At 72.2% G+C, this 50,071-nt stretch carries 44 protein-coding genes; 25 read left to right on the top strand and 19 right to left on the bottom strand.

Annotated elements, in window-relative coordinates; translation table 11 throughout:
- Positions 1-155 precede the first annotated feature (155 nt).
- Entirely contained in the window at positions 156-446 is a 291-nt protein-coding gene (locus tag ABZY33_RS28300) for a DUF5955 family protein (RefSeq protein WP_356494523.1), read from the bottom strand.
- Positions 447-689: 243 nt separating this feature from the next.
- Here ABZY33_RS28300 and ABZY33_RS28295 point away from each other — a divergent pair, with 243 nt between their 5' ends.
- Positions 690-1,292: a nucleotidyltransferase family protein gene (locus tag ABZY33_RS28295; protein ID WP_356494522.1), complete on the top strand. Its 603-nt coding sequence runs from the start codon at positions 690-692 to the stop codon at positions 1,290-1,292.
- A 197-nt stretch (positions 1,293-1,489) separates the two neighbouring features.
- The gene (gene aceB, locus ABZY33_RS28290; RefSeq protein ID WP_356494521.1) at positions 1,490-3,112 is read left to right on the top strand and encodes a malate synthase A; all 1,623 of its coding nucleotides are present in this window, start codon (positions 1,490-1,492) and stop codon (positions 3,110-3,112) included.
- Positions 3,113-3,370: 258 nt separating this feature from the next.
- Here aceB and ABZY33_RS28285 read toward each other — a convergent pair whose 3' ends face one another.
- Positions 3,371-4,276, bottom strand: a complete 906-nt coding sequence (locus tag ABZY33_RS28285; protein ID WP_356494520.1) for a HipA family kinase — start codon at positions 4,274-4,276, stop codon at positions 3,371-3,373.
- A gap of 93 nt (positions 4,277-4,369) precedes the next feature.
- On the opposite strand from ABZY33_RS28285, the gene ABZY33_RS28280 reads away from it, so the two are divergent.
- Positions 4,370-5,665: a VWA domain-containing protein gene (locus tag ABZY33_RS28280; protein WP_356494519.1), complete on the top strand. Its 1,296-nt coding sequence runs from the start codon at positions 4,370-4,372 to the stop codon at positions 5,663-5,665.
- Entirely contained in the window at positions 5,665-6,423 is a 759-nt protein-coding gene (locus tag ABZY33_RS28275; protein ID WP_356494518.1) for a hypothetical protein, read from the top strand. Before ABZY33_RS28280 ends, ABZY33_RS28275 begins: the two co-directional genes overlap by 1 nt.
- Before the next feature lie 150 nt (positions 6,424-6,573).
- Here ABZY33_RS28275 and ABZY33_RS28270 read toward each other — a convergent pair whose 3' ends face one another.
- Entirely contained in the window at positions 6,574-7,233 is a 660-nt protein-coding gene (locus ABZY33_RS28270) for a winged helix-turn-helix transcriptional regulator (RefSeq protein ID WP_356494517.1), read from the bottom strand.
- 118 nt (positions 7,234-7,351) lie between these two features.
- Here ABZY33_RS28270 and ABZY33_RS28265 point away from each other — a divergent pair, with 118 nt between their 5' ends.
- Genes ABZY33_RS28265 through ABZY33_RS28255 form a run of 3 tightly spaced genes read left to right on the top strand, consistent with a single transcriptional unit; the run spans position 7,352 to position 9,680 of the window.
- Positions 7,352-8,560 (top strand): pyridoxal phosphate-dependent aminotransferase, encoded by a 1,209-nt coding sequence (locus tag ABZY33_RS28265; protein ID WP_356494516.1) that lies wholly within the window; start codon positions 7,352-7,354, stop codon positions 8,558-8,560.
- Positions 8,561-8,594: 34 nt separating this feature from the next.
- Positions 8,595-9,221 (top strand): peptidase, encoded by a 627-nt coding sequence (locus tag ABZY33_RS28260; protein WP_356494515.1) that lies wholly within the window; start codon positions 8,595-8,597, stop codon positions 9,219-9,221.
- Positions 9,222-9,680, top strand: a complete 459-nt coding sequence (locus ABZY33_RS28255; protein ID WP_356494514.1) for a hypothetical protein — start codon at positions 9,222-9,224, stop codon at positions 9,678-9,680.
- 8 nt (positions 9,681-9,688) lie between these two features.
- Here ABZY33_RS28255 and ABZY33_RS28250 read toward each other — a convergent pair whose 3' ends face one another.
- The gene (locus tag ABZY33_RS28250; protein WP_356494513.1) at positions 9,689-10,999 is read right to left on the bottom strand and encodes an SWIM zinc finger family protein; all 1,311 of its coding nucleotides are present in this window, start codon (positions 10,997-10,999) and stop codon (positions 9,689-9,691) included.
- Positions 10,996-13,842: a DEAD/DEAH box helicase gene (locus tag ABZY33_RS28245; protein WP_356494512.1), complete on the bottom strand. Its 2,847-nt coding sequence runs from the start codon at positions 13,840-13,842 to the stop codon at positions 10,996-10,998. Before ABZY33_RS28245 ends, ABZY33_RS28250 begins: the two co-directional genes overlap by 4 nt.
- Positions 13,843-14,050: 208 nt before the next feature.
- Here ABZY33_RS28245 and ABZY33_RS28240 point away from each other — a divergent pair, with 208 nt between their 5' ends.
- The 5 genes from ABZY33_RS28240 (at position 14,051) to ABZY33_RS28220 (ending at position 19,488) form a co-directional block, all read left to right on the top strand.
- Positions 14,051-14,653, top strand: a complete 603-nt coding sequence (locus ABZY33_RS28240; protein ID WP_356494511.1) for a histidine phosphatase family protein — start codon at positions 14,051-14,053, stop codon at positions 14,651-14,653.
- Positions 14,654-14,813: 160 nt separating this feature from the next.
- Positions 14,814-15,449 carry a hypothetical protein gene (locus ABZY33_RS28235; protein ID WP_356494510.1) on the top strand — a complete coding sequence of 212 codons (636 nt, stop codon included), beginning with the start codon at positions 14,814-14,816 and terminating at the stop codon, positions 15,447-15,449.
- A gap of 45 nt (positions 15,450-15,494) precedes the next feature.
- Positions 15,495-15,917: an acyl-CoA thioesterase gene (locus tag ABZY33_RS28230; RefSeq protein ID WP_356494509.1), complete on the top strand. Its 423-nt coding sequence runs from the start codon at positions 15,495-15,497 to the stop codon at positions 15,915-15,917.
- Between the two features lie 100 nt (positions 15,918-16,017).
- Positions 16,018-18,207, top strand: a complete 2,190-nt coding sequence (locus tag ABZY33_RS28225) for an alpha-N-acetylglucosaminidase (protein WP_356494508.1) — start codon at positions 16,018-16,020, stop codon at positions 18,205-18,207.
- A 450-nt stretch (positions 18,208-18,657) separates the two neighbouring features.
- Positions 18,658-19,488: a chitosanase gene (locus ABZY33_RS28220; protein WP_356494507.1), complete on the top strand. Its 831-nt coding sequence runs from the start codon at positions 18,658-18,660 to the stop codon at positions 19,486-19,488.
- A 65-nt stretch (positions 19,489-19,553) separates the two neighbouring features.
- Here the strand turns inward: ABZY33_RS28220 and ABZY33_RS28215 are convergent, their stop codons facing one another.
- The 8 genes from ABZY33_RS28215 to ABZY33_RS28180 all read right to left on the bottom strand — a co-directional run bounded on the left by ABZY33_RS28215 (position 19,554) and on the right by ABZY33_RS28180 (position 26,870).
- The gene (locus ABZY33_RS28215) at positions 19,554-20,906 is read right to left on the bottom strand and encodes a nucleobase:cation symporter-2 family protein (protein WP_356494524.1); all 1,353 of its coding nucleotides are present in this window, start codon (positions 20,904-20,906) and stop codon (positions 19,554-19,556) included.
- A gap of 338 nt (positions 20,907-21,244) precedes the next feature.
- Positions 21,245-22,642: an 8-oxoguanine deaminase gene (locus tag ABZY33_RS28210; RefSeq protein ID WP_356494506.1), complete on the bottom strand. Its 1,398-nt coding sequence runs from the start codon at positions 22,640-22,642 to the stop codon at positions 21,245-21,247.
- Between the two features lie 50 nt (positions 22,643-22,692).
- Entirely contained in the window at positions 22,693-24,111 is a 1,419-nt protein-coding gene (locus tag ABZY33_RS28205; protein WP_356494505.1) for a nucleobase:cation symporter-2 family protein, read from the bottom strand.
- A gap of 84 nt (positions 24,112-24,195) precedes the next feature.
- The gene (gene pucL / locus ABZY33_RS28200) at positions 24,196-25,128 is read right to left on the bottom strand and encodes a factor-independent urate hydroxylase (protein ID WP_356494504.1); all 933 of its coding nucleotides are present in this window, start codon (positions 25,126-25,128) and stop codon (positions 24,196-24,198) included.
- A gap of 5 nt (positions 25,129-25,133) precedes the next feature.
- Positions 25,134-25,550 carry a hydroxyisourate hydrolase gene (gene uraH, locus ABZY33_RS28195; RefSeq protein WP_356494503.1) on the bottom strand — a complete coding sequence of 139 codons (417 nt, stop codon included), beginning with the start codon at positions 25,548-25,550 and terminating at the stop codon, positions 25,134-25,136.
- Positions 25,547-26,074, bottom strand: a complete 528-nt coding sequence (gene uraD / locus ABZY33_RS28190; protein ID WP_356494502.1) for a 2-oxo-4-hydroxy-4-carboxy-5-ureidoimidazoline decarboxylase — start codon at positions 26,072-26,074, stop codon at positions 25,547-25,549. Before uraD ends, uraH begins: the two co-directional genes overlap by 4 nt.
- 179 nt (positions 26,075-26,253) lie before the next feature.
- Positions 26,254-26,622, bottom strand: a complete 369-nt coding sequence (locus tag ABZY33_RS28185) for a helix-turn-helix domain-containing protein (RefSeq protein WP_356494501.1) — start codon at positions 26,620-26,622, stop codon at positions 26,254-26,256.
- Positions 26,619-26,870, bottom strand: a complete 252-nt coding sequence (locus tag ABZY33_RS28180) for a hypothetical protein (RefSeq protein ID WP_356494500.1) — start codon at positions 26,868-26,870, stop codon at positions 26,619-26,621. Before ABZY33_RS28180 ends, ABZY33_RS28185 begins: the two co-directional genes overlap by 4 nt.
- Positions 26,871-27,004: 134 nt before the next feature.
- Here ABZY33_RS28180 and ABZY33_RS28175 point away from each other — a divergent pair, with 134 nt between their 5' ends.
- The 3 genes from ABZY33_RS28175 (at position 27,005) to ABZY33_RS28165 (ending at position 30,467) form a co-directional block, all read left to right on the top strand.
- A complete protein-coding gene (locus ABZY33_RS28175) occupies positions 27,005-27,847 on the top strand; it encodes a TIM barrel protein (protein ID WP_356494499.1) in 843 nt (280 codons plus the stop codon).
- 55 nt (positions 27,848-27,902) lie between these two features.
- On the top strand, positions 27,903-28,802 hold the full coding sequence (locus ABZY33_RS28170; protein ID WP_356494498.1) for a 2-hydroxy-3-oxopropionate reductase: 900 nt from the start codon (positions 27,903-27,905) through the stop codon (positions 28,800-28,802).
- Between the two features lie 207 nt (positions 28,803-29,009).
- Complete coding sequence (locus ABZY33_RS28165; RefSeq protein ID WP_356494497.1) at positions 29,010-30,467, top strand: catalase; 1,458 nt, start codon at positions 29,010-29,012, stop codon at positions 30,465-30,467.
- A 701-nt stretch (positions 30,468-31,168) separates the two neighbouring features.
- Here the strand turns inward: ABZY33_RS28165 and gcl are convergent.
- A complete protein-coding gene (gcl, locus tag ABZY33_RS28160; protein WP_356494496.1) occupies positions 31,169-32,956 on the bottom strand; it encodes a glyoxylate carboligase in 1,788 nt (595 codons plus the stop codon).
- A 188-nt stretch (positions 32,957-33,144) separates the two neighbouring features.
- Here gcl and ABZY33_RS28155 point away from each other — a divergent pair, with 188 nt between their 5' ends.
- Both ABZY33_RS28155 and ABZY33_RS28150 read left to right on the top strand, forming a co-directional pair.
- Positions 33,145-33,885, top strand: a complete 741-nt coding sequence (locus tag ABZY33_RS28155; RefSeq protein WP_356494495.1) for a hypothetical protein — start codon at positions 33,145-33,147, stop codon at positions 33,883-33,885.
- 42 nt (positions 33,886-33,927) lie between these two features.
- Entirely contained in the window at positions 33,928-34,434 is a 507-nt protein-coding gene (locus ABZY33_RS28150) for a GNAT family N-acetyltransferase (RefSeq protein WP_356494494.1), read from the top strand.
- A gap of 24 nt (positions 34,435-34,458) precedes the next feature.
- Here the strand turns inward: ABZY33_RS28150 and ABZY33_RS28145 are convergent, their stop codons facing one another.
- Both ABZY33_RS28145 and ABZY33_RS28140 read right to left on the bottom strand, forming a co-directional pair.
- Positions 34,459-36,072, bottom strand: coding sequence for an AMP-binding protein (locus ABZY33_RS28145; RefSeq protein ID WP_356494493.1), 1,614 nt, complete (start codon positions 36,070-36,072; stop codon positions 34,459-34,461).
- Positions 36,069-37,754: an AMP-binding protein gene (locus ABZY33_RS28140; protein WP_356494492.1), complete on the bottom strand. Its 1,686-nt coding sequence runs from the start codon at positions 37,752-37,754 to the stop codon at positions 36,069-36,071. Before ABZY33_RS28140 ends, ABZY33_RS28145 begins: the two co-directional genes overlap by 4 nt.
- Positions 37,755-37,902: 148 nt before the next feature.
- Here ABZY33_RS28140 and ABZY33_RS28135 point away from each other — a divergent pair, with 148 nt between their 5' ends.
- Together ABZY33_RS28135 and ABZY33_RS28130 are read left to right on the top strand one after the other, a co-directional pair.
- Positions 37,903-38,739 carry a LuxR C-terminal-related transcriptional regulator gene (locus ABZY33_RS28135; protein WP_356494491.1) on the top strand — a complete coding sequence of 279 codons (837 nt, stop codon included), beginning with the start codon at positions 37,903-37,905 and terminating at the stop codon, positions 38,737-38,739.
- 126 nt (positions 38,740-38,865) lie between these two features.
- Positions 38,866-39,510, top strand: coding sequence for a LysE family translocator (locus ABZY33_RS28130; RefSeq protein ID WP_356494490.1), 645 nt, complete (start codon positions 38,866-38,868; stop codon positions 39,508-39,510).
- 52 nt (positions 39,511-39,562) lie between these two features.
- On the opposite strand, the gene ABZY33_RS28125 is transcribed toward ABZY33_RS28130, so the two are convergent.
- Complete coding sequence (locus ABZY33_RS28125) at positions 39,563-40,669, bottom strand: winged helix DNA-binding domain-containing protein (RefSeq protein WP_356494489.1); 1,107 nt, start codon at positions 40,667-40,669, stop codon at positions 39,563-39,565.
- Positions 40,670-40,780: 111 nt separating this feature from the next.
- Here ABZY33_RS28125 and ABZY33_RS28120 point away from each other — a divergent pair, with 111 nt between their 5' ends.
- Positions 40,781-41,944, top strand: coding sequence for a magnesium and cobalt transport protein CorA (locus tag ABZY33_RS28120; protein ID WP_356494488.1), 1,164 nt, complete (start codon positions 40,781-40,783; stop codon positions 41,942-41,944).
- 41 nt (positions 41,945-41,985) lie between these two features.
- Here ABZY33_RS28120 and ABZY33_RS28115 read toward each other — a convergent pair whose 3' ends face one another.
- On the bottom strand, positions 41,986-42,738 hold the full coding sequence (locus ABZY33_RS28115) for a sulfite exporter TauE/SafE family protein (RefSeq protein WP_356494487.1): 753 nt from the start codon (positions 42,736-42,738) through the stop codon (positions 41,986-41,988).
- Between the two features lie 187 nt (positions 42,739-42,925).
- On the opposite strand from ABZY33_RS28115, the gene ABZY33_RS28110 reads away from it, so the two are divergent.
- Complete coding sequence (locus ABZY33_RS28110) at positions 42,926-44,887, top strand: protein kinase (RefSeq protein ID WP_356494486.1); 1,962 nt, start codon at positions 42,926-42,928, stop codon at positions 44,885-44,887.
- A gap of 22 nt (positions 44,888-44,909) precedes the next feature.
- Here the strand turns inward: ABZY33_RS28110 and ABZY33_RS28105 are convergent, their stop codons facing one another.
- Entirely contained in the window at positions 44,910-45,854 is a 945-nt protein-coding gene (locus tag ABZY33_RS28105; protein WP_356494485.1) for a zinc-binding dehydrogenase, read from the bottom strand.
- 230 nt (positions 45,855-46,084) lie between these two features.
- Here ABZY33_RS28105 and ABZY33_RS28100 point away from each other — a divergent pair, with 230 nt between their 5' ends.
- The 4 genes from ABZY33_RS28100 to ABZY33_RS28085 all read left to right on the top strand — a co-directional run bounded on the left by ABZY33_RS28100 (position 46,085) and on the right by ABZY33_RS28085 (position 49,931).
- A complete protein-coding gene (locus ABZY33_RS28100; protein WP_356494484.1) occupies positions 46,085-47,764 on the top strand; it encodes a molybdopterin-dependent oxidoreductase in 1,680 nt (559 codons plus the stop codon).
- Between the two features lie 73 nt (positions 47,765-47,837).
- Positions 47,838-48,587 carry an anti-sigma factor gene (locus ABZY33_RS28095; RefSeq protein WP_356494483.1) on the top strand — a complete coding sequence of 250 codons (750 nt, stop codon included), beginning with the start codon at positions 47,838-47,840 and terminating at the stop codon, positions 48,585-48,587.
- 112 nt (positions 48,588-48,699) lie between these two features.
- The gene (locus ABZY33_RS28090; RefSeq protein ID WP_356494482.1) at positions 48,700-49,350 is read left to right on the top strand and encodes a fasciclin domain-containing protein; all 651 of its coding nucleotides are present in this window, start codon (positions 48,700-48,702) and stop codon (positions 49,348-49,350) included.
- A 317-nt stretch (positions 49,351-49,667) separates the two neighbouring features.
- A complete protein-coding gene (locus ABZY33_RS28085; protein ID WP_356494481.1) occupies positions 49,668-49,931 on the top strand; it encodes a chaplin in 264 nt (87 codons plus the stop codon).
- The last annotated feature ends 140 nt before the right edge of the window (positions 49,932-50,071 follow it).

Here is a 50,071-nt window from a genome sequence, read left to right as displayed (position 1 = left end):
GCGCCCCAGAGATGCGCACTGCGTGCGGCATCTCCCCGGGGAAGGCTGCGCGCAGCGCATGCCTTCAGGGGCGCGGGGAACTGCGCGACCAGCCACGACGGCGGTGCACCCGACCCACGAACCGAACCCGCCCCCAGGCCGGGCCCCCACCCACATCAACCCCGCCGCTCCGACCCCCCGAACATCTCCACCGCCCCCCGCACCTGCCCCAGCGCCCCAGAAAGCGCACTCATCGACCCGATCGCCCCCGCCACGAGCAACAGCGACCGCCGCAACCGCGGCACCTCCGGACACCCCCCGCGCGCCATCGCGTCGAGCGCGGCCAGCTCCTCCTCCGCGATCCCCCGGTCGGGAAACTCCGCCGGGTGCGCGGCGAGCTCCCGCCGCAGCCGGGAGACGGCCGCCCGCAGCTCCGAGACCCGCGGATCCTTCTCGTCGCCGTTCATCGGAGCCCGCCCCCGCGTCTGCCGCCGCCTGTGCTCCACACTCCGCGTCACAGGTCCCCCTCCGCACAGCGTTGTGCGCCTGTCATACGACTCCGGTGCAGTCCGCGCCGCGTACGCCCGCGCACTCAACTCGGCCTGGTGCGCGCCCAGTTAACGCCACGAGCCCCCTTTCGCGCCAGTCCGTTGCGTAAGGCAACTCCACCGGCGCAAGCACCCTCCGGCCCGGTGCGGTATGCAGGGGACATGACGACCGGAGAAACGGACGAGGTGGCCGGGCTGCTGCTGGCCGCGGGCGGCGGACGACGGCTCGGGGGGCGCCCCAAGGCCCTGCTCCCCCACCGCGGGCGCCCCCTGGTGGAACACGCGGTACGGATGCTGCGCGAGGGGGGATGCGGTCCGCTGCACGTGGTACTCGGAGCCGCGGCGGACGACGTACGGGCACGGGCCGGGCTGAAGGAGTGCGTGATCGTGGAGAACCCCGCGTGGCGCTCGGGAATGGGCGCGTCCCTGCGCGCGGGCCTGGACTCCCTCGCCGGTACCGGCGCGCGCGCCGCCCTCGTCCTGCTCGTGGACCAGCCGGGGATCGGCGCCGCCGCGGTGGCCCGGGTCCGCGCGGCCTACCGCTCCCCCGCCTCCCTGGCGGCGGCCGCGTACGACGGCGAGCGCGGGCACCCGGTGCTCTTCGGCCGCGACCACTGGGCGGGGATCGCGGCGAGCGCCGACGGCGACCGGGGCGCGCGGGCCTACCTGAAGGAGCACGCGGCCGCCGTGGAGCTGGTCGAGTGCGGAGATATCGCCGAGGCGTACGACATCGACACCGAGGAGGACCTCCGCCACCTTGAGTAAAAGGTGTGGCACTGAGCGCCACGATCTGTCGACTCAGAGAATCTCGACATCAACAAACCATTGAACTTCCACGATAAGGAAACTAATATCCACTGACGAGAAGGGCCGGCCCCCGGATCCGGGGGCAGCAGCCGTACCCAGGCGCCCTGGCACTCCGTGCCGCCACGCCGCCGCTCGCTGAAGGAAGTGACAGCCTCATGTCCGCACCAGCGCCGTCCCCGCTGGCCATCGTCGACGCCGCGCCCCTGCCCCGGCAGGACGAGGTGCTCACCGATGCGGCCCTCGCCTTCGTGGCCGAGCTGCACCGGCTGTTCACGCCCCGGCGTGACGAGCTCCTCGCCCGCCGCGCCGAGCGCCGCGCCGAGATCGCCCGCACCTCGTCGCTCGACTTCCGCCCCGAGACCGCCGCGATCCGCGCGGACGACTCCTGGAAGGTCGCTCCCGCTCCGGCCGCGCTGAACGACCGCCGGGTCGAGATCACCGGCCCCACCGACCGCAAGATGACGATCAACGCGCTCAACTCTGGTGCGAAGGTCTGGCTCGCCGACTTCGAGGACGCGTCGGCCCCGACCTGGGCGAACGTCATCGGGGGCCAGCTGAACCTGACCGCCGCCTACACCCGCTCCATCGACTTCACCGACGAGCGCACCGGGAAGTCGTACGCCCTGAAGGACGCCGGCCAGCTCGCCACGGTCGTCATGCGCCCGCGCGGCTGGCACCTGGACGAGCGCCACCTCGTGGACGCCGACGGCAAGCCGGTCCCCGGCGCCCTCGTCGACTTCGGCCTCTACTTCTTCCACAACGCCAAGCGCCTCATCGAGCTGGGCAAGGGCCCCTACTTCTACCTCCCGAAGACGGAGTCGTACCTGGAGGCCCGCCTCTGGAACGAGATCTTCGTCTTCGCCCAGGAGTACGTCGGCATCCCGCAGGGCACCGTCCGCGCCACCGTCCTCATCGAGACGATCACGGCCGCGTACGAGATGGAGGAGATCCTCTACGAGCTGCGCGACCACGCGAGCGGGCTCAACGCGGGGCGCTGGGACTACCTCTTCTCCATCGTCAAGAACTTCCGGGACGGCGGCGAGAAGTTCGTCCTGCCGGACCGCAACCTCGTGACGATGACCGCCCCCTTCATGCGCGCGTACACCGAACTCCTCGTCCGCACCTGCCACAAGCGCGGCGCGCACGCGATCGGCGGCATGGCCGCGTTCATCCCGTCCCGCAAGGACGCCGAGGTCAACAAGGTCGCGTTCGAGAAGGTCAAGAACGACAAGGACCGCGAGGCCGGCGACGGCTTCGACGGCTCCTGGGTCGCCCACCCCGACCTGGTGCCGATCGCCATGGAGTCCTTCGACAAGGTCCTGGGCGACAAGCCGAACCAGAAGGAGCGGCTGCGCGAGGACGTCTCCGTCGCCGCCGGTGACCTGATCGCCATCGACTCGCTCGACGCGAAGCCCACGTACGACGGGCTGGTCAACGCCGTCCAGGTCGGCATCCGGTACATCGAGGCATGGCTGCGCGGCCTCGGCGCCGTCGCCATCTTCAACCTCATGGAGGACGCGGCCACCGCCGAGATCTCCCGTTCGCAGATCTGGCAGTGGATCAACGCGGGTGTCGTCTTCGAGAACGGGCAGACCGCGACGGCCGATCTGGCCCGCGAGGTCGCCGCCGAGGAGCTGGCGAAGATCCGTGCCGAGATCGGCGAGGAGGCCTTCGCGGCCGGCGAGTGGCAGCAGGCCCATGACCTGCTCCTCCAGGTCTCCCTGGACGCCGACTACGCGGACTTCCTCACGCTGCCGGCCTACGAGCGGCTCCGCTGAGCCACCCGGACCCGAGCCCCCCGGCACCGCACTGTGCCGGGGGGCTCGTCCTGTCCCGGGAGCGTCTGCCAGGTCGGCGAAGCCGTCGGAGCGCGGCTCTCGTCGTGGCTGGTCGCGCAGTTTCCCGCGCCTCCGAGACGCGCACTGCGTGCGGCATCTCTCCGGGGAAGGCTGCGCGCAGCGCATGCCTTCAGGGGCGCGGGGAACTGCGCGACCAGCCACGACGGCGGCGCACCCGACCCACGAACCGAACCCGTCTCACCCCAGGTGCACGGACCAGTCCTGCTCAGCCGGCGGCTTCCCGTGCAGATCCGGCACCCGCTTCAACCAACCCGGCCGCCCCTTCTCCATGGCGACCGCGCGCCGCGCATCCGCCGCCGCCAGCTCGTCGCGGGAGGGAAAGTCCGTGGGCAGCCATGCCGCCGAGGCACGGGCGCGGGCCAGCAGATGGGACACGTACGCGTCCCGCGCCTCGTCCGGCGTCGCGAAGTCCGTGAGCCAGGCGTCCGGGACGAGACCGAGCACCTCGCGCAGCAACTCCTCCGTCACCCTGGGGGCCAGCTCCGCGTCGGCCGCGCGGGTGTCGGGGCCGTAACCGCCGAGCGCGTGGTGGCTGAAGTCGTACGCCTTGTCCGGCGCGGCCCCCTCCCAGCGGTGGTGGAAGACGAGGGCCGCGCCGTGGTCGATCAGCCAGAGCCGCGGCGGCACCGTCCCGGACGTGGGCCAGACCATGAGGTTCGAACTGTGCACCGTGCGGTCGACGTTGACGGTCAGCGCGTCGAGCCAGACGACCCGGCCGGCCTCCAGCGGGTCGACCGGGAAGACCTCGGCGACCTCGGGCGTGAAGTCCGCGGCGCCCGGCAGGAAGTCCATGCCGAGGTTGAGCCCCGCGCTCGCCCGCAGCAGGTCCTGGACCTCCTGGTGCGGCTCGTCGGTGGCGACCGCCGGGTCGAAGTGGGCGAGGACCAGCTCCGGGAAGCGCAGCCCGAGCCGGCGGGCCAGCTCGCCGACGACGACCTCGGCGACGAGCGCCTTGACCCCCTGCGCGGAGCCGGTGAACTTCAGCACGTACGTCCCGAGGTCGTCGGCCTCCACCACACCGGGGACGGAGCCTCCGGTGTGCAGCGGGTTCACGTACCGGGTGGCGGTGACTTCTCTGAGCACGCCGTCAGGCTATACGGGCGGCCCGGACCCCTCGGGGAGGGGAGCGGGGTCCTCGTTTTGGCATGTCCCCTCTGTGATCCATAAGATCCGCCGATGATCACTAGACAACGGCTGGCGGCGGGCGCGGGCGCCCTGCTCGCCGCCCTGGCCCTCGGCGGGCTCATACCGGCCGGCAGCGCGGCCGCCGCCGACGAGCCCGCCGGGGACGCCCCCGCCCCCAAGGTCGAACTCGTCCTGGACGTCAGCGGTTCCATGCGCGCCCGCGACATCGACGGCGACTCCCGGATGGCGGCGGCCAAGCAGGCGTTCAACGAGGTACTCGACGCGACGCCCGAGGAGGTCCAGCTCGGGATCCGCACGCTCGGAGCCAACTACCCGGGCGACGACCGCAAGACGGGGTGCAAGGACACCGCACAGCTCTACCCCGTGGGCCCGCTGGACCGCACCGACGCCAAGACCGCCGTCGCGACGCTCAGCCCCACCGGCTGGACGCCGATCGGCCCGGCCCTGCTGAAGGCGGCCGGCGACCTGGACACCGGTGAGAAGGGCGGCACCCGCCGCATCGTCCTCATCAGCGACGGCGAGGACACCTGCCAGCCCCTCGACCCGTGCGAGGTGGCGCGCGAGATCGCCGCCAAGGGCATCGGTCTCACCATCGACACGCTCGGCCTGGTGGCGGACGCCAAGACCCGGGCGCAGCTCTCCTGCATCGCCGACGCCACCGGCGGCACGTACACCTCGGTCCGGCACAAGGAGGAACTGAGCGACCGCGTGGGCCAGTTGGTGGACCGCGCGGCCGACCCGGTCGTCACGCCCGTCGCCGTCGACGGCGCCGCGCAGTGCGCGGACGCACCGCAGCTGAAGCCCGGCCTCTACACCGACCGCGAGAAGTTCGGCGAGCACCGCTACTACCGCGTGGACGTGGCGCCGGGCAAGGAGCTGCGTGCCTCGGTGAGCGTCGCGGCCGACCGAGCCGTCAACCGGGACTACGGTGTGTTGCTGCGCGCGGTCACCACGCACGGCCGCGAGATCGTGCGCGGCCAGGAGGCCGGGGACGGGCGCACCGACGTCATCTCGACAGGGCTGCGCTACCCGAAGTCCGAGGACGACGGGTCCGATGACGACAGTGACGAGGCGCAGCCGGAGACGGTCTGCCTCCAGGTCTCCAACTCCTACTCCGCGCCCGCGTCGGTGAAGACGACCCCGGGCCTGCCGGTCGAGCTGACCGTCGACGTGGTGGACGGCCCCGACGCGGCGTCCGACGTCGCGGCGTTCGGACTCGGCCACGGCTGGTGGCTGCTGGCCGCGCTCGTCGTGGTGGGCTTCCTGGCGGGTGTGCTGTGGGGCTGGATCTCGCGCTGGCGTGTCGCCGTATGGAGGACCAACTGATGCGACGTACAAGGCTGTTCCTCGCGGGTGTGGTGCTGGCCCTGACGACATGGACGGTGGCCGCGGGGCCCGCCGTCGCGGACGATGACGAGGGCGCGAAGAAGGCGCCGACCGAGGCGGGCACGTCGTTCCGGACCGCCACGGCGGTCGAACAGGGGCAGAAGGCGACGGCGAGCGCCTCGACCGGCGACTACCTGTACTGGGCGTTCCCTGCCGACCAGGGGCAGCGGCCCACGGTGCGGGCCACCGTCGAACTGCCCGCGGCGCAGACCCGGCACGGCGCCCAGACCTGGCGGCTCGACGTGTACGACGGGCTGCGCCGCCGCCAGTCCTGCATGTACGGGACCCAGGCCCGCGCGGTGGCGGCCGATGCCGCGCGCGTGGGCCTCGCGTGCACGCTGCGGACGGTGCGGGCCTGGTCGGAGCCGTGGGCGAACGACCCGCTGCCCGGCACGTACTACGTCCGGCTTACCGTGACCGATCTGGCCGGTGCCGATCTCGGCCTGCCGGTCTCGGCGTCGGTCGAGGCCGCGTCGAAGGGTATGGGGGGCGCGGCGGCGGTCGACGGTTCGCTCTCCGCGCCGCTGGTCCCCGGCACGGCCGGCACCACGGACGACCACGACTGGGCCTCCGGCTGGTGGACCAGTCGCTGGGTCTGGACGGCGCTCGGCGCGGTGCTCGCGGCGCTGGCGGGCATCGGGGGGTACGCCTTGACGCGCGGCCCGGGCCGCCCGCCCCGGGTGCCCCCGGCGGCCTAGCGGGCTCCTACCCAGCCCCCTGAGGGGCGCGGGGAACTGCGCGACCAGCCACGACGGCGGCGCACCGACGAACGCGACCCCAGCCCCTCCGGCGCGCGGGCCACGGGGCTCCGCCCCGGACCCCGCTCATCGATCGCCGGAGGGGCTGGATCAGGCGGAGGTGGCCGAGAGGCTGGAGGTGGCCGAGTCCGACCGCAGGGCCTTGGCCAGCGGTCCGGCTCCGGTCACTTCGACCCGCCCGGCCCGCACCGCCGCCACCAGCCCCACCTCGCCCCGCGCGAAAGCAGCCCCCGCATCCGCGTCCAGCGTCACCCGCGCATCGGGCTCACCCTCGTACCGGCCGTCCCCGTACCCGGCCTCGTCCCCGAGCCGCACATGGAACTCCCCCTCGGCGAGCCGCACTTCGAGCACCCCGGACTCGCCGAGCCCCGCCAGCTCGCGCAGCACCGGCAGGGCCAGCCAGTGCGCCCGCACCGCGTCCGTGGGCCGCCGCTCGCCGAGTTCCGGCGCGCCCCACTCCCCCAGCGCCTGGAGGACGGGGAGCAACTGGCGTCCGCGCGGGGTGAGTTCGTACACGTAGGCGGAGGCGGGCGCCGGCAGTCTGCGCCGTGCGGCGAGTCCGTCGCGTTCCATGTCCTTGAGCCGCGTCGCCAGCATGTCGGTGCTGACGCCGGGCAGGTCGGCATGGAGGGCGGTGTAGCGGCGCGGGCCCCCGAGGAGTTCGCGGACGATCAGGAGCGTCCAGCGGTCTCCGACGACGTCGAGAGCGCGGGCGGTGGCGCAGTACTGGTCGTAGCTTCGGCGTGGCATGAGGCGCAGTCTATGCAATCCGTTGGACTTTCCAAGCTCCCACTTGGTAAAACCAAGCAACAAGAGTCACGGAGTACGCACCGCACCACGTCACCTGGTCCGCCTGGAGGGCACGCGCATGGAGTTCCGGCAGTCGAGCAAGCTGAGCGAGGTCTGCTACGAGATCCGCGGCCCGGTGATCGAGCACGCGAACGCGCTGGAGGAAGCGGGCCACAGCGTGCTGCGGCTGAACACGGGCAACCCGGCGCTCTTCGGCTTCGAGGCGCCGGAGGAGATCGTTCAGGACATGATCCGGATGCTGCCGCAGGCCCACGGCTACACCGACTCGCGCGGCGTCCTCTCCGCCCGGCGCGCCGTCGCCCAGCGCTACCAGGGGCTCGGCCTGGACGTCGGCGTGGACGACGTCTTCCTCGGCAACGGCGTCTCCGAACTGGTGACGATGGCCGTCCAGGCGCTCCTGGAGGACGGCGACGAAGTCCTCATCCCGGCGCCCGACTTCCCGCTGTGGACGGCCGTCACCACGCTCTCCGGGGGCCGGGCGGTGCACTATCTCTGCGACGAACAGTCGGACTGGTACCCGGATCTGGACGACATGGCGGCGAAGATCACCGACCGCACCAAGGCCATGGTGATCATCAATCCGAACAACCCCACGGGCGCCGTCTACCCCAAGGACGTCGTCGAGGGCATGCTCGACCTGGCCCGCCGGCACGGCCTGATGGTCTTCGCCGACGAGATCTATGACCAGATCCTCTACGACGACGCCGTCCACCACAGCGCCGCGGCCCTCGCCCCCGACCTAGTCGTCCTCACCTTCTGCGGCCTGTCCAAGACGTACCGCGTCGCGGGCTTCCGCTCCGGCTGGCTGGTCGTCACCGGACCGCAGCAGCACGCGAAGAGCTACCTGGAGGGCCTGACGATGCTCGCCTCCATGCGGCTGTGCCCGAACGCGCCCGCCCAGTACGCCATCCAGGCCGCGCTCGGCGGCCGCCAGTCGATCCGTGAACTCACCCGTCCCGGCGGGCGGTTGCACGAGCAGCGCGACAAGGCGTGGGAGAAGCTGAACGAGATCCCCGGCGTCAGCTGCGTCAAACCGAAGGGCGCCCTGTACGCGTTCCCGCGCCTCGACCCGAAGGTCCACCCGATCGTCGACGACGAGAAGTTCGTCCTGGACCTGCTGCTGCGCGAGAAGATCCAGGTGGTCCAGGGCACCGGCTTCAACTGGCCCCGTCCCGACCACTTCCGCATCCTCACGCTCCCGTACGCTGACGACCTCGACGCCGCCATCAGCCGCATCGGCCGCTTCCTCAGCGGCTACCGGCAGTGAGGCGGCGGGCCGCGCCGGACCGACGGGAGAGTCAGTGAGCGCCTGCTCCACGTGTGCGTATCCGAGCCACACCCAGTTCGCCTCGCCCGAGCTCATCGGCGCGATCGTCTCGGGCCGCTTCGACCGGGCCCAGGACCCGGCCTGGCGCACGTCGGGCGCGGCGACGGCGCAGGAGTACGCGCGCTGGTGCGGGCACCTGTGCGGCGCCACCTGCCTGCGCATGGCACTCGGCGACGAGGCGCCCTCGCTCTTCGAACTGCGCGACGGCGCGCTGAAGTTCGGTGCGTACACCGTGGACGTGGACGGTGAGATCCACGGGATGATCTACGCGCCCGCCGCCGCGTACCTGCGCGAGGTGCACGGCGTCGACGCTCAGGTGCACCGCGAGCTGACGACCGGCGGGATCGGGGAGCTGCTCGACGCGGGCCGGCTCGTCCTCGCCTCCGTCCACTACTCGATCCGCCGCCCCGACGAGCCCGCGCCGGGGCGCGGCGGCCACCTCGTCCTGGTCACCGCCCGCACCCCGGACGGGGCGGGTTTCCACTTCCACAATCCGTCCGGCACGGACGCGGCGACCCGGACGGCGGCGCTGCCGGTGGAGCGGTTCGGCGCGTACTTCGCGGGCCGGGGCCTGTCGCTGACGCCGGCCGCGGGGGCTTAGGTGGACGCGGCGCTGATCGCGGTGCTCGGCACGCTGCTCGGCTCGGTCGTCACGCACTACTTCCAGGGGCGGGCGACGGTTCGCGGCGCCGAGCTGGCCCGGGCGGAGCAGCTGCGGCAGGAACGCATCGCGAGCTACAGCGGTTTCGCGAGCGCCCTCTTCGACTACCGGCGCAGCCAGAACGACCGCTGGTTCCGCGCCCACGAACAGCCCGGCACCCGCGAGGCGGAGTCGGCGCGGTTCGCCTCGTACGAGGCCCGCATCGCGGCGCGCCAGGCACTGGCGATGGTGCAACTGGTCTGCGACGTACCGCGGTTGCGGCACCTGGCCGAGACCGCCTTCGAGTCGGCGAACTGCCTGCACGAGGCGGTGGACGAGCAGGACCGCGACCGGCGCTCGCAGCGCTGCAAGCACGCCCTGGCGGCGTTCGTCGAGGCGGCCGCGCCGAGCGTGCAGTAGCCGGGCGCTCAGCCCTCGCCGAGCAGGAAGGACAGGGCCGTGACGGGGTCCGGGCCCGGCTCGCCCCGGGGCCACCAGTCCTCGCGGCCCGGGTCGGACTCGTACCCGTACCACCGGCCGTCGCGGCCCAGGCGGAGCTGGACGGCGGCCGTCGACAGGCGGTTGCGGCGGGGGCGGAACTCCGGGCGGCCCGCGGCGAGCAGGGCGGGGCGGGCGCGGTCGAAGGGGCCGGCCGGCGGGTCCCACTCCTCTTCCAGGACGCTGAGGCCGGCGAGGCCGCCCTGGCGCCAGGCCGCGACCGCGCGGGCGAGGTCGGCCGGGGTGCGTCCGGTGCCGCGGGAGAGCGCGGCGTACAGCGCGCGGGTGGCCGCGGTGAGGCCCGCGCCGGGGTGGGCGGCGGCCAGCCGGACGGCGTCCTGCCACGGGGTCAGGCCGCCGGTCGGGTCCGCTCCCGTGGTCAGCAGGGCGTGCGCGCGTATCCCCGCCTCCGTGGCCAGCAGGTCGAGGGCGAGCGGGTCGGGGCCGCCGGGGGCCTGGGGGTAGGACGGCGGGCGCTCGGGGTACGCCGGGGGCGGGAACTCCGGCGGCAGCGGCGCGAGCCGGCCGGACCGGGCGAACGCCTCCCGCGCGGTGACCGAGTCCGGCGCGGGCGCCGCGGCCGTGGTCCGCTCCCGCGCGGTGTGCGTCGCGTTGCGCCGCGTCAGGTCGGCCAGCAGCTCCTGCTCGCCGCGGCCGCGCAGCAGGAACAGGACGAAGGGGTCCTCGTCGACGAGGCGCGCCGTCTGGTAGCAGAGCGCCGCCGCGTGTTTGCAGGGCTCGGCGCGGTCCGGGCAGGTGCAGTCCGGGATCAGGTCGTCGACGGCGGGCAGCAGGTCGACGGCGGCGGCGAGCGCGTGCGGCACGTCCTTGTCGAGCAGCGACGCCAGGTGCTCGGGGCGGGCCGCGGCCGTCTCCACGAAGTGCTCCCACTCGTCTTCTGAGAGGGTGCGCAGGCGCAGGTCGGCGCGGTAGGGGCGGGGCCGCGAGCCGTGGACGTAGGCGGTGACGCGGCCCGGCGTGACGGTGATCGCGTCGACGTGGCCGCGGTCGGCGTAGGCCCGGCCGCGCGCGAGGCGGGCGGGGTCGAGGGCGGTGTCCTCCAGGGCGTCCACCCACGCGTTCCCCCACCAGGTGAGGGCCGTGCCGTCGCCCGGGGCGGCACGCGGCGGCAGCGGCGGGAAGGTGCGGCGGGTGTCGGTGTGCCGGGCCTGCGCGCGCTCGGCGGCGCCGGCCCGCCCTGGGATGTGCACGGCGTGCGGTCCGCTGCGGGCCGGGCTCATGCCGGCCCCCTGCGCAGCGAGACCAGGTCGGTCAGCTCCCGGTCGGTCAGCTCGGTGAGCGCCGCCTCGCCGGAGCCGAGCACGGCGTCGGCCAGCGCCCGCTTGGCGACGAGCAGTTCGGCGATCTTGTCCTCGACCGTGCCCTCGGTGATGAGGCGGTGCACCTGGACGGGCTGGGTCTGTCCGATGCGGTAGGCGCGGTCGGTGGCCTGCTCCTCGACCGCCGGGTTCCACCAGCGGTCGAAGTGCACGACGTGGCCCGCGCGCGTGAGGTTGAGACCGGTGCCCGCGGCTTTCAGGGAGAGCAGGAAGACGGGGACCTCGCCGGCCTGGAACCGGTCCACCATGCGCTCGCGCTCGGCGACCGGGGTGCCGCCGTGCAGCAGCTGGGTGGGGATGGAGCGGGTCGCCAGGTGGGTGGCGAGGAGCCGGGCCATCGACACGTACTGGGTGAAGACGAGGACCGAGTTCCGCTCGGCGACGATCGTGTCGAGCAGCTCGTCCAGGAGGGCGAGCTTGCCCGAGCGGCCCGCGAGCCGCACGCGTCCGCCCTCGCTCTCCGCCTCCTTCAGGTACTGCGCGGGGTGGTTGCAGATCTGCTTGAGCGAGGTGAGCAGCTTCATGATCAGGCCCCGGCGGCCGATGCCCTCGGCGGCCTCGATGACCGCCATGGACTCGCGCACCACGGCCTCGTAGAGCGACGCCTGTTCCCGGGTGAGGGGCGCCGGGTGGTCGGACTCGGTCTTGGGCGGCAGCTCGGGCACGATGCCTGGGTCGGACTTCTTGCGGCGCAGGATGAACGGGCGCACGAGGCGGGCGAGGCGCTCGGTCGCCTCGGGGTTCTCCAGCGGCCCTTCGCCCTCGACGGCGCGCGCGTGCCGGGCGCGGAACGCCTTGAGGGGGCCCAGCAGGCCGGGCGTCGTCCAGTCGAGCAGGGCCCACAGCTCGGACAGGTTGTTCTCGACGGGGGTGCCGGTGAGCGCCACGCGCGCGGGGGCGTCGATGGTGCGCAGGGCCTTCGCCGTCGCCGAGTTCGGGTTCTTCACGTGCTGCGCCTCGTCGGCGACGACCATGCCCCAGCCGTGCTCCGCGAGTTCGGCGGCGCGGCTGCGCAGGGTGCCGTACGTGGTGAGGACGAAGCCGCCGTCGCTGCCGCGCAGGGTGCGGTCGGCGCCGTGGAAGCGGCGCACGGGGACGCCGGGGGCGAACCGGTTGATCTCCCGCTGCCAGTTGCCCAGCAGGGAGGCGGGGCAGACCACGAGGGTCGGCGCCGGCCGGTTCCTGCGCAGGTGCAGGGCGATGAGGGTGACTGTCTTGCCGAGCCCCATGTCGTCGGCGAGGCAGCCGCCGAGTCCGAGCGAGGTCATCAGGTCGAGCCAGGCGAGGCCGCGCAGCTGGTAGTCGCGCAGGGTCGCGTGCAGGCCCGCGGGCTGCCCGACGGTGTCGACGCCGCGGGTGAGCCGGTCGCGCAGCTCGGCGAGCCGGCCGGTGGGCACGGCGGCGACGCGCTCCCCGTCGACCTCGGCCTCGCCGGTGAGCGCCACGGCCAGCGCGTCGGCCGGCTGAAGGAGGCCCAGTTCGCGCTTGCGGGCCTTGCGGACGAGGTCGGGGTCGACGACGACCCACTGGTCGCGCAGCCGGACCACGGCGCGGTGGGACTCGGCGAGCAGGTCCATCTCGTGCTCGGTGAGCGGATCTCCGTCCAGGGCCAGCTGCCAGTTGAAGACGAGCAGTTCGTCGCTGTCGAAGAAGGTCGTGCCGTCGGTGGCCGAGCCGGGGGCGGTCTGCGCGCGTACGACGGCCGCCGCGGTGAGCGAGCGGGCCAGCTCACGCGGCCAGTGCACGCTGACCCCGGCCTGGGCGAGCCGGGCCGCGCCGGGTCCGAGCAGGTCGGTCAGCTCGCTCTCGCAGAGCGCGAGCACGTCGGGCACGTCCTGCTCCAGGAGCCGGCCGAGCGGCGGCCAGGCGGCGACGGCGCGGCGCACGGCGAGGACCGCGTCGATCCGGGCGCGGGGCCCGAAGTGGTCGGAGGCGTCACCGGCCCACAGGTGCGCGGCGTCCACCACGCGCGTGGGGTCGGCGAGGCTGTGCACCTGGACGACGGCGGCGCCGGCGCGGCGCGCCCCCGGGGCCCCCGGTGACCCGCTCTCCTCCTCGGCGTCGAAGAGCAGCTGCTGCGCGAGGTCGAGCCGGAGCGACACCCGCACCCCCGTGTCGAGTCCGGCCGCCGCCTCCACGGCCCAGGGCCGGGCGTGCGGGAGGTGCTGGGGGGCGACGGCGGCGAACGGGGCGCCCGCCGCGTGGGCCGCGGCCGGGGTGCGGGGCAGCGTGTCGGCCACCGCGTCCACGAAGGCGCGGACCAGGGCCTGCGGCTCGGGCAGCCGCAGCGGCTTGCCGCCGGGCACCGGGGTGGCGTACCCCTCGACGGGCAGGGCGGCGGCGATGGCCCCCAGCTGGGCGACGTCGTCCGCGTCCAGCGGGCCGGCGCGCCACGCGTCGTGGTCGTCGGCGGTGAGGCCGGGCAGCAGCCGGCCGCGGGCGACGAGGTGCAGCGCGTGCGCGGCGGCGGCGCCCCAGGCGGCCGCGGCGGGGTGGGCGCCGCGGGTGCGGCGGGCCCGGACGAGCAGGGGCAGCGCCTCGGCGACCGGCAGCACGAGCGCGGGCACCTCGCGGGCGCGTGCGCCCGCGCCGTGCGGCCGCACGACCGTGAGCGTGGCGTCGGCGCCGGGCGGACCCGCGCCGTCCGGCGACCAGAACGCGACCCTTCCCTCCCGGGGCAGGGCGGCGGGCAGGAAGACGGCGGCGGCGCCGAGGACGGCACCGGTCAGCTCCGGCACGGCCACGCCACCTCCCCTCCGCGTTCGCGATCGGCCCGGACGCGGACCGATCTAGACCTTACGGCCCGGGTCCGACAATCCCCGGTCCACGGGCTGTCCCGGAGGCCCGGCGCACCGCTGCGGTGCAGGTCGGCGGGGTCGGGGCGGAGCGCCCCGTGTACCGTTCGTTCAACAATGTCCCTGTCCCCTCCCGACCCCAGAACAGGCGTGAACCGTGGGTGATCTGCTCCTCGTCCGGCACGGTGAGACCGAATGGGCGCTGACCGGTCAGCACACCGGCCTCACCGACATCCCGCTGACCGAGAACGGCCGCGAGGAGGCGCGCAGGGTCGCGCCGCTCGTCGGCAGTTACCACGTGGGGGCCGTCTTCGTGAGTCCCCTGGGCCGGGCCCGCGAGACCGCCGAGCTGGCGGGCCTGCACCGCTTCACCGTCGACCCGGATCTGCGGGAGTGGGACTACGGCGCCTACGAGGGCGTGACGACGCGGGAGATCCAGCGCACCCGGCCCGACTGGTACCTCTTCGACGACGGGGTGCCGCCCGGGCCGCCCGAGCACCCGGGTGAGACCCCGGAGGAGGTGGGCGAGCGGGCCGACCGGATGCTCTCCAAGGTGGACGCGGCGCTCGCCAACAACGAGGGCAGCGTGGTCCTCGTCTCGCACAGCCACTTCCTGCGGGTCCTGACCGCCCGCCGCCTGGGCCTGCCCCCGTCGGGCGGCTCGCACTTCCTGCTGGCGACCGGCACGGTGAGCAGGCTCAGCACGGAGCACGGCCGCCCGGTGGTCTCCGGCTGGAACCTGCGCCCGTCGAGCGGCTGAGCGAGCCGCGCCGGGATCGGGGACACGGCCGGGGCTCGTCCGGGCCTGATCCGTCCGTGCGGGCCCCTGCGCCTCGTCGCGGCCCGCGAGCCATGCGTCCGGGCGCCTGGTCGGCGCGTTGTCAGTGGCGTCGTGCACCATCGTCGGCAGGAGGTGCGCCATGACCCGACCGCCGACCGCCGCGCAGCGGCGCATCATCGACGCCGCCGATCCGCAGACGGGCCGGATCAGCGGCGGCGCCGCCCAGCTGGCGCGGCTCGTCGCGCTGAAGCTGGCGTTCCGGCATCCGCGGCCGCCGCACGAGCACTTCCTCACCCCGGCCGGGCACCGCGTCCGCGAGGCGGGACCGGAGGCACCCGGGCCCGCCGCCGCGCCGGCCCCGCCCTCCGGCTCCGACGGCGTGTTCACCGCGCGGCTCGGCGGCGAACCGGCGCCCCCGTCCCCGCCGGCCCGGGCCCGTGAGGTCCGCACCGCCTGGCAGGGCCTCCTGGAGATCCGCCGCATGACCGCCCCGGACGGCGCCACGGACCGGCCCTGCGCCTGGGAGCGGAGCCGGCTGCCGCACGCGGCGGCGCTCGCCCTGGAGGCCGCGGGCTGTCCGCCCGCGACCGCGACGGCCCCCGGGTACCGGGTGACCGAGACCCCGCAGCCCGAGGCCGTCGCCGTACACGATCCGGACCCGGAGAACCGCGCGGCCTGTGCGGCGGCGCTGCGGCAGGCCGGCTGGCAGGTGAGCGAGCACGCACGGCCCCGCGGCGGCGACCGGTACCTCCTGGCCTCGCCGAGACGGGCGTGAGCGCCGCCTGTCCGCAGAGCACGTAGATCGATCGAAGGGAACGCCGTGGCAGAGCCGTACACCGTCCGGATCGAGGTCCGTGGCTATGAAACCGATTCACAGGGACACCTGAACCAGGCCGTCTACCTGCAGTACGCCGAGCACGCACGCTGGTCGGCCCTGCGCCGCGCCGGCATCGAGCAGAGCACGCTCCTCGGCCGCGGGGTGGGCCCGGTCGCCCTGGAGACGACCGTCCGCTACCTGCGGGAACTGCGCGCCGGTGACGAGGTGGACGTGGACTGCGTCTTCGAGTGGGGGGACGGCAAGACGTTCCGTATCCGGCAGTCGGTGACGAGGAGCGACGGCACCGTCTCGGCGGAAGTGACGTCGGTGGGCGGCCTGTTGGATCTCACCGCGCGCAAGCTGGTCAAGGACCCGGCAGAGGTGTTCAGGGAGCTGGCGACGGATCCGGGCGTCCTCGGTCTGTGACGGCGCCGGGCGGGCCGCCGTACCCGCCGTTCACGTGGGTCACCCCGGTCCGTCCGCGCGGCGTCACGCGCGGGGCCGCCCCAGGGGGTATGCACTCACCATGCCCTTGGCCCGCCGTACGTTCCTGACCGCGCTCACCGGATCGGCTCTGGTGTCGTGCGCGGACGCCTCCGCCGAGCGGGCGGATGCCGCGCCCCCCGCCCCGCACGCCGCCGCGGCCGCCGCGCGCCGCCTGCTCGGCCGCCACGCGGAGCAGCTGGTCTTCCGCCCGCTCACGGGTGCGGGCGAGAGCTTCCGCGTGGACGGGCAGGCCGGCCGCGTGCGGATCGCGGGCACCTCTCCCGCGGTCCAGCTCATGGGCCTGCGCCACTACCTGAAGCACGTGGCGCACGCCAACATCTCCTGGGCGGGCGAGCAGCTGGACCTGCCCGGCCGGCTGCCCGCCCCGCCGCGCCCGCTCACCGGCAGCGCGAACGTCCCGCACCGCTTCGTCCTGAACGACACCAACGACGGGTACACGGGGGCGTACCACGACTGGGCGTACTGGGAGCGGGAGCTGGACGTGCTCGCCCTGCACGGCTTCAACGAGGTGCTCGTGTACACCGGCGCGGACGCGCTCTACCACCGGGTGCTGCGCCGCTTCGGTTACGGGGACGAGGAGCTACGGCAGTGGATCCCGGCCCCGGCCCATCAGCCGTGGTGGCTGCTGCAGAACCTGGCGGGTGCGGCGGGCGGCCCGGTGCCGGCCGGGCTGCTCGCGCGGCGGGCGCGGCTGGGGCGCCGGATCGCCGACCGGGTCCGGGAGCTGGGCATGAAGCCGGTCCTGCCCGGCTACTTCGGCACGGTGCCGCCCGGGTTCGCGGACCGCAACGCCGGCGCGCACGTGGTGGCACAGGGTGACTGGTACGGGCACCGGCGGCCGGACTGGCTCGACCCGCGCGGCCCGCACTTCGCCCGGGTGGCGGCCGAGTTCTACCGCACGCAGGAGGCGATGTTCGGTCCGGCGGAGCTGTTCAAGATGGATCTGCTGCACGAGGGCGGCAAGCCGGGTGACGTGCCGGTACCCGATGCGGCGCGCGGCGTCGAGAAGGCGTTGCGGGCGGCGCACCCGAAGGCGACCTGGGTGATCCTGGGCTGGCGCAACAACCCGCCGAAGGCGATCGTGGACGCCGTCGACAAGACCGGCATGCTCGTCGTCGACGGCATCTCCGACCACTACCCGACGGTGACGGACCGTGACGCCGACTGGGACGGCACGCCGTACGCCTTCGGCTCCATCTGGAACTTCGGCGGCCATACGACGCTGGGCGCCAACACCCGTGACTGGGCACAGCTCTACGAGGAGTGGCGGACACGGCCCGGCGGCGCCCTGCGGGGCACCGCGCTCATGCCGGAGGCCGCCGACAACAACCCGGCGGCGTTCGAGCTGTTCGCCGAACTCTCATGGCGCACAGGGACGTTGGATCTGAAGCGCTGGTTCGAGGAGTGGTCCGTGGCGCGGTACGGCGGGCGCGACCCGCAGGCCGTCGCGGCCTGGGACGTCCTGCGGCGCACCGCGTACGGCACGACGCGCGCCGACGGCTGGGGCGAGGGCGCGGACGGCCTGTTCGGGGCGCGGCCCGCCCTGACGGCCCGGTCCGCGGCGTCCTGGTCGCCGAAGCAACTGCGGTACGACGCAGCCGAGTTCGAGCAGGCGCTCGGCCATCTGCTGGCCGTGCAGCCGGAGTTGCGCGACTCGTCGGCGTACCGCCGGGACCTCCTAGACGTGGCCCGCCAGGCGCTCTCGAACCGCAGCCGCGCTCTGCTCCCGCAGATCAAGAAAGCGTACGAGTCCAAGGACGCGGCGGCTCTGGACCGGTTGAGCGGCGAGTGGCTCGGCCTGATGGACCTGCTGGAGCGGTTGCTCGCCACCGACGCCGACCACCTGCTGGGGAAGTGGGTGGCGGAGGCGCGCGCCTGGGGCGCGAGCGACGCGGAGCGGGACCGTCTCGCGTACGACCAGTTGTCCCTGGTGACGTCGTGGGGGACGCGCGCGGGGGCCGACGCCGGCCTGCATGACTACGCCAACCGCGAGTGGGCCGGACTGGTCGGCGGCCTCTACCGCACGCGCTGGGCCACGTACTTCGAGGAACTCGCCGCCGCGCTCGACGCGGGGCGTCCTGCACGCCGGACCGACTGGTTCGCCCTGGAGGACGCCTGGACCCGCGACCCCGGCGACCTGTTGACGACCCCCACGGGAGACACGCACACCGTGGCGACCGAGGTACGCGACCGCTTGCGCGGAGCCTGACACCGCCCACAACCACCTGCGCCGGGCCCGACGCCATCCGCCCTCGGTACGGAGGCACGCGAGTGCCTGCGCCAGGCCCGACGCCGCCCGCCCTCGGTGCGGAGGCACGAGACCACCCACGCGTGACCTGACGCCGCCTGCCACCCAGCAGAGAGGGAGGCGACCACTCACCCGGGGTCCGACGCCTCCCCCGGCCGGGCCAGCCGCCCGGAGCCACCGGTCCCCGGGGGCCACCTACAGCCACCCGGGCCCACCCGTCACCGCCCACCCCAGCGGAAGCGTTTCGGTACGGCTTCTGCCGAATCGTTTCCCCGCACGCCCCCCCAACTTCCCCCGAAGCCAACTTGACGGGTATACGTCATCCGCAATCTCTGGTAGGAAACCTTCCTAACAGTCGACGACGGAACCGCCGCCCGTCGACGGAACGACGAACTCCCCTTTGGAGGAACCGTGTTCACCCCCCACAAGCACCCCTCCCGCCGCGCCCTGCTCACCTTCCTCGGCGCCACGGTCGTGGCCGCCCCGCTCCTGTCCACCCAGCTCGCCGGGGCCGCGCCCGCCGCCTCGGCCGCGAGTGGGCTCGACGACCCGGCGAAGAAGGAGATCGCCATGAAGCTGGTGTCGAGCGCCGAGAACTCCTCGCTCGACTGGAAGGCCCAGTACGGCTACATCGAGGACATCGGCGACGGCCGCGGCTACACCGCCGGGATCATCGGCTTCTGCTCCGGCACCCACGACATGCTCGACCTAGTCGAGCTGTACACCCGGCGCAAGCCCGGCAACGTCCTCGCGAAGTACCTGCCCGCCCTGCGCGAGGTCGACGGCAGCGACTCGCACGACGGCCTCGACCCCAACTACCCGCGCGACTGGGCGAAGGCGGCGCAGGACGCCGTCTTCCAGCAGGCGCAGAACGACGAGCGCGACCGGGTCTACTTCAACCCGGCGGTCAGCCAGGGCAAGGCCGACGGGGTCGGCACGCTCGGCCAGTTCACGTACTACGACGCGATCGTGATGCACGGCGACGGCTCCGACCCCACCAGCTTCCGCGGCATCCGCAAGCGCGCGCTGGGCAAGGCGAAGCCACCCGCCCAGGGCGGTTCCGAGGTGACGTGGCTCAACGCCTTCCTCGACGCCCGGGTGTGGGCCATGCGGCAGGAGGAGGCGCACAGCGACACCAGCCGCGTCGACACGGCGCAGCGCGTCTTCTTGAAGGCGGGCAACCTGAACCTGGACCCGCCGCTGGACTGGAAGGTCTACGGGGACAGCTACCACATCGGGTGAGCGGCCCCGCCCGCGCGGCGGCTCGTCCGGAGTGCGGCCACTCCGGACGGGCCTTTGCCCGCCGGTCAGTGGACGCCGGCCGCCGAGGCGCCCGTCCGCTGTTCGACGATGGCTCCGCCCGACTCCATCGGGGAGGTGACGTCGTCCGCGTCGCGGTGGCGGCCGATGTGGTTGAAGACGAGGTTCAGGAGCACGGCCGCGACACACCCCGTGGAGATGCCCGAGTCCAGGATGATCTTCGCGGTGTCCGGGAAGGCGTGGTAGAACTCCGGGGCCGCGATGGGGATGAGGCCGACGGCGAGCGAGACCGCGACGATGAGGACGTTGTTGTCCTTCTCCAGGTTGGCCTTGACCAGGGTCTGGATGCCGCTGGCCGCGACCGACCCGAACAGGACGACGCCCGCGCCGCCGAGCACCGGCCGCGGCACGACCGCGATCAGCGAGGCCGCCACCGGGCAGAGCCCCATCAGGACCAGGAACGCGCCGCCGGTCGCCACCACGTACCTGCTGCGGATCCTCGTCATCGCCACCAGCCCGATGTTCTGGGCGAAGGCGCTGCACATGAAGCCGTTGAAGAGCGGGCTGAGCGCGGTGCCGAGGGTGTCGGCGCGCAGGCCGGCCGCGATCGTCTTCTCGTCGGCGGGGCGCTCGACGATCTCGCCGAGCGCGAGCATGTCGGCGGTCGACTCGGTCATCGAGACGACCATGACGACGCAGAGCGAGACGATGGCCGCGCCCGCGAACTGCGGGGCGCCGAAGTGGAACGGGGTCGGGAAGCCGACGATGTCCGCGTCACCGACGGGCGAGAAGTCCGTGACCCCGAACGGGATCGCGACGACCGTGCCGATGACCAGGCCGAGCAGGACCGCGATCTGCTTGACGAACCCGGTCGTGAACCGGCGCAGCAGCAGCACGATGACCAGGGTGATGCCCGCGAGGGCCAGGTTCTTCATGGAGCCGTAGTCCGACGCCTTGGTGTCGGGGCCCTGCGCCCAGCCGAAGGCGACCGGCATCAGGGAGATGCCGATGAGCGTGATGACCGTACCGGTGACGACCGGCGGGAAGAAGCGGATCGCCTTGGAGAAGAAGGGCGCCGCGATGAAGCCCAGGACGCCCGCGACGATCACCGCGCCGAAGATGATCGGCAGCGCGTCGTCCTTGTCCTTCGTCGAGTCGACGACGGCGAGCATCGGGGCCACGCCCGCGAAGGTCACGCCGTTGACGAAGGGGAGTCTGGCGCCGATCTTCCAGATGCCGAGCGTCTGGAGGAAGGTGGCCAGGCCGGCCGTGAAGAGACAGGCGCCGGTGAGGAAGGTGAGTTCCTTCGCCGAGAGACCTATGTAGGCGCCGACGATGAGCGGGGGCGCGACCACGCCCGCGTACATCGCCGCCACGTGCTGCAACCCCGTCGTCGCCATCTTCAGCGGGGGCAGCGTCTCGTCGACCGGATGTTTGGTATGCCCCGCATCCTGCTCCGCGGGGGTGGTGCCTTGCTTGGTGAACCTGGGCTGCGTCGCCACTTCGGCTCCTCCGGTTGTTTTCCAGCCCCGGCTGACTGCCGGCACTTTTCGCTTCTGGGAGGTGATGCAAGGTCGTGCTGACGTGCTCGGTGTTCAGTTGTCATGCGCCCAGGTAGTACTGACCGCCCCGGGAACGTGAAGCTTTGGGCCACGTTCCGGGGCGGCACCCGAACAGCCCGCTCGGCTGCTCGGGTCCGGCCGGGGACCGTCCTCCCCGGCCGGCGTTCTCGGGTGTCTCAGCCCTGCGCGGCGATCCGCGCGAGGCGCTGCGCCTCGTCCCGCGTGGAGCGGGCGACGGCGTCCTCGTCGACGTGCAGGAGGCGGCTGTTCTCCACCACCGGCGCGCCGTTGACGAGCGAGAGGGTGACCGGTGCGGCCGCGCCGAAGACGAGCGCGGTGACCGGGTCGGCGATCGAGGAGTGCGCCAGGGTGTCCAGCTTCCACAGGACGAGGTCGGCGAGCTTGCCGGCCTCCAGGGAGCCGATCTGGGTGGCCCGGCCGAGCACCTGCGCGCCGCCGTAGGTGCCCAGGCGCAGTGCCTGCCGGGCGTTCAGGGCCGCTTCGCGGTGGGCGCCGAGGCGGTTGATGAGCAGGGCGTTGCGCAGTTCAGTGTGGAGTTCGCCCGACTCGTTCGAGGCGGTGCCGTCGACGCCGAGGCCGACCGGGACACCGGCGGCGAGCATGTCGGGTACGCGGGCGATGCCGGCCGCGAGCCGCGCGTTGGAGGACGGGCAGTGCGCCACGCCCGTCTTCGTGCGGCCGAAGGCGGCGATGTCGGAGTCGTTCATGTGGACGCTGTGCGCCATCCACACGTCCTCACCGAGCCAGCCCGTCGACTCGAAGTAGTCGGTCGGGCCCATGCCGAACAGCTCGTGGCAGAACTTCTCCTCCTCGACCGTCTCGCTGCCGTGGGTGTGCAGGCGCACCCCGAGGCGGCGGGCCAACTCGGCGCCCTGCTTGAGCAGTTCGGTGGAGACGGAGAACGGGGAACAGGGGGCGACAGCCACCTGCGTCATCGCGTCGAAGGAGGCGTCGTGGTGCTTCCTGACGGTCTCCTCGGTCGCGGCGAGCGCGCCCTCCAGGCTCTCCACGGCGAAGTCCGGCGGCAGGCCGCCGTCCTTCTCGCTGCGGTCCATCGAGCCGCGGGCCAGGGTGAAGCGCACGCCCATCTCGGAGGCGGCGCGGATGATCGACCCGGAGAGGTCGCCCGAGCCCTGCGGGAAGACGTAGTGGTGGTCCATGGCGGTGGTGACGCCGCCGCGGACCATCATGGCGAGGGAGCCCTGCGCCGCCGCGTACGTCATCCGCTCGTCGATCCGCGCCCACGTCGGGTACAGCGTCTTCAGCCAGTTGAACAGGTTGTGGTCCGTGGCGAGGCCGCGGGTGATCCACTGGTAGAAGTGGTGGTGGGTGTTGACCAGGCCGGGGGTGGCGAGGTGGCCGGTGCCGTCGACGCGGCGGACCACGTTCTCCAGCCCCTCGGGTGCCTTGCCGGCTCCGAGGGACTCGATCCGGTTGCCGGCGACGACGATGTACCCCGAGGCGTACTCGGTGTCGTTCACGTCGACCGTCGCGATGGCGACGTTCTCGATGACGATGCGGTCGGTGGTGCTGTCTGCCGTAGAAGCTGCCATAGTGCTTCCTTCATTCATGAGTGGCGAATCGCTGTGGGCACGGCAGGACCCTAGGTGGATTTGAGTGCCGCAGCCGCGCCGGCGCTGCTACGGGTGCCGAGATGGTGGAAGAACAGGTTCAGCGTGACGGCGACGAGCGCGCCGGCGCTGATGCCGGAGCCGAGCACGGTCTGCGCCCAGGCCGGGAAGTCGGCGTAGAAGGTGGGCGCGGCGAGCGGGATGATGCCCGCGCCGAGGGAGACGGCCACCAGGATGATGTTGGAGCTGTCGTCCAGGCCCGCCTCGGAGAGCGTGCGGATCCCGCTGACCGCGATGGAGCCGAAGAGGACGATGCCGGCGCCGCCGAGGACCGGCATGGGGACCAGGGAGACGACCGCGCCGAGCATCGGGAAGATGCCGAGGATCAGCAGGGCGCCGCCCGCCACCGCGACGACGTAGCGGCTGCGCACTTTGGTCAGCGAGACGACGCCGACGTTCTGGGCGAAGGCGGAGGTCGGGAAGCCGCCGAAGACGGGGCCGATGAAGGTGGCGATGCCGTCGGTGCGCAGGCCGCGGGTGATGGTCCGCCCGGAGGTCTCGCGGTCGCAGATCTCGCCGATGGCGAGCATGCCGGCCGAGGACTCGGTCATCAGGACGAGCATGACCAGGCACAGGGAGACGATCGCGGCGGGCTGGAACTGCGGGGCGCCGAAGGCGAACGGCGTCGGGAGCGCGGCGATCGGCGCGGAGCCGAGGGCGCTGAAGTCGGCCATGCCGAACGGGATCGCGGCCAGCGTGCCGATCAACAGGCCGAACAGCAGGGCGACTTGCTTGACGAAGCCCCGGCCGAAGCGCTGGATCAGCAGGATGACGACGAGGGTGAAGCCGGCGAGCGCGAGGAAGCGCATGTCGCCGTAGTCGGCGGCGGTGGCGTCGCCGCCCTGGGCCCAGCCGACGGGGACGGGCATCAGGGTCACGCCGATGAGGGTGATGACGACGCCGGTGACCAGCGGCGGGAAGAACCGCAGCAGCCGTCCGAAGAACGGTCCGATGGCGAGGCAGAAGACGCCCGCGATCATCACCGCCCCGTAGATGGCGGGGAGTTGGTCGCCCGAGGCGTTGGTCTCGGCGATGGCGAGCATCGGCGCGATGCCCGCGGAGGAGGCGGCGTTGACGAAGGGCAGCCGGTTGCCGGCGAAGCCCTTGACGCCGAGGGTCTGGAGCAGGGTGGCCAGGCCCGCGATGAGCAGGGACGCGGCGATCAGCCGGGTCCGGCCCGCGGTGTCCAGGTGGACGGCCTGGCCGATGATGAGCGGAGGGGTGACGACGCCCGCGTACATGGCGGCGATGTGCTGGAGAGCGGCGGGGACGAGCCGCGAGACGTGGAGCTTTTCGTCCACCGGGTGCACCGTGTCGGCGCTGCCCTGTGGGCCGGACGATGTAGAACACGGGCTCTCGGCTTCAGCCGGCCCCTTTGCTGGCACTGCCATTGCGTTGTTCCCTCCGGTGCGGCGCACCCCCGCCGACCGGGGTGGACGGGGGTGCGCTGTCGCGTCCGATTACGCCCGTGGGCGTCAGAGGTTGGTCATGTCGACCGGGATGCGCTGCTCGGCGCCGTCCCGCAGGATGGTGGCCTCGATCAGGCCGTAGGGGCGGTCGGCGGCGAGGTACACGGCGCCGTCCTTGGCCTCGTTGTCCAGGCCGAACGGCGACAGGTCCTGGCGGAAGTGGTGCTTGTTCGGCGCGGAGAAGCGGATCTCGTCGATCTCGCTGCGGTTGTTGATGACGCGCGAACCCATCTGGTACAGCGTCTGCTGCAGCGAGAGCGAGTACGTCTCGACGAAGGCCTGCAGGATGTGCTTCTTGGCCTGCGCGTAGGACTTCTCCCACTGCGGCATGCGCTGGTCGTCGCTGGTCCAGTTGTGCCGCCACCAGGTGGACAGCGACGTCGCGAGGATGCGGTCGTAGTCCTCCTTCAGCGTCGTGTACTTGTCCTTGATGTAACCCCAGAACTCGGAGTTCGTGGTGTTCATGACGGTGAGGTCCTTGAGCCCGGACAGGACCTCGAACTTCTCGCCGTCGTAGGTGATCTGCGCGAGCCGCGTCTCCTGGCCCTTGCGGACGAAGGAGTGCTGGACCTCGTCGGCACCGATGAAGTTGGAGCCCGCGTCGGAGCCGGCGATCCGCTCCCAGCTGTACTCCTCGATGCGGATGCGCGCCCGGTGGATGGGCGCCTGGCTGTCGACGAAGTGGCGGGCGAGGTGGATGCCGTACTGCTCCACCGAGTCGATGCCGTGTTCCTTGGCGAAGGCGAAGCAGGTGTTCTTCGTGGTGTCGGTCGGCAGGCAGTGGGCGTTCGACCCGTTGTAGTGCACGTCGTCGAGGTCACCGCTGAGGGCGACCGAGACGTTCACGTCCTTGATGTGGTGGGTGTCGCCGTCCCGCGTGATCTTGACTACGCGGTTCTCTGCTTTGCCGTACTGGTTCTGGCCGAGAATCGTGGGCATGTCTGCTAGCTCCCTCGGTAAACGGAGTAGCCGAACGGGTTGAGCAGCAGCGGCACGTGGTAGTGCTCGCCCGGCGTGACGGCGAACGTGATCGCCACCTCCGGGAAGAACGCTCCGTTCGTGCCGCTGTCCCGATTCGCGGGGGCGTCCTGCTGCGCATCGGCTTGCTTGTTGGCGGACGTCGAGAAGGTCGAGAAATAAGCTTCCGTCTCGAAGTCGAGACGGACGTGGGTGGTGCCTTCCGGCAGGGCCGGCAGGTCCTTGCAGCGCCCGTCCGCGTCGGTGGCCGAGCCGCCGAGCAGCGCCCAGGCGGCGCCCGAACCGGCGCGCGCCGCAAGGGAGATGGCGACGCCCTCGGCGGGGCGTCCGATGCTGGTGTCCAGGATGTGGGTGGACACCGACGCTGTCGTCTCGGTGCTCATCGGGCGCTGTCCCCTTCTTCTGCGGTCTCGGTGAGGCGGGTGAGGCGGATACGGTTGATCTTGCCCAGTTCGGTGCGGACGATCTCCCGCTCCTGCTCGGCGGTGTTGCCGATACGTGCCTTGAGCGCGGCGAGCATCTGCTCGGCGCTCGCCCCGGTGGCGCAGATGAGGAAGACATGCCCGAACCGGTCCTGGTAGGCCAGGTTCTGTTCGAGCATCTCCGCCTTGAGCTCCTCGGAGGCTCCCGCCATGCCGCGCTGTTCACGCGACGAGGTCGGGTCGCCGGGCTTCGGGCGGCCGATCGGCGGATGCCCCGCCATCGCCTCGGCGAGGTCCTCGGCGGTCAGCTCGGCCGTCGCGGCGTCGCTGGCCGAGCAGAGGGACTCGGCGGTGGCGAAGGGGCGCTGGGCGACGATCTTGTGCCCCCACGCCGATGAAGCACACACCTCGTGGAGCTCGGCCAGGGCCGCGCTCTCGTCCGAGGTGTTGAACCGGGTGAGTCCCGGTGTCGATCCTGAAGTCACGGGATGCCTCCGTGGCCTGGTGCTGGACGGGCTGCGGATAGCTAACGCCCTCGGAAACACTGCGTCAACACTTTGTTGAAAACTTGGAGTTACAGAAACCGCCGTCCGGTTACCGGACGGCGGTTCGGGGAGTCGAGTGTTTCCGCAGGTCAGGCGGGCTGGACGGGCGGGGAAACCGCTCAGGACGGCTTCTCTCGGTTCAAGTAGTTGTACACAGTGAAGCGGGAGACGCCGAGCGCCCCGGCCACCGTCTCCACCCCGTGGCGCACGGAGAACGCGCCGCGGGCCTCCAGCAGGCGGACGGCCTCCTGCTTCTCCTTGCGGTCGAGATCGGCGAGGGGCCTGCCCGCCGTCCGCTCCATCGCGGCCAGCAGGTGGTCGAGCGAGTCGGCCAGCTGCGGCAGCCGCACGGCGATCACCTCGGCGCCCTCCCAGCTCAGCACCACGTCGTCCTTGCCGGCCTGGCCCGGTGGCAGCATCTCGGCCCCCATGGCGTCGACGAGCGGCTTGACCGCCCGGATGAAGGGCTCGTCCCCCAGAGCAGTCACTTATCGCCCTCCCCGACCACGTTGACCTGGAGCGAGACGCGGGTGGCGCCCGCTTCGAGCGCCTGGCGCAGCAGCGCGTCGACCGCGGTGAGCACCCGGCCCGCCTCCCCCTCCGCGGTGTTGCCGAACGGGCCGACGTCGACCGCGTCCAGGTCGGCCCCCTGGACGACCTCGCGCGCGACGACCGCGTGCGGCGGCGCCTCGTCCAGGTCGAAGGGCTCGGTCGTGAACTCCACTCTCAATCGCACGGCCTCAACCTAATGCCGATCGGGCTTTTTCCGGCAGCCCCCCTTGACAGCTCCCCCAGGCCACGGGCAACCTTCCATCAAGCAGAAACGAACTTCCGCAATACGGAACCAATACGGAAGGGAGCGCCGACCTCGTGGGATTCGCAGACCAGCGCTTCAACGTCAACCTGTCGATCCTCTTCACGGAACTCCCGCTCCTGGAGCGCCCCGCGGCCGCCGCCGCGGCCGGCTTCACCGCGGTCGAGCTGTGGTGGCCCTGGGTCGACGCCCCTACCCCCGCCCCGTCCGAGCTGGACGCGCTGCGTGACGCGATCAAGGACGCGGGTGTCCAGCTGACCGGCCTGAACTTCTACGCGGGGCAGCTGCCCGGCCCCGACCGGGGCGCCCTGTCGGTCCCGGGCGAGGAGAGCGAGAAGTTCCGCGCCAACCTCGACGTCGCGGCCGACTTCGCCCAGTCCCTCGGCTGCAAGGCGCTCAACGCGCTGTACGGCAACCGCGTCGACGGCGTGGACCCGGCCGTCCAGGACGACCTCGCCCTGGAGAACCTGGTGCTCGCGGCCCGCGCCGCCGACCGCGTCGGCGCCGTGCTCCTCATCGAGGCGCTCAACAAGCCCGAGTCGCCCGCCTGCCCGATCGTCAGCGCCCCCAAGGCCATCGAGATCGTGGACAAGGTGAACGCGGCGACCGGCCTCGGCAACGCCAAGTTCCTCATGGACCTGTACCACCTGTCGATGAACGGCGAGGACCTCCAGCAGGTCATCAGCGCCTACGCCGACAAGACGGCGCACGTGCAGATCGCGGACAACCCGGGCCGCGGCGCGCCGGGCACGGGCTCCCTGCCGCTGGAGGAGCTGCTCGACCAGCTCAAGAAGGCCGGTTACGAGGGCTACGTGGGCCTGGAGTACAAGCCCGGCGACGCCCCCAGCGCCGAGTCCTTCGGCTGGCTGGCGCACGAGGCCCGCGCCGCGCGGAGCTGAAGCGCGCGCCACTCATCGACGTATCAGCCTTCCTGAGCTTTTTGGAGTCACCCGCATGAGCAACAACAACCTTCCCAAGGTCGCGTGGATCGGTCTCGGCATCATGGGCTCGCCCATGGCGGAGAACCTGATCAAGGCCGGGTACGACGTCACGGGCTTCACCCTGGAGCAGGACAAGCTGGACCGCCTCGCCGCGGCCGGCGGCACGGCGGTGAAGTCGATCGCCGAGGCCGTCAAGGACGCCGACGTGGTCGTCACCATGGTCCCCGCCTCCCCGCAGGTCGAGGCGATCGCCTACGGCGCCGAGGGCATCCTGGAGAACGCGAAGCCGGGCGCGCTGCTCGTCGACATGTCGTCGATCACGCCGCAGACCTCGGTCGACCTGGCCAAGGCCGCCAAGGACAAGGACATCCGTGTCCTGGACGCCCCCGTCTCGGGCGGCGAGGCCGGTGCGATCGAGGCCGTCCTGTCCATCATGGTCGGCGGTGAGCAGGCCGACTTCGACGAGGCCAAGCCGCTCCTGGAGGCGCTCGGCAAGACCATCGTGCTGTGCGGTCCGCACGGCTCGGGCCAGACGGTGAAGGCCGCCAACCAGCTCATCGTCGCGGTGAACATCCAGGCGTGCGCCGAGGCCGTGGTCTTCCTGGAGAAGTCCGGCGTGGACCTCAAGGCCGCGCTCGACGTCCTCAACGGCGGTCTGGCCGGCTCGACCGTGCTGACCCGCAAGAAGGACAACTTCCTGAACCGCGACTTCAAGCCCGGCTTCCGGATCGACCTGCACCACAAGGACATGGGCATCGTCACCGACGCCGCCCGCAACGTCGGCGCGGCCCTGCCCGTCGGCGCCGTGGTCGCCCAGCTGGTCGCCTCGCTGCGCGCCCAGGGCGACGGCGGCCTGGACCACTCCGCCCTGCTGCGCTCGGTCGAGCGCCTCTCGGGCGAGCAGGTCGCGTAACACCCCAAGACTTCCGGGCCGCGGCGGCGCTGACACCTGTCCTGTCGCGCCCAGGCGTCGCCGCGGCCCGGAACCCTGCCTTTTTTTGCAACAAAAAGTTGAACCAAGTATGCCCATAACTTCAACAAACTGTTGACGCAGCTGTTCAGGGGTCCTTACGCTCCCCCACATCGTCAGCAGCCACTGCACGGAAGGTCGCCTCGAATAATGCCGAAGCGTGTGCTCACGACCGAGTCCGGCGCCCCAGTCGCCGACAATCAGAACTCCGCCACCGCAGGCGTCGGCGGCCCGATCCTCCTCCAGGACCAGCACCTTCTGGAGAAGCTCGCCCGTTTCAACCGTGAGCGCATCCCGGAGCGCGTCGTGCACGCCCGCGGCTCCGGCGCGTACGGCTACTTCGAGGTGACCGACGACGTCACCGGCTTCACCCACGCCGACTTCCTGAACACCGTCGGCAAGCGCACCGAGCTGTTCGCGCGCTTCTCGACCGTGGCCGACAGCCTCGGCGGCGCGGACGCCGTCCGCGACCCGCGCGGCTTCGCCGTGAAGTTCTACACCGAAGAGGGCAACTACGACCTCGTCGGCAACAACACGCCGGTCTTCTTCATCAAGGACCCGCTGAAGTTCCCGGACTTCATCCACACGCAGAAGCGCGACCCGTTCACGGGCAAGCAGGAGCCGGAGAACGTCTGGGACTTCTGGGCCCACTCCCCCGAGGTCACGCACCAGGTGACCTGGCTGATGGGTGACCGCGGCATCCCGGCGTCCTACCGCCACATGAACGGCTTCGGCTCGCACACCTACCAGTGGACGAACGAGGCGGGCGAGGCCTTCTTCGTGAAGTACCACTTCAAGACCAACCAGGGCATCCGCTGCCTCTCCACCGAGCAGGCCCAGGAGCTGGCGGGCAAGGACCCCAACTCCCACCAGACGGACCTGGTGCAGGCCATCGAGCGCGGCGTGAACCCGTCCTGGACGCTGTACGTGCAGGTCATGCCGGCGGCCGAGGCGGCGGAGTACCGCTTCAACCCGTTCGACCTCACGAAGGTGTGGCCGCACGCGGACTACCCGCTGCAGCGCGTGGGCCGGATGGTCCTCGACCGCAACCCGGACAACGTGTTCGCCGAGGTCGAGCAGGCCGCGTTCTCCCCGAACAACTTCGTGCCCGGCATCGGTCCCTCGCCGGACAAGATGCTCCAGGGCCGGCTGTTCGCCTACGCGGACGCGCACCGCTACCGCCTGGGCGTCAACCACACCCAGCTCGCGGTGAACGCGCCGAAGGCGACCGTCGCCGACAACTACGGCCGCGACGGCCTCATGGCCACCAACGCCTACGGCCGCGCCCGCAAGAACTACGAGCCGAACTCCTTCGACGGCCCCGTCGAGACCGGCCGGCCGCTCGCCGCGCCGCTCGCCGTCTCCGGCTACACGGGCACGCACGAGGCCCCGGCCCACACCAAGGACGACGACTTCTTCCAGGCCGGCGAGCTGTACCGGCTGATGTCCGAGGACGAGAAGCAGCGCCTCGTCGCCAACATCGCGGGCGGCCTCTCGCAGGTCTCGCGCGACGACATCGTGGAGAAGGCCGTCGCGCACTTCCACGCGGCCGACCAGGACTACGGCAAGCGGGTCGAGGAAGCGGTCCGCGCTCTGCGCGAGGACTAGTCCTCATTCGCAACCCCCAGACTGCGTACGGGGCCTGACGGGAGGTCAGCCCTGTACGCACAAGCCCGCGCCTGCTGTGCGACCCGGATGAGGGGTGGCCGCGCAGGAGGACGCGGGAGGACGAGGATCGCGGCGGCCGGTGCGAGCCAGTGCGGTGGTGAAGGCTCCGGGCTCCCTTTCGACCTGAGGGAGGGTGTCCGGCCGGCCGTCGCCCGGTCGCCGCGGTCCCAGCCATATCGACTCCGTCCGGTGGCGCGCATGCATGTTCCGCCTGTCGCGCGCCGTCGGACGGCATCAACCTCCTGACAGAACCCCGGGTACGCATTCCGTACCCGGGGTTCTGCCGTTCTGCCCCACCGTCCCGCTCTTCCCTGCGGGCCGGTGGGGGGTGGTCGCGCAGTTCCCCGCGCCCCTGAAAAGCGCACTGCGTGCGCTCCCCGCATTTCGTCCGCGGCCCGGTGGGGCTTCTCGCGCAGTTCCCCGCGCCCCTGAGAGGCGCACTGCGTGCGCCATCTCATGGGCGACCATGGGGCTGTGGCGGAGCCGCATGCTCCAGGGGCGCGGGGAACTGCGCGACCAGCCACGACGGTGCGGTACCCGGCAACGCGTCCCCGGGTGGCACAGCCACAGCGCGGGCAGACACAAAAGGGCGGGCCCACCTGGTGTTCGACCAGGTGGGCCCGCCCTAGAGTCGCGCGGGGTCAGACCTTGAGGGGCCGGATCGCGGTCGGCGCGTGCCCCGGCTCCGTCGCCAGCTCCTCGAACTCCTTGACCGCGCTGATGTCAGCCGTCGGGCTCATCGAGATGTTGGTGATGCGCTCCAGGATCGCCTCGACGACGACCGGCACCTGGTGGTCCTGGGCGAGCTTCTTGGCCCGCTCCAGGGCCTCGCCCAGCTCGTTCGGGTCGGTGACCCGGATCGCCTTGCAGCCGAGCCCCTCGGCGACCTTGACGTGGTCGACGCCGTAGACGCCCAGCTCGGGGCTGTTCTGGTTCTCGAACTCCAGGTTGACCTGGAAGTTGATGTCCAGGCCGATCTGGGCCTGGCGGATCAGCCCCAGGTAGGCGTTGTTGACCAGGACGTGCACGTACGGGATGCGGTGCTGCGCCCCGACCGCCAGCTCCTCGATCATGAACTGGAAGTCGTAGTCGCCGGAGAGGGCCACGACCTGCGTGTCCGGGTCGGCCTTGGCGGCGCCGAGCGCGGCCGGGATCGTCCAGCCGAGCGGCCCGGCCTGGCCGCAGTTGATCCAGTGGCGCGGCTTGTAGACGTGGAGCATCTGCGCGCCGGCGATCTGCGACAGCCCGATCGTGGTGACGTACCGGGTGTCCTTGCCGAACGCCTTGTTCATCTCCTCGTAGACGCGCTGCGGCTTCATGGGGATGTCGTCGAAGTGCGTACGGCGCTGGAGGGTCTCCTTGCGCTCCAGGTGAGAGGCGACCCAGGCGGAGCGGTCGGGGAGCTTGCCCGCGGCCTTGAGTTCGCGGGCGACCTCGACGAACAGCTTCAGGGCCGCGCCGGCGTCCGAGGCGATCCCGTAGTCCGGCGCGAAGATCTTGCCGATCTGGGTGGGCTCGATGTCGACGTGGACGAACGTGCGGCCCTGGGTGTAGACGTCGAGCTTGTACCCGGTGTGACGGTTGGCCCAGCGGTTGCCGATGCCGAGGACGAAGTCCGACTCCAGGAACGTGGCGTTGCCGTAGCGGTGGCCGGTCTGCTGGCCGACCATGCCCGCGTTCAGGTCGTGGTCGTCGGGGATGGTGCCCCAGCCCATCAGGGTGGGCACGACCGGGGTGTTGGTGAGCTCGGCGAACTCGACGAGCAGGTCGGAGGCGTCCGCGTTGATGATGCCGCCGCCCGCGACGATCAGCGGCCGCTCGGAGGCCAGGAGGAAGCCGATGGCCTTCTCGATCTGGGCGCGGGTCGCGGCCGGCTTGTAGACCGGCAGCGGCTCGTACGTGTCGGGGTCGAACTCGATCTCCGTCTGCTGGACGTCGATCGGCAGGTCGATGAGGACCGGCCCGGGACGGCCCGAGCGCATCAGGTGGAAGGCCTGCTGGAACACGCCGGGGACCTGCGCGGCCTCCAGGACCGTGACCGCCATCTTCGCGACCGGCTTGGCGATCGAGGCGATGTCGACGGCCTGGAAGTCCTCCTTGTGCAGGAGGTGGCTCGGCGCCTGGCCGGTGATGCACAGGATCGGGATCGAGTCGCCGATGGCGGAGTACAGGCCCGTGATCATGTCGGTGCCGGCCGGGCCGGAGGTCCCGATGCAGACACCGATGTTGCCCGGGTTGGCCCGGGTGTAGCCCTCGGCCATGTGCGAGGCGCCCTCGACATGGCGGGCGAGCGTGTGGTCGATGCCACCGCTCTCCTTGAGCTCCTTGTAGAAGGGGTTGATGGCGGCACCGGGCACGCCGAACGCGTTGCTGACGCCTTCGCGCTTGAGGATCTCAACGGCCGCGCGGGCGGCGGTCATTCGAGCCATGAGGTGCTCCCGACTTCTGCAGTGACTGAGTACGTCTGGGTCCGGCGGTCGGATTCGCGCTCCCGTCGCGCCCCGCGGCGAGCTCTGAAGTCCGTCCCCTCCGCATTCGTGATTCCGTAATGCGGAAAGTTTGTTCTGCTATATGGAAGCAATGTAGAGGGGGGTCTCCGAGGCCGTCAAGGTGGATGATGAGAACGACGAAGAACCGGAACCGCGGAGCCCGAGGGGGGTGCGCCATCGCCGAGCCTGTACGCGTCCGGTGTCCGGCCTGCCGGCGCGAGCATCTCTACGCGCCCGCGGTGCTGCCCTGCGCCTGCGGCGCCCCGGTCGCTCCCCCGCTGCGGCGCGGCGCCGCAGCCGAGGCCGTCAGCGCGCGCACCTGGGCCGACGACTGGGTCACCCTGCGCTGCCCGATGTGCGGCCGCCGCGACCGCTGGCCGCACCCGGAGCTGGGCTGTGACTGCGGCACCGTGCTGCGCGTCCCGGTCCACAGCGACCAGGCCCCGGCGCCCGCCCACATACCGCTGCCGCGGACGGCACCCACCCCGCGACCCGCGTTCCAGCCGGTCGCCATCCGCACCGCGCGCGACGCGGTGACCGCCGTGGCGCTCTATCTGCGCTGGCTCGGCTACCGGGACGTGCGCCGCGCCGACCAGCGCCCCTCCTCCGGCATCGGCCTCGCGGCGCAGGGCGTCATCGCCCAGGTCGAACCCTCGGTCCGGCCCGCCACCGTCCGCGACGTGGAGTGCCTGTGGCTCCAGGCCATGACGGAGTCGGCGGCCGCCGTCTTCTTCTCCCTCGCGGGGTACGCGGACCCGGCCCGCACCCGCGCGGACGAACTGGGCGTCCCGCTCTTCGTCCTGGACCTCGCCGGGGTGCCGCAGCCGTTGAACAGCCCGGCCGACGAGCTGATCGCGAGCGGCGCCTGATCCGCTCTCCCGCCCGGGCGGCCGCGCCGCGATACTGGCCCGATGATGCTTCGTAGCGCCACGGCGGCCGAACTGCCCCGCCTCCAGGACATCGAGGTCGCGGCCGGGACCGCCTTCCGCGCGCTCGGCATGGACGCTGTCGCCGACGACGAGCCGCCCGCCCTGGCGGAGCTGGAGGGTTTCCGGCGCGCCGGGTACGCCTGGGTCGCCGCCGCCGAGGACGGGACCGTCCTCGGCTACCTCATCGGCCTGCCGGTCGACGGCGCCTTCCACATCGAGCAGGTCACCGTGGATCCGGCCGCCGCGCGGCGCGGCATCGGCCGGGCCCTGCTGGCACACGCCGCGGAGCAGGCGCGCGCGGCGGGGCTGGCCGGGCTCACCCTGACCACCTTCGCCGACGTGCCGTGGAACGCCCCCTATTACGAGCGGCTCGGTTTCCGCCGGATCGACGCACGCGCACTCACGCCCGGTCTGCGCGCCGTCCGGGCGGCGGAGGCGGCGCACGGACTCGACCGGTGGCCGCGCGTCTGCATGCGCCGGGAGCTGTGACGCCGCCGGCGGCAGCGGGGCCCGCTACGACTCCCCGTACCCCTCCCGGAGTTCGATCTTGCGGACCTTGCCGCTGACCGTCATGGGGAACGCGTCGAGGATGCGCAGCCGCGTCGGCACCTTGTAGTGCGCGAGCCGGTCACGGCAGAAGGCGCGCAGCTCGTCGAGGGTGAGGCCCCCGGCCGCGTCCCGCAGGATCACGCAGGCCAGGACCTCTTCGCCGTACTTCTCGTGCGGTACGCCGACCACCTGCACGTCGGCGATGGCCGGGTGCCCGTACAGGAACTCCTCGATCTCGCGCGGGTAGACGTTCTCGCCGCCGCGGATGATCATGTCCTTGATGCGGCCGACGATCTGCGCGTAGCCGTCCTCGCGCAGCACCGCGAGGTCGCCGGTGTGCATCCAGCGCCCGGCGTCGACGGCCTCGGCGGTCCGCTCGGGCTCGCCCCAGTAGCCGAGCATCACGCTGTAGCCGCGGGTGCACAGCTCGCCGGGTTCACTGCGCGGCACCGTGACGCCGGTGGCCGGGTCGACGACCTTGACCTCGATGTGCGGCAGGACGCGGCCGACGGTGCCGGTGCGGCGTTCCAGGTCGTCGTCGCGGCGGGTCTGGAGCGAGACGGGTGAGGTCTCCGTCATGCCGTAGCAGATGGAGACCTCGGCCATGTGCATCTCGGCGACGACCCGCTTCATCACCTCGGCGGGGCACGGGGAGCCCGCCATGATGCCGGTGCGCAGGGAGGAGAGGTCGTAGGAGGCGAAGCCGGGCAGGTTCAGCTCGGCGATGAACATCGTCGGGACGCCGTACAGGGAGGTGCACCGCTCCTCCTGGACGGCGCGCAGGGTCGCGGCCGGTTCGAAGGACGGTGCCGGGATGACGATGCAGGCGCCGTGGGAGGTGGCGCCCAGATTTCCCATGACCATGCCGAAGCAGTGGTAGAAGGGGACAGGCAGGCAGACCCGGTCCTGCTCGGTGTAGGCGACCGTCTCACCCACCCAGTAACCGTTGTTGAGGATGTTGTGGTGGGAGAGCGTGGCGCCCTTGGGGAAGCCGGTGGTGCCGGACGTGTACTGGATGTTGATGGGGTCGTCGCACGACAACTGCGCTTCGCGATCGGCCAGTTGTGCCGCGGTGACGCCCGCTCCGCCCGCGACGAGCGCGTCCCAGCTCGGCTCCCCGATGAACACCCGCTCGCGCAACTGCGGGCAGTCGGGGCTCACTTGGCGTACGAGTTCGCGGAAGTCCGTGCCTTTGTGGCCCGGGGACGCGATCAGCACCGAGGTGCCGGACTGCTTCAGGACGTACGCCAGCTCGTGGGCGCGGTACGCCGGGTTGATGTTGACCATGATCGCGCCGATGCGGGCGGTGGCGTACTGGACGAGGACCCACTCGGGGCAGTTGGTGGCCCAGATGCCGACGCGGTCCCCCTTGGCGACCCCGGCGGAGAGCAGCCCGCGCGCCAGCTCCGCGACGTCCGCGCCGAATCGCGCGTAGGTCCAGCGCCGTCCGCTCGGCACGTCGACGAGCGCGTCCCGCCGCGGCCACGCCTCGACGGCCCGCCGCAGGTTGGAGCCGATGGTGTCGCCGAGGAGCGGCCGGGGGTCGGTGCCGTGGGCGTAGGACGGCTCGGTGGTCATCGGAAGTCCTCCTCGCGGTACTCGTCGGTGGAGCCCTGCGCCGTGCGCTCGCGCAGCACGATGCGGCGGATCTTCCCGGAGACGGTCTTGGGCAGTTCGGCGAACTCGATGCGGCGCAGCCTCTTGTACGGGGCGAGGACCGCGCGGGAGTGCTCGAAGAGCAGCTTGGCGGCGTCCGGGCCGGGTTCGAACCCCTCGGCCAGCACGACGTACGCCTTCGGGACGGAGAGCCGCAGCGTGTCCGGCGCGGGCACCACCGCCGCCTCGGCGACGGCCTCGTGCTCCAGCAGGGCGCTCTCCAGCTCGAAGGGGCTGATCTTGTAGTCGCTGGCCTTGAAGACGTCGTCGGAGCGGCCCACGTAGGTGAGGTAGCCGTCGGCGTCCCGCGCGCCGATGTCGCCGGTGCGGTAGTAGCCGCCCGCCATCGCCTCGGCGGTGCGCTCCGGGTCACCGTGGTAGCCGACCATCAGGCCGACGGGGTGCGCCGAGAGATCGAGGCTGATCTCACCCTCGTCCGCGCCCGGTTCGCCGGTGACGGGGTCGAGCAGCTCGACCTTGAAACCGGGGCTTGGACGGCCCATGGAGCCCGGCTTGAGGCGCTGACCGGGGCTGTTGGCGACCTGCACGGCCGTCTCGGTCTGCCCGAAACCGTCCCGGACGGTGCGCCCCCAGGCCCGCTCGACCTGCTCGATGACCTCGGGGTTGAGCGGCTCGCCCGCGGCGACGACCTCGCGTGGCGGGGTGGCGAGGTCGGTGAGGTCGGCCTGGATGAGCATGCGCCACACGGTGGGCGGCGCGCAGAACGACGTGACGCCCGCGCGGTCCATCACCGCCATCAGACGGCGCGCGTCGAAGCGCGTGTAGTTGTAGAGGAAGACGGTCGCCTCCGCGTTCCACGGCGCGAAGAAGTTCGACCAGGCGTGCTTGGCCCAGCCGGGCGAGGAGATGTTCAGGTGCACGTCGCCGGGGCGCAGGCCGATCCAGAACATCGTCGCCAAGTGCCCTACGGGGTAGGAGACATGGGTGTGCTCGACGAGCTTGGGGCGGGCCGTCGTACCGGACGTGAAGTACAGCAGCAGCGGGTCGTCGGCGAGGGTGACACCGTCGGGCTCGAAGGTGTCCGGCGCGCCCGCGGCGTTTTCGTAGGCGAGCCACCCCTCGGCCGGGGCCGGCGCGCCGACGACGATCCGCGTGTACTCCCCCGCCACCTCGGCGAACTTCCCGGTGTCCTCCGGGCGCACGACGACGTGCCGGGCGCGGCCGCGCTCGATGCGGTCGGTGAGGTCGGCGGGGCCGAGCAGCGGCGTGGTGGGGATGACGACGGCGCGCAGCTTCATCACGGCGAGCATCACCTCCCACAGCTCGACCTGGTTGCCGAGCATCAGCAGGACGCGGTCGCCGGGGCGCACGCCCTGGGCGCGCAGCCAGGAGGCGACCTGGTTCGAGCGGCGGCGCAGCGTGTCGAAGGAGAAGACGCCCTCCGCGCCGTCCTCCTCGACGATGTGCAGGGCGGTCTTCTCGTTGCCGTCGGCGATCACGTCGAACCAGTCGAGCGCCCAGTTGAACCGGTCCGGCCGGGGCCAGGCGAAACCCTCGTACGCCGTCTCGTAGTCCTCGGCGTGCCGCAGCAGGAAGTCACGGGCCGTGCGGAACTGCTGCGTGGGGCCGTTCGCCGTCGTCATCTGCGCTCCTCGCGCTCCTGGGGTCTTCCGTCGGCCCGCGTCGGCGCGGGCCGTGTCATACGCGACCGTCTCTGCCATCGTGTAGGGCGTGACGCGGGTCTCACCACCCCCGAACGGGGGTGACCGGAGCACGGTGAGGAGATCGAGGGTGACGGCAGAAGCCGCCGAGGCGGTCGAGATGCGCGCGGCGCTGGTGCGGCTGCGCCGGGGCACGGGGCTGCCGGTGGCGTTCGGCGGCCTCACCCCGACCACGGGCCAGGTACGGATCGCCGAGCTGAGCGGCGCGGCGACGCACGCGCTGCGCGGCCTCGCGGTCGCCGCGGGCAACGGCCTGGGCGGCAAGGCCCTCAGCCTCGCCCGGGCCTGCGCGGTCACCGACTACCAGGACTCGCGCCACATCAGCCACGAGTACGACGCCGCCGTCGCGGCCGAGGGGCTGCGCTCGGTCCTCGCGGTCCCGGTCGTCGTACGCCGCCGGGTGCGGGGCGTGCTGTACGGGGCGCTGCGCGCGGCCCAGCCGCTCGGCGACCGGGTGCTGACCGCGGCGGTGATGGCAGCCCGCGACGTGGAGCACGCGCTGGTGGTACGGGACGAGGCCCGGACGCTGCTGGCGGCGGCGAGCGCCCCCGTGGCCGGGCCCGGCGGGGCGTGGCAGGAGGTCCGCGAGGTGCACGGCGCGCTGCGGGCGCTCGCCCCGAAGATCGTCGACCCGGCGCTGCGGGCCGAGCTCCTCGCGGTCTGCGGCCGCCTGGCCTCGGCGTCGGCGCCGCCCGGGGCCGGGGAGGTGCCGGTGACGCTCGCGCCGCGCGAAGTGGACGTCCTCGCGTGCGTGGCGGCGGGGGCGACGAACGCGGCGGCGGCGGAGCGGCTTGGGCTGCGCCCGGAGACCGTCAAGGGGTATCTGCGCGCCGCGATGCGCAAGCTCGGGGCGCATACGCGGGGGGAGGCGGTGGCCGCGGCGCGGCGGGCGGGGGTGTTGCCGTAGGTGCCGTAGGTCGTCGTCTGCGCGGACGGGGTTCCTGTGGGGGACGCCGGTTGTCAGTGATGTCGGACTGTCAGTGATGCCGGTTGTCAGTGGGATGGTCTTCAATGAAGGGCGGGGGTGAGGCGCATGGTGTCGACGGACCGGATCCTGGCGTTCGCGGCGATGTCGTTGCTGGTGATCGTGATCCCGGGGCCGAGCGTGCTGTTCGTGATCGGCCGGGCGCTCGCGCACGGGCGGCGCACGGCGGTGGCGACGGCGCTCGGCAATGTGGTGGGTTCGTATGTGCTCGTGGTGGCCGTGGCACTTGGCATAGGCGCCCTGGTGGCGCGTTCGGCGGAGCTGTTCGTCGCGGTGAAGCTGGCGGGGGCCGCGTACCTGATCTATCTGGGCATCCAGGCGTTCCGCCACCGGCACGCCATGAAGGCGGCGGACCTCAGCGCTCCGGTGGGCGCGGCCCGCGGTGACCTGCGTACCGTGCTCGACGGGGTGCTGGTGGGTGTGACGAACCCGAAGGGCATCGTGTTCTTCGCCGCGGTGCTGCCGCAGTTCGTGGACCACGCCGCGGGCCGGCTGCCCGCGCAGATGCTCCTGCTGGGCCTCGTGCCGATCTCGATCGGCCTTGTGACGGACACGCTGTGGGGGCTGACGGCGTCGGCGGCGCGCTCCTGGTTCGCGCGCTCGGACCGGCGGTTGTCGCTGATCGGCGGGACGGGCGGGTTCGCGCTGATAGGACTCGGGGTGACGGTGGCGGCGACGGGGCGGGCGGACTGAGCCCTGTCAGCGCGAACCCGCGAACCCGCCCGTGCCGGGTGCCCGCCACGGCCTACTTCCGTACGGCCCCGAAGTCGACGGAGACCGGGCCGGGTGCTTCCAGGACGGCGGCGGTGCGCTCCGCCTCGGCGACCAGTTCCTCGCGCTCGGTGCGGCCGAGCGTCCCGAAGGGTTCCAGGGTGAGGAGGCTGCCGTCGGGGCGGTCCTCCTGTAGGGACCACAGTCCGGCCAGCATGCCGTCCACGAGGAAGGTCGCGTGAGCCACGTTCCCCTGCCAGGCGCGCCCGCGGTCGCTCTCGCGCACCACGCGGGTGCGGTCGGCGTGGGAGAGCAGCAGGTTGTCGAACTGTCCGAGGAGCCGCGGGGGCGCCGGCACGTCCGCGTCGGGGCGGGGCGCGTCGGGCAGGTCGAACAGCTCGGCGCCGTGCTCGTCGCGGCAGGTCACGAGCCGGGGCCGCAGCCGCTCGAAGACCTCCTTGGTGCGGGTGAGCCCCGCCCACTGCTGGAAGTCCTTGACGGAGGCGGGGCCGAAGGCGCCGAGATAGCGCAGGACGGTGGCGTCGGCGGCGGACGCCGTGCCGGGAGCGGTCCGGCCCAGCCAGTGCTCGGCGGTGGTGAGCCGTACCCCGCCGCTGCGGCGCCACAGGCCACGCGGGGTGGCCTGGACGAGGGGCAGCGCGCAGCGCGCGGCGGTCGACAGGGACTGCGGGTCGGCGCCGGGCCACTCCTTCAGGAGCAGTTCGCGCAGTTCCTTCGGGGTGCGCGGCCGCGCCTCGACGGACGCGCGCGTCAGGGCGCGGAGCCGGTCGAGGTCCACGCCCGTGAGCCCTTTGCGGAACATGTTCAGCTCCCGTTCGCGCGCGGGCTGCACGAGGGGGCGCAGGGTCAGGCAGTCCTCGGCGGTGTGCAGATGGATCGTGGAGCGCAGGGTGACGAGGCGGGCCACGGCCCGCTGTTCCAGGGCGCCGGAGAGCGCGGCGGGGGTGAAGCCGTCGAGCCGGGCGGCGAGTGCGACGTACGGCGGCCGGACCTCCTGCGCCTGGAGCCCGACGAGGTGGGCGACGGCGTCGGTCGCGCCCATCGGGGCCCGGCGCAGCAGCAGTTGGCGCTCCAGGGTGGCGCGGTTCAGGGCGCGGGCGGTCATCGGCTTCGTCGTCATAGGGGGACGGTAGCGGCCGTCACGGCCGGCGGTTGTCCTGCATGCCGGTGCGCGGAGGCGACACCTTCGCTGGTTACGCTGCCCGGGACCCGACGGCGGAAGGAGGCGGCGATGCCGCGACGGCAGGAGCGAGGCGGCCGGGACCGGCGCGGCGGAACGCGCCGCTACACCTGGCGGCGGGGCGCGGCACCGGCCCCGCCGGCCGAACCGCCCGCGGCGACCGTTTCCGACGCGGCGCCCGAGCAGGAGCCGGCGGACAGCGTCGTCCACACGGCGCTGTACCGGGACGGCGTGCGGGTGGCGAGCCCCGGGACGCTCACGGACACGTTCCGGCAGCTGCACGAGCACCCGCGGACCGTGGCGTGGATCGGTCTGGCCCGCCCGACGGAGGGTGAACTGAAGTCCCTGGCGGCCGAGTTCGACCTGCACCAGCTGGCGGTGGAGGACGCGCTTGAGGCGCACCAGCGCCCGAAGCTGGAGCGCTACGGCGAGACCCTCTTCGTCGTCCTGCGCGCGGCCCGCTACCTGGACGCGTCCGAGGAGGTCGACTTCGGCGAGCTGCACGTCTTCGTCGGCGCGGACTTCGTCATCACGGTGCGGCACGGCGCCGCCCCCGACCTCTCGGCGGTGCGCCACCGCATGGAGGCCAGCCCCGACCTGCTGGGCCTGGGCGCGGAGGCCATCCTGTACGCGATCCTCGACGCGGTCGTGGACGGGTACGCCCCGGTCGTCGACGGGGTCCAGAACGACATCGACGAGATCGAGACGGAGGTCTTCTCCGGCGCCCCCGAGGTCTCCCGCCGCATCTACGAACTCTCCCGCGAAATGGTGGAGTTCCAGCGCGCCACCCGCCCCCTGGTCGGCATGCTGCACGCCCTCATGGCGGGCTTCACGAAATACGGTACGGACGAGGAACTCCAGCGCTACCTGCGCGACGTCGCCGACCACGTCACGCACACCAGCGAACGCGTCGACGGCTTCCGCCAGGCCCTCACGGACATCCTCACGGTGAACGCGACGCTGGTGACGCAGCAGCAGAACGCGGAGATGCGGGCGTTGGCGGAGGCGGGATTCGAACAGAACGAGGAGATCAAGAAGATCTCGTCGTGGGCGGCCATTCTGTTTGCTCCCACACTCGTAGGAACTATCTACGGCATGAACTTCGACGAGATGCCGGAGTTGCACTGGGCGTTCGGGTACCCGTTCGCGATCGGGCTGATGGCAGTGGTGTGCGTGAGCCTGTACTTCATCTTCAAGCGGCGGGACTGGCTGTAGCCCGCCCCTGCGTAAAGCGCCCAGGCCGGGACGGACGGGGGTCACAGCTCCAGCACCCCCTTCAGCAACGTCGTCACCCCACCCCCCAGCGCCAGTGCCAGTACCAGAGTCCGTGCCCGGGTCTCCGGGGTGCGGTCCGCGAGGGCACGGCCGATCAGCATCCCGGCCGCCATCGCGACGGTGACGCCCACCCCTTGGGCGCCGCTCAGCCGCGGCACGCCGTTCGCCCAGACCGAGAAGATGTTGACGAACAGACCGTAGAGCTGGGCGTTGGGCACGAACTCCCGTACGGTCCACCCGGCGTTGAGGGCGTACAGGGAAACAGGTGGACCGCCCACCCCCGCCGCGGCGTTCATGAAGCCGCCTGCCGCACCCGCGCCGACAGCCCCCGCGCGCCCTCGCAGGGCCGGGGCACGCACGCCTCGCAGGATCAGCAGCACGGCCGCCGTCACCAGGCCGCCCATCACGATCAGCAGCACCGGTTCCGGCAGGTGCCGTGTCGTCCACGCGCCGAGCGGGACCGTGCACACCGACGCCATGCAGAGCGGCACCATCGCGGCCCACCGCACCTCACGCCGGCCGCGCGTCAGACCGACCGCGCAGATCACGCCGGACGCGCAGTTCGCGAGGACCACCCCCTGGGCGGGGCCCAGGAGCAGGATCAGGCCGGGCACGGCCACCAGCGCGAACCCCATGCCGGTCAACCACTGCACGCAGGAGCCGAGCAACACGATCGCCGCCAGCCAGAGCAGACCGGTCGTCACTGTTCTCCGCCTCTCCCCCGCAGGGCGCATCTTGTACTCGGCACGAGGAAGGCTCTGCCCAGCCGGCGCCCATCCAGTACCGCCGATCCCGTTCAAGTGAGCGTGGTGGGCGGGTCCGTACGAAGTCCGGTGAAGGCGATCACCGCCCAGCACGGGCTGGGTACACTCCGTCACCTGACAGGGCCGGTCGGCTACGGGGGCGAGGGGGGTGGTGCGGGTGACGCCGGAAGCCGGGGACAAGATCGACGGCCGTTATCTCTTGCAGGAGCCCATCGGCCGGGGCGGGATGGGTGTCGTCTGGCTGGCCTGGGACGAACGGCTCGAACGGCGGGTGGCGGTCAAGTGCGCACGGCTGGACGACGCCCGGGCCGCGCGCCGGCTCATGGGCGAGGCGCGCAACGCCGGGCGGCTGCACCATCCGAACATCGTGGGCGTCTTCGACTTCGTCGACGAGGGTGCCACCTGCTGGATCATCATGGAGTACGTCCCCTCGCGCAGCCTCGCCCAGATCGTGACGGAGAGCGGGCTGCTCACCCCTGAGAAAGCCGGGTCGATCGGCTGCCAGATCGCGGCCGCGCTGGCGAAGTCCCACAACGAGGGTGTGGTGCACGGCGATGTGACGCCGGAGAACATCCTCGTGACCGACGAGGGCATCGCGCGACTGACCGACTTCGGGATCTCCCGGGCCCTGTGGAGCGACGTCACGCAGAGCGCGACGGGCAGTGTGCGCGGCAAACCCCGCTACCTGGCCCCGGAGATCGCCAGGGGGCTGCGGGCGGGCGAGAAGTCCGACGTGTTCTCCCTGGGCGCCTCCCTGTTCGCGGCGGTCGAGGGCCAGTCTCCGTACGGGGAGGCCGAGCACCCGATGGCGTATCTGGCCCGGGCCATCGAGGGGCACATCGAGCCCATGCGCCGGGCCGGCCCGCTGGAGGGGCCGCTCACCGCGCTCCTGGAGGTGGAGACCGAGAACCGCCCCGACGCCGCCGGGGCGCAGCAGCTGCTGACGCGCGCGGCGCCGCCGCCTCCGCACATCCAGGAGCAGTTGCACGACGGCCAGACCCAGGACCTCGCGTCCCGCACGCTGCGGCTGGGCCGACTCGCGCGCCCACTGAGGGACTTCACGCCGTTCACGCTCCAGCCGGCCCGGCCCGCCTACCGGCGCCGTCGCCCGGTGTTGGTCACGGTGGTGGCGCTGGCCGTGGCGGGCGCGCTCGCAGCCGGGCTCGTCCTCCTGGTCCCGTGGGGCGGAAAGCGTGCGGGGGGCGGGGACGACGCGAGGGGCCGCGCCGGCGTGGCCGACGCGAAACCGTCGGCCGCGGCGCGGGCCGGCACCGTCGGCGACGAGCGAACCGCGGACCCCTGCGGGCTGGTCAGCGCGGCGTCACTGAGCCGCTTCGGCGCCACCGCCCTGGACCCCGACTACGGGGAGGCCGACCGGTGCGACGTCCTCGTACGCAACAAGAGCGGTGACGACACCGCGGATGTCCAGGTCAATCTCGACGCGGACCGGGACGAGTTCAGCGATGTCCTCTCCACCCGCCTGGTCGGCGACCTCACGGTCGTCACCCTCAAGCGGGACGGCAGAGCCTGCGACCGGGCCATCCTGACCGCCGACGGCAAGCAGGTCCGCGTCATGGGCGAACAGCTCAACAAGGCGGCGCCCGACCCGTGCCCCATGGCCGACGCCGCCACCGACCACGCGGTCGACGTGCTGGCCGAGGGCCCGGTGCCCCGGCGTCCGGCACCGGCCAAGGACTCCCTGGTCCGGCTCGACACCTGCACGCTGCTCGACGCCACCGACCTCGCGCGGGTCCGGGGCGTCGAGGCGGACAACCGGGACCGCGGTTTCGGTTCCTGGGACTGCGACTGGTCGAGCGACGACGGCAGCCGCGCGGTCGAGATCCAGCTGAGCCGGGACAACGCGCTGGACGCCGACGACGGGACACCCGTGGAGGTCGCCGGCACGAGGAGCTACTTCATCGCGGACGAGGCCGAGGACGACAGCTGCACCGTACGCACTCCGCACCGCACCTACACGGACGCGGTCGGCGAGCGCACGACCGAACTCTTCCAACTGACCGTGTACGCCCCAGAACCGACCGAGCGACTGTGCGCCACCGCCACGAAGATCGCCGCCGACGTCGTGGGGAACATCGCGAAACGTCTGCCGGCGCCCTGATACGGCCGTGGTGGCGGCGTGGTCACATGGTGACCGCGAGCGCACCCGACACGGACCCTTCGGTACGGGCGCGGACTGCCTCCGCGAGGCCGGTGAAGGGGAACGTCGTGGTGTTCAGCCGCAGGCGCCCGTCGCCGAGTTCGTCCAGCAGGCCGCGGAAGACGTCGTCGGGCACCTGGCGGCGGACCATGTTCACCGGCGCGAGCGTGACGTCCCGGGCCAGCAGGGCAGGCAGATCGACGCTCAGGGTCGGGCCGGCTACGTAGCCGATCAGCACGGCGCGGCCGCCGGGCCGCATCGCGGCCAGGAAGGCGGGGACGGTGTCGCCGCCGACGGTGTCCACCAGGACATCGATGCCTCCCTGGGCGCCGGCCGCGGCCAGGACCCCGGGGCCCTGGCCGACGAGGATCTCGTCCGCGCCGCCGGGCACGACGGCGGCCGCGGACTCGGTGCGGACGGACGCGAGGACGTGCGCCCCGGCCCGCGCGGCGAGCTGGACGGTCAGGGAGCCCACGCCGCCGGCGGCGCCCGTGACCAGGACCCGGTCGCCCGGCCGGATCCGGCCGACCGGACCGACGGCGGCCCAGCCGGTGGTCATCGGCGAGTAGCAGGTGGCCGCCACCGCGGCGCTGACCGTCTCGGGCACGGTACGCACGCCCGCGAGGGGGACGGCGACCTGCTCGGCCCAGGTGCCGGGCCGTTCCAGGCCGATGCCCGCGCCGCGGACCAGGACCCGCCGGCCCACGAGATCAGCGCCCTGGACCACCCTGCCGACGCCCGCCGTGCCGGGAGTGAAGGGAAGAGCGGGCCGATAGGCGAACGACCCGGAGGCGAGCGTGAGATCCAGATGCGTGACAGCCGCCGCTTCCATGCGCACCAGCACCTCGCCGGACGGCGCCTGGTCCGGTAGCGGCGTCTCCTCCAGGTCGGGGGCGGTGTTCCACTGCTTCAAACGTGCGGCGATCATGCCGGAACCTCCCTCTGACGCCCGGTGGACACGGCGGCTCGGCGAGCCGCGCAACCGGGGCGAACCCAGGAGACCCGTCGTGCCTGGCCCTCGGCAACTACACCGGCAGGCGCAGGTAGGCCGCGCACGCAAGTACCTGATGCCGAGGCCCCCGCGTTGCGCGCAGCCGCACGTGGCGCCGATCGGGTGAGGGGACCAATCCGTTCGCGTGGCCGGAACGGATTGCCGTCATGGACTCCGACGCACGACACACGCCGCCGCGGGGCGTGCCCCGCCTGTCATTGGGTGCGCTGAGCGGGCTGCTCGCCGGTTACGCGGCCATCGCCCTGGCCGAACTCGTCTCAGCGGCCGTCCGCCCCGAGGCCGGTCCGGTCATCGCGGTCGGCGGCGCGGCCATCGACCGGACCCCGCCGGCGGTCAAGGACTGGGCCATCCGGCACTTCGGCACCGACGACAAGCTCGTGCTCCAGCTCGGGATCCTCGCGGTACTCACCCTGCTGGCCCTCGTTCTGGGCATGCTGGCCACCCGGTGGCGGCGGACCGGCGCGCTCGGTGTCCTGGCCTTCGGCGTGGTCGGGGCGCTGGCCGCCACGAGCCGGCCCGACTCGACCAGCATCACGGACGCCTTCCCCTCCGTCGTGGGCGCCGTCGCCGGCTCCGGCTTGCTCTACTGGCTGACCGGACGGCTGGGACCGCACCCTGGGACAGGCCACGCTCCGGAGAGCGCGGTGAGCGATACCCCGGACACCGCTGACGCCGCCGCCCCCGCACAGACAGGGAGGCTGCCCGCCCACCCCGACGACGTGCGGAGCGACAACGGATGGGATCGGCGCGGTTTCCTCCTCGCCGCCACCGCGGCGGCCGCCGCCTCCACCGGCGCGGGCCTCGCCGGACGCACCCTGACCGGCTCCCAAGGACAGAACGCCGTCGCGTCCCGCAAGGACATCGTGCTGCCCGCCCCCTCCTCGGCGGCCGCCCCCGTCCCGAAGGGCGCCGCACTGCGCATCGCCGGAATCAGCCCTTTCATGACCCCCAACAGCGACTTCTACCGCGTCGACACCGCTCTCGTAGTGCCCAAGGTCGACGCCACCTCCTGGCGACTGCACATCCACGGCAAGGGCGTCTCACGCGAGCGCACCCTGTCCTTCGGCGACCTGCTGAAGATGCCGCTCATCGAGCGCGACATCACCCTGACCTGCGTCTCGAACGAGGTCGGCGGCCCCTACGCCGGCAACGCCCGCTGGATCGGTGTCCGCCTGGCCGACCTGCTCCGGCAGTGCGGAGTGCGACCCCCCTCGAAGGGCGGCCCCGCCGACCAACTCGTAGCGCGCTCGGTGGACGGCATGACCATCGGCAGCCCCGTCGAAGACGTCATGGACGGCCGCGACGCACTGCTCGCCGTCGGTATGAACGGACAACCGCTCCCCTTCGAGCACGGCTTCCCCGTCCGCATGCTGGTGCCCGGCCTCTACGGCTACGTATCGGCCTGCAAATGGATCCAGGACATCGAGCTGACCACGTTCGACTCCTATGACTCCTACTGGGTCAAGCGGGACTGGGCGCAGCGCGCGCCCATCAAAACCGAGTCCCGCATCGACACCCCCAAGCCGTTCGGCCGCCCGAAGTCCGGCACGGTCATGGTCGCCGGAGTGGCCTGGGCGCAGCACCGCGGCATCGACAAGGTCGAGGTACGCGTCGACGACGGACCCTGGCAGGAGGCCAGGCTGGCCGCGGAGGACACCCGTGACACCTGGCGCCAGTGGTCGTACGCGTGGCAGGCCACGAAAGGCGGGCACACGCTGACCGTCCGGGCCACCGACCGCGACGGCCGCGCCCAGACGGACAAGCGCACCCCGACGATCCCCGACGGCGCGTCCGGCTGGCACTCCGTCGTGGTCACCGTCGACTAGGGCCTGTCTTCGGTGGACGGCCGGGTCCCGCGTCTGTGTGAGTGGGCACGACCAAGACGTTGGGGGTGACCGCATGAGCGTCACAGCGGATCTGCACACGCTGACCGGTGCCTACGCGCTCGACGCGTTGGACGCGCGGGAACGCGACCGGTTCGAGAGACACTTGGCGCGGTGTGCGTCCTGCGATCAAGAAGTGCTTGAGCTGTCCGCGACCGCGGCGCGGCTGGGACACGCCGTCTCGGTACCGGCGCCCGCCCGCCTCAAGGCGCAGGTCCTGGACCGGACAGCGAGGATGCGGCAGGGGTCCCTTGTCGACCGGGTGACCGCACTGTCACGTCGCGTCCTGTGCGGGCGGGCCGCGGCGTGGGCTCTCGCTTCCTGTGTCGTCGGCATGGCCGCGCTCGGTGGTGCGACGCTCTGGCAGCACGAGCAGGCCGGCGCGGCCCGCCAGGTGGTGCGGGCCGGGCGGGAGCGGGGTGAGCAGGTCGCCGCCGTGCTCGGCGCGCCGGACGCCGCAGTGGTCACGGCGGCTGTGGGCCAGGAGGCGCGCGGGGCCGTCGTCGTCTCACGCGCCCGCGGTCAGGCGGTCTTCACCTCCGCCGGCCTGGCGAAGCCGCCGCCCGGCACGGTGTATCAACTGTGGTTCGCCGACGGCGGGCGGATGCGCCCGGCCGGTCTGATGGCTCCCGCCCGCACTGACCAGAGTGTCCTGATGAGCGGCGCCGTCGGCAGCGCGTCCGCGGTGACCGTCACGCTGGAACCGGCCGGAGGGTCGCCACAGCCCACCACCCGGCCTCTGGCGGTGCTACGACTGCCCGCCTGATCCGCTGGGCCGTCACTTCTTCACGGGAGGGACCAATCCGCGGTGTCGAGCGCGCCGTATTCCCGGTGAGGAAGGCAGAGCGCCTTCACCGTTCTGATCACTGAGGATCGTCATGCAGACTCGAGTCCGTCGTGTTGCCGTCACCGTCGCCGCCGCCGCCATGCTCCCCATCGCCCTGACCGCCTGCTCCGACAGCGACTCCAAGGACAAGGCGTCCGACAGTACTTCGGCGGCGGCGTCGAAGGGCTCGGACATGGCCGGCCCGTCGGACGACATGGGGACCAGCAGCGAGCCGTTCGGCCCCGCCTGTTCCTCGGTGCCCAAGGACGGAGCGGGCTCCTTCGACGGCATGGCGAAGGACCCCGTCGCCACCGCCGCCTCCCACAACCCGGCACTGTCCACGCTCGTCACGGCGGTGAAGAAGGCCGGACTCGTCGACACGCTCAACAACGCCCAGAACATCACGGTGTTCGCCCCGACGAACGACGCGTTCGCGAAGATCCCCAAGGCCGACCTTGACAAGGTCCTCAACGACAAGGCCCAGCTCACCAAGATCCTCACCTACCACGTCGTGGGCAAGAAGCTCGCGCCCAAGGACCTGGCGAAGGGCTCCTTCGACACTCTGGAGAAGTCCACGGTCACCACGGCCGGCTCCGGCGAGTCCTACAAGGTCAACGACAGCGCCGACGTGGTCTGCGGCAACGTGAAGACGGCCAACGCCAACGTCTACATCATCGACTCCGTCCTGATGCCCAAGAGCTGACCCCCTCCGGGCCGTGCCGCTGTCCGGACCAGTGGCGGCGGCGCCCCCGAGCACCTCTTCGGCCCCGCGCAGAAGTGAGCACCTCTCACTCATGCTCGGGGCCGCAGGTGTCCCCGGCACACGCGTACCGGGGCCCCAGAACAGCTTCCGCACCGCAGGTAAACCGAAAGCCCGTACGGCCGTTGAGCCATGCGGGGGAATCAGGGCCTGCGACCCAAGCCGGGCGGGGCACCGGTACGGATTGCGGGTGAGGGAGCATCCCGCTCCTCGCACCGCCCGTCAGGGCGCGTGCCGGTCAGGCAAGTGAAGGAAGTGTCATGTCTCGTCTGTTGAAGAGTGCGGCCGTCATGATCGCGATCAGTGGTGCGGTCGTCGCGGGTGCGGGCGCCGCCTCGGCCGACAGCGGCGCGCAAGGAGCGGCGGTCAACTCGCCCGGCGTGCTGTCGGGCAACGTCGTCCAGGTTCCCGTCCACATCCCGGTCAACGCCTGCGGGAACACGGTCGACGTGATCGGCCTGCTGAACCCCGCGTTCGGAAACGGCTGCGCCAACGGCGCCCATCACTGGGGCATGGGGAAGTAGCCCCACCGCGCGGCGCTGCGACACCGTGACGCGAGTGGGGGGGGGGGGGGGGCGGCGCCCCGCCCCCCCCCCCCCCCCCGCCCCCCCCCCCCGCGCGCCGGGATGTGCGGTGGTAGTCGCCCCCCACCCCCCCCGGGGGT

The organism is Streptomyces sp. NPDC006552, assembly GCF_040611655.1.
GTDB lineage: Bacteria > Actinomycetota > Actinomycetes > Streptomycetales > Streptomycetaceae > Streptomyces.
This window is presented reverse-complemented; position numbering and strand designations above follow the sequence as displayed.

What these genes read in the sequence shown, in the direction of transcription:
- ABZY33_RS28300 (WP_356494523.1), bottom strand. Translation starts at nt 446, where the DNA reads ATGAACGGCGACGAGAAGGATCCGCGGGTCTCGGAGCTGCGGGCGGCC.
- ABZY33_RS28295 (WP_356494522.1), top strand. Translation starts at nt 690, where the DNA reads ATGACGACCGGAGAAACGGACGAGGTGGCCGGGCTGCTGCTGGCCGCG.
- aceB (WP_356494521.1), top strand. Translation starts at nt 1,490, where the DNA reads ATGTCCGCACCAGCGCCGTCCCCGCTGGCCATCGTCGACGCCGCGCCC.
- ABZY33_RS28280 (WP_356494519.1), top strand. Translation starts at nt 4,370, where the DNA reads ATGATCACTAGACAACGGCTGGCGGCGGGCGCGGGCGCCCTGCTCGCC.
- ABZY33_RS28275 (WP_356494518.1), top strand. Translation starts at nt 5,665, where the DNA reads ATGCGACGTACAAGGCTGTTCCTCGCGGGTGTGGTGCTGGCCCTGACG.
- ABZY33_RS28270 (WP_356494517.1), bottom strand. Translation starts at nt 7,233, where the DNA reads ATGCCACGCCGAAGCTACGACCAGTACTGCGCCACCGCCCGCGCTCTC.
- ABZY33_RS28265 (WP_356494516.1), top strand. Translation starts at nt 7,352, where the DNA reads ATGGAGTTCCGGCAGTCGAGCAAGCTGAGCGAGGTCTGCTACGAGATC.
- ABZY33_RS28250 (WP_356494513.1), bottom strand. Translation starts at nt 10,999, where the DNA reads ATGAGCCCGGCCCGCAGCGGACCGCACGCCGTGCACATCCCAGGGCGG.
- ABZY33_RS28235 (WP_356494510.1), top strand. Translation starts at nt 14,814, where the DNA reads ATGACCCGACCGCCGACCGCCGCGCAGCGGCGCATCATCGACGCCGCC.
- ABZY33_RS28225 (WP_356494508.1), top strand. Translation starts at nt 16,018, where the DNA reads ATGCCCTTGGCCCGCCGTACGTTCCTGACCGCGCTCACCGGATCGGCT.
- ABZY33_RS28215 (WP_356494524.1), bottom strand. Translation starts at nt 20,906, where the DNA reads ATGGCGACGACGGGGTTGCAGCACGTGGCGGCGATGTACGCGGGCGTG.
- ABZY33_RS28210 (WP_356494506.1), bottom strand. Translation starts at nt 22,642, where the DNA reads ATGGCAGCTTCTACGGCAGACAGCACCACCGACCGCATCGTCATCGAG.
- ABZY33_RS28205 (WP_356494505.1), bottom strand. Translation starts at nt 24,111, where the DNA reads ATGGCAGTGCCAGCAAAGGGGCCGGCTGAAGCCGAGAGCCCGTGTTCT.
- pucL (WP_356494504.1), bottom strand. Translation starts at nt 25,128, where the DNA reads ATGCCCACGATTCTCGGCCAGAACCAGTACGGCAAAGCAGAGAACCGC.
- uraH (WP_356494503.1), bottom strand. Translation starts at nt 25,550, where the DNA reads ATGAGCACCGAGACGACAGCGTCGGTGTCCACCCACATCCTGGACACC.
- ABZY33_RS28170 (WP_356494498.1), top strand. Translation starts at nt 27,903, where the DNA reads ATGAGCAACAACAACCTTCCCAAGGTCGCGTGGATCGGTCTCGGCATC.
- ABZY33_RS28165 (WP_356494497.1), top strand. Translation starts at nt 29,010, where the DNA reads ATGCCGAAGCGTGTGCTCACGACCGAGTCCGGCGCCCCAGTCGCCGAC.
- gcl (WP_356494496.1), bottom strand. Translation starts at nt 32,956, where the DNA reads ATGGCTCGAATGACCGCCGCCCGCGCGGCCGTTGAGATCCTCAAGCGC.
- ABZY33_RS28155 (WP_356494495.1), top strand. Translation starts at nt 33,145, where the DNA reads ATGAGAACGACGAAGAACCGGAACCGCGGAGCCCGAGGGGGGTGCGCC.
- ABZY33_RS28150 (WP_356494494.1), top strand. Translation starts at nt 33,928, where the DNA reads ATGATGCTTCGTAGCGCCACGGCGGCCGAACTGCCCCGCCTCCAGGAC.
- ABZY33_RS28145 (WP_356494493.1), bottom strand. Translation starts at nt 36,072, where the DNA reads ATGACCACCGAGCCGTCCTACGCCCACGGCACCGACCCCCGGCCGCTC.
- ABZY33_RS28140 (WP_356494492.1), bottom strand. Translation starts at nt 37,754, where the DNA reads ATGACGACGGCGAACGGCCCCACGCAGCAGTTCCGCACGGCCCGTGAC.
- ABZY33_RS28130 (WP_356494490.1), top strand. Translation starts at nt 38,866, where the DNA reads ATGGTGTCGACGGACCGGATCCTGGCGTTCGCGGCGATGTCGTTGCTG.
- ABZY33_RS28125 (WP_356494489.1), bottom strand. Translation starts at nt 40,669, where the DNA reads ATGACGACGAAGCCGATGACCGCCCGCGCCCTGAACCGCGCCACCCTG.
- ABZY33_RS28120 (WP_356494488.1), top strand. Translation starts at nt 40,781, where the DNA reads ATGCCGCGACGGCAGGAGCGAGGCGGCCGGGACCGGCGCGGCGGAACG.
- ABZY33_RS28115 (WP_356494487.1), bottom strand. Translation starts at nt 42,738, where the DNA reads ATGCGCCCTGCGGGGGAGAGGCGGAGAACAGTGACGACCGGTCTGCTC.
- ABZY33_RS28105 (WP_356494485.1), bottom strand. Translation starts at nt 45,854, where the DNA reads ATGATCGCCGCACGTTTGAAGCAGTGGAACACCGCCCCCGACCTGGAG.
- ABZY33_RS28100 (WP_356494484.1), top strand. Translation starts at nt 46,085, where the DNA reads ATGGACTCCGACGCACGACACACGCCGCCGCGGGGCGTGCCCCGCCTG.
- ABZY33_RS28095 (WP_356494483.1), top strand. Translation starts at nt 47,838, where the DNA reads ATGAGCGTCACAGCGGATCTGCACACGCTGACCGGTGCCTACGCGCTC.
- ABZY33_RS28090 (WP_356494482.1), top strand. Translation starts at nt 48,700, where the DNA reads ATGCAGACTCGAGTCCGTCGTGTTGCCGTCACCGTCGCCGCCGCCGCC.
- ABZY33_RS28085 (WP_356494481.1), top strand. Translation starts at nt 49,668, where the DNA reads ATGTCTCGTCTGTTGAAGAGTGCGGCCGTCATGATCGCGATCAGTGGT.